The sequence below is a fragment of the Flammeovirga sp. EKP202 genome (assembly GCF_014534745.1).
Taxonomy (GTDB): domain Bacteria; phylum Bacteroidota; class Bacteroidia; order Cytophagales; family Flammeovirgaceae; genus Flammeovirga.
In genome coordinates this window covers 1-50,395 of the sequence record NZ_JACVVP010000056.1, presented here as the reverse complement: position 1 = coordinate 50,395, position 50,395 = coordinate 1, and the positions used below count along the sequence as shown (strand labels likewise).

The following is a 50,395-nucleotide window of genomic DNA, read 5'->3' as shown; positions in this document are numbered from 1 at the left end:
GTTTGAAGCTGAATCTCTCAAAAAAAGATAATTATCTTTTCTGCTTAGACAGTCCGAACTACTGGGGTAACTATACACTTTAATAGGTTAATAAAAAATGAAGACGCAGGAAACTTAAAAGTAAAACATATCCAACACGCAACAACATAAACTGGCAGTTAATAATAATTTGACACAAACACCCTCCAAACCTCACCACTTTCCTATCTCTTATTTCTTAATAAATACTAACAAGTCAACTTTTGTTTAAACAATTAAATTAAAAGCTCGAACTTCGCAACAACTTAATTATCAACCCTAACAAACAGGATAATAATGTCCAACAACAAAAGCTTAATTCTTTTATTATCACTTCTAGTACTATCGTGTAATAAAGATGAACAGACTACAAACAAGAAACCAATCCACCCCTATAAAGTCGTTGAGGCTGAGGTAAGAGATGTATCCTATGAGAAGTCATACCCTGCGAGTGTGAAAGGTGAAGTCAGTAGTGAAGTACGTGCAAAAATTAGTGGCTATATTGATGCCGTATATGTAGATGAAGGCCAGAAAGTAAGGAAAGGCCAAAAACTGTTTCATATTGAAACGGCTTCTTTGAGTGAAGAAGTACAAACTGCCAAGGCTCAGGTAGAAGTAGCTGAGGTGGAAGTGGATCGTTTACGTCCGTTAGTAGAAAAGAAAGTGATCTCTGAAATTCAATTGAAAACCGCTGAAGCTAGATTGGCGGAGATGAAAAGTAACTTGAACACAATCTATGCTAACATCAGTTACGCCACGATCACAAGCCCTGTAAATGGAGTAGTAGGATCTATTAATTTCCGTCAAGGTACATTGGTGGGACCTAATACCGAATCACTGACAGAGGTATCTGACATTCAGAATGTGTATGCTTATTTCTCTATGAACGAGAGAGATTTCCTTTCTTTCACGAAAGATGTGAAAGGAAAAGACATGGAAGAAAAAATCAAGAACTTACCTCCGGTACAATTAAAATTGGCGGATGGTTCTATGTATGCTAATGAAGGGTACATAGTGACGATTTCTGGTAGTATCAACCAAGAAACGGGTTCGGTGTCTTTTAGAGCGAAGTTCCCCAATCAGGAAGGTATTTTGAGAGATGGTAGTAGTGCTCGTGTGATCGTGAAAAATAGGGTGACTGATGCGTTGGTGATTCCTTATCAATCTACGTTTGAGCAACAAGGTCAGACGATAGTGTACAGAGTGTCTGAGAGCGATTCTTTATACACAAAGAAGGTGGTTTCAACCATTAAAACGGACAAGTTATTGGTAGTAGATGAAGGGATCCAAAAAGGGGATAAGATTCTTGCTGAAGGTGTAAACATTGTGCGTTCAGGTCAGAAAATCGTTTCTAAACCCACTACTGTTGACGAAGTGTTAGAAACTTACAAAGCAACTTTCAAATAAAGACTTAACTCCAATTTCATGTTACAAAAATTTATTGACAGACCTGTATTGTCAACAGTAATCTCTGTAGTGATTACTTTGTTGGGGATATTGGGTTATATGGACTTACCGGTATCTCAATATCCGAATATTGCTCCACCAACTGTAGCGGTAACGGCCAGTTATCCGGGGGCAAGCTCACAAACTATTCTAGAAAGTGTAATTGTGCCGATCGAAGAGCAAATCAATGGGGTAGAAGGCATGACCTACATGACTTCAAGTGCATCCAATGATGGTGCTGCGTCGATTACGGTATTCTTCGAACAAGGGGTAGACCCTGACGTTGCAGCCGTAAACGTACAAAACAGGGTAGCCAGAGCCAATTCGAAATTGCCTGCGGAGGTGATTAGAAGTGGTGTGATTACTGAAAAGAAAGAAAACTCTGCCTTGATTTATGCAGCAGTTTACTCAGAAAATAAAGATTACGACGAAACTTTTGTATCCAACTATTTCAATATCCAATTGAAACCGGAGATCCAAAGGGTAAAAGGTGTGGCTTCTGTAAGCGTTTTTGGTATGAGAGACTATTCGATGAGAATATGGCTTGATCCTGCAAAAATGTCTACCTATTCAGTCACAACAGCGGATGTTCAAAATGCCATCAACGAGCAAAGTTTAGAAGCAGCCGCAGGTGCATTAGGACAAAACTCAGGTTCACCTTTTGAGTTTGTGATCAAATATAAAGGGCGTTATAAAACAGCTGAAGAATACAAGGACATCATTATCCGTTCGGAAGGAAATGGTCGTTTCCTGCGTTTGAAAGACGTGGCGGAAGTGGAATTGGATGCCTTTTCTTATGATACAAAATCAATTACGTTGGGTCATCCAAGTGTGAGTTTTGGTATTTTCCAAACTCCAGGTTCCAATGCACAAGAGGTAATCGAAAACTTACACGTAGAGCTACAACGATTAGAGAAGTCTTTTCCTGATGGAATTAAATACGTGATCAATTACGATACAAACAAGTTCCTAACGGCTTCTATGGAGAAGGTACAAATGACCTTGATTGAAGCGTTTATTTTGGTATTCCTTGTGGTTTTAATCTTCTTACAAGATTTTAAATCTACACTAATTCCAGCGATTGCCGTACCAGTTGCCATTATCGGTACTTTCTTTTTCTTGGGTGTTTTAGGGTATTCCTTAAACTTGCTGACCCTTTTTGCCTTAGTACTCGCCATTGGTATTGTAGTGGATGATGCAATTGTGGTCGTTGAAGCCGTCCATGCTAAAATGGATGGAGGAATGAAGGATTCGCACAAGGCCACAAGTAAGGCCATGAGTGAAATTTCGGGAGCAATTATCTCAGTGACATTAGTAATGGCTGCGGTATTCGTTCCGATTACCTTTATCAAAGGACCTTCAGGGGTATTCTATGAGCAGTTTGGTGTGACATTGATTATCTCGATTTTAATCTCCGCGGTCAATGCCCTAACGTTGAGTCCTGCCCTTTGTGTACTTTTCTTGAAGTCTCATGAAGGAGAGGAGAAGAGGTCGTTTTTGGATAAATTCTATGAGGCTTTCAACTTAGCTTTTAATATAGGTGTAAAGAAATACACAAGAACGTTAGAAGTTTTCTTAAAGCATAAATGGCTGACATTAGTAGCCTTGGTTTTCAGTTTTGGTGGCATCTATTATTTCGATGCGAACACTCCATCAGGTTTCGTTCCTTCAGAAGATAGAGGTGTAATTTTCATCAATATGGAATTACCAATTGGTTCTTCGATGGACAGAACTTTTGCCATGACCGAAGAAATGTTGGCAGCTATGAAAGGAACAGAAGGGGTGCACTCTATATCGATGCGTTCGGGTTCCAACTTCTTCTCAGGAGCAGGTAGTTCTTATGCGACAGGATTCGTTCTTCTCAAAGATTATGATCAAAGAACAACGCCTGAGACAAGTATCAAAGGAATTATCGCCGAATTGAAAAAACGTACGGCACATATCAAAACTTCTAAAACCATTTTCTTTGTACCTCCAAGTATTCCAGGTTTTGGTAGTTCGGATGGTTTTGAATTCCAGATTTTGGATAAAGCTTCTGGTCAATTATCAGGATTGGATGAAGTGGCAAAGAACTTTACTACTGAGATTCAAAAGTCAGATGTGATTGCCTTTGCTTCCAATTCATTCAATGTCAATTTCCCTCAATTAGAAATGGAAATTGATGTAGCCAAAGCTAAAGAATCGAAAGTATTGGTAGGAGATATCTTCAAATCCATGCAAGGTTTTATTGGTGGTTACTATGTAGCGGACTTCACAAGATTCGGTAAGCAGCTTCGTGTAAATATGCAGACAAAGCCTGATGACCGTAAAAACCAAGGGAGTTTGGACAACATGTTCGTAAGAAACAGCGAAGGAACAATGGTGCAGATTTCGGAATTCGTGAAGTTGTCAAGAACATACGGTCCACAATCCATCAAAAGGTTCAACCTGTACAATGCCGTAACGGTAAATGGTGGTGTAGTACAAGGACATAGTTCAGGAGAAGCGATTGCTGAAATCAATAGAATAGCAGAACAAACATTGCCTCTTAATTATGAAGTAGCCTACTCTGGTTTGACAAGAGAAGAGATCAGTTCTTCAGGGCAATCAGTATACATCTTTATGTTGAGTATATTGTTTACTTACCTTTTCTTGGCGGCCCAATATGAAAGTTATGTGCTTCCATTTGCGGTACTCTTCTCACTTCCTTTTGGGGTGTTGGGTGCATATGGATTTACGAATTGGTTAGGATTGGAAAACAATATTTACTTCCAAGTAGCCATGATTATGTTGGTCGGTTTATTAGCGAAAAACGCCATTCTGATTATTGAGTTTGCCCTCCAAAGAAGGAATGAAGGCTACTCACTTTATGACGCCGCAATTGAAGGTGCAAGAGAGCGTATTCGTCCTATCCTAATGACATCCTTTGCATTTATCTTAGGTTTAATGCCGCTAGTAATGGCAACAGGAGTGGGTGCAGCAGGTAACCGATCGATTGGTACGGGTGCCGTAGCGGGTATGTTGGTTGGTACCTTATTGGGGCTGATTTTCATTCCAGTACTCTTCGTCGTCTTCCAAGGTATTCATGAAAAACTATTTTCGAAGCGTACTCCTCAAAAACCTGAAAAAGAAGAACTAGAACATGCAGTATACTAAACTAATCCTATCAAGTGTGCTCTTAAGTATGCTTGTGTCTTCTTGTTTAGTCCGTAAAGATTACACAAGAACAGTAGAAATAGATAACGACGAACTTTATAGAATCAGCAATGAAAATGTAGCTCATGATCAGAATTTTGGGCAGATCATTTGGTCAGATTTCTTTAAGGACAGTTTGTTGACGGATTATATTGATAGAGCAATTACCAAAAATTACGATGTGAGAATTGCATTGGAAAATGTGGAAATTGCCAAGTCATTTTATAAACAAGGAAAGAGCATCAACTTACCGACCATTAACGGTAATGTTTCCGCAGGTTATACTCAAAACTCAGCGAACACACCGATTGGTAATGCTTTCGGAAATCAACAGCAATACAATGTGGGTGTGGATATGTCGTGGGAAGCGGATATTTGGGGTAAATTAAAAGCCACAACGGAAGCTTCAAGAATGAATTTGCTGACACAAGAGGAAGTAAAGAAAGCCATTGTTTCCGATTTAGTAAGCCAAGTCGCTTTTAATTATTACCGCTTGATTGGTTTTGATAAGCAAAGAGAAATTTTGTTGAAAACCATCAAATCGAGAGAGGAAAGTCTTGAAGTAACCGAAGCACTTTACAAAGCAGGTGAATTAACATTGGTCGCTGTAAAGCAATCAGAAGCCTTACTTTACAATTCAAAAGTATTGTTGGTAGAAGCAGAAAAGAATATTGAAATCTCAGAAAATGCCATTTCTTTCTTAATGGGAGAAAACAACCACACCATTGAAAGAGACTCAGTATTCAATGACCGTTTTGATTTTAAGTTAGATGTAGGATTACCTATGCAGCTGTTGGAAAACCGACCGGACGTAAAAGCGGCAGAGTACAACTTGATCAGGACTTTTGAAAACGTAAATATTGCAAAGGCGAATTTCTATCCCTCTTTAAGAATTTCTGCCTCGGCGGGACTTCAAAGTATTCAAGTACAAGATTGGTTTAACCCCTCTTCCTTTTTATTCAATGTGTTAGGTTCAGCAACCCAACCGATCTGGAATCAACGTCAGATCAAAACACAATATGAGGTGACACAAAGCGAAGAGAAAATAGCATTGCTCAACTTCCAAAAGCAAATTCTTTTGGCAGGGCAGGAAGTTTCAAACTCAGTCTTAATCATCGACAAGCAAGAGGAAGTAATCTTCAACCAAGAAGCAGAATGTGAAGCCTACCGTTTAGCCGTAGAATATTCACAAGACCTTCTCGTTTCAGGTTCCGCCAATTACTTGGAAGTCATTACGGCTCGTCAGAATCTTCTGAATGCAGAACTTATATTAGTCAACAATAAGCTTGAAAAAATTAATGAACTGATCCGCTTGTATAACGCCTTAGGTGGCGGATGGAGCTAAAAGTGTTTTATTCGAGTGCCTATGATGTTTAGAAATCAGGAGATTTCTGATGATCTTTAAAGCACGAATGACGCTATCGCTTAACATTCGCGCTAGTGGATTTTGTGGCAGAATCTTTAAGTTGCAGTTATTGTAGGGACATTTTATTAAAACGTCCTCGCGAACCACAATAAATGTCTATTATTAATAACGAAAATCTAGTTTACAATATTAAAATTCTGTGCCCACTGGCATAAAAAAGCACTGGTTGAATGGCCAGTGCTTTTCTATTTTTTATCGATTCAACCAAGTTTTAGCCCTTTCTTTATCGGCCACTTCAAAGTGTTCCATATTGATACCAGGCGTAAAAATATCACCGATTTTCACCAAAAAGTCCATCCATTCCCCACTGTTTACGATCGCTACTTTTTTGATATCAGAGTAATATTTGATGCCTGTTTTAAAGTCGTCCCACATCGCTAAGATATTGCTGTACCCCTCAAAACCTGCAAATTCCATATAAAGGTTTAGAGGTTTGCCAGCGTTGATCTGAGATGAAAACTCACTGTCAAGCCCCACATACTCCTGAGGATTAATTTTTCCTGTAAAACGGTAGGCTAGGAAGTTGTCATTGTCTTCCACTTCTATTTTATGAATTCCTGGAACGAAAGCTTCCTCTTTTTGTAATAACCATACGAGAGCCTCATCACGCTCTTCCGTTTTAAACATTTTGATTGGAATATTTGGAATCATAAAGTCTACAATACCAGATATTTTTTGCATCCATTCCGTATCACTTACAAAAGCATATTTTTCCAGTGCTTTAATGGTTTTCGCTTTTGTTTTTAATAAATCAATGAACGCTTTGAAATCTTCAACTCCTCCGATGGCTTCAATTTCACCGAGTAGTTTTATTTTCCCATTTTCATTTGTTTTTTCTTCTATTGCCTTGAAAAACTCTTGAAGTCCTTCCTCATCAATTTTACCATTAATTGTGAAGCCGATGACATTGGAGCCTAATGTTGAATTAATTTTTATCATAATTTTTTCTTTTTTGGGTTTTTAATACGCCCTCATTTCTGAATTGTTACGTTTAAATTAGTAATAATCACCGAATAATTTCTAGCAGAGGCATAAAAAGCCAGAAATTGATATTTCGTGATTTCTTTTTGATAACACTACGATGAAAATCACTTTTTATATAGTAGTGATTTGAGTATTTTCGATGTAGAAGAAAACCAAATAAATCTTATGAAAGTAGCAGTAATTGGAGCAGGAATATCAGGCTTGTATGCCGGTCACATTTTAACGGAGTTAGGTTATGATGTTTCACTTTTTGAAGCTTCGAATAGAGTAGGAGGCAGGATAGCCACTCAAACAATACACGAACATTTATTTTTAGAAATGGGTGCTGCTGAAATACACGGAAATAGAAGTGTCATTTTTGAAATGTTGAAACATCTAGATCAAAAGTTAGAGCCAATAGTTGGAAATGAATATATATGGTATGATCAAAAATTAGCCGACCTTGATGCAACCGAGCATTTGCCTGATACAGTACAGCAATTATTAAATTACTTTTATTCGATTGAAGAGGAAGATTATGACGGGTCAGTGTTAGATTCGTTGAAAGAAAAAGGACTTTATCACCCCAACCTAAAGTTTGTCATCAGAGGGATATTGAGCGAATACAGTGCTCACGTAGAAAAAGTACATGCTTCTACTTTAGGAGAAGAAGAGTGGCGTTGGTCATCGGGTGATAAAAACTATTTTAGCTGGGGCAGATACAGCTCGGCAGTAACTTATTTTGAAGATAAATTAAAGGATAAAATTCAATTGAACACCCCGATTGTAGATGTCAATTATGAAGGGGAACAAATATCGATTCTTACGCATAAAGGAGAGACACTCCCATTCGATAATGTAGTTGTCAGCGTACCTTTAGGTGTCTTAAAAGAGAAAAAAATAAACTTCACTCCCTCTCTTCCAATGGAAAAACAAAAAGCGATAGAAGATATTGGTTTTGGAAAAGGGCGTAAATTATTTATTGAATTTTCAGAGACTTTCTGGGATGAAGATTTAGTGGAAATTATAGGCGGTAAAAAATGCCCAAGTTATCTGGTACGTCCTTCTCACCCCAAGCATATTGTGGCCTATTTAATGGGCGAAGCATCAAAAGAATTGGATCAGTTGGAAGATGATGAGTTGGCGGAAGTTTTATTAAATGACTTACAAGAAATCTATCCTGATATAGAGGTGATGTCATTGTATATGAGTCATCATGGAAAAGACTGGACCAAAGATCCATTTATAAAAGGAACTTATTCTTATTCAACAAAAGGCACTTTGGAAGGAAGAGAAAATCTTAAGCAGCCAATAGAAAATAGATTATTCTTTATTGGAGAGGCTTGTAGAACAAATGGACACAGTGCAACAGTACATGGAGCCATGGAAACAGCGGAAGAATTGGCCGATAATTATTTCCCTGACTTAAAGAGTGTATGATTTTTGTTTAATGACATCTGATATTTGTGTGTAAAAACATTATAAGTACATTGTAAAATAAGTTTTCGGCTATTTGTGCTTTTTAGAAATCAGGAGATTTCAGCTGATCTATAGGACACGAATGACGCTAACGCTTAACATTCGCGCCAGTGGACTTTCTACCCAATTCGTTTGGTAGCCTTGAATTTTTTGCTTCAAGACAAAAATGAAGAAGAAGGGAGCTTGAAAGTACATTCTATAAATGCTTGCAGAAAGGTTGATTAAAAGTTGACGATAATTTAGTTTACAATGTAATAAGTATCAATACAATCAAAGAAGACGGATAATAAGTGAGTAGTGTGTTATGAACCAACTCATTACCATTTTGTACTTCGTTTGGTACTTAATTTTTTCAGCACTTAAACCATCTATGTTAAACACTAAAAAAAATACGATGAGAAAGATTTTTGTTATTGTTTTAGGGGTTCTTTTAGGAATAGGTATTTTAGGTTATTTCGGTCAAAAAATGATGATTTCAGAGACAAAAAAACACAGTCCTGAAATAGAACAAAACTTTGTTGATGGCGATACTAAAATAAATATACATTATTCATCACCTTTCAAAAAGGGAAGAGTGATTTTTGGTAATCTTGTTCCCTACGGCCAAGTTTGGAGAACAGGTGCCAACGAACCAACTACATTCAAAACGAATGTCCCATTAATTATCAATGGTAAAAATTTACCCGCAGGACAATATACTTTGTGGACGGTTCCGGAATCCAAAACATGGAAAATTATTTTCAACAATAAAGTATACGGTTGGGGCGTAAGTTTTGGAGGAAAAGCAAGTAGAGATGAAAGCTTTGATACTGTAGTGGTAGAAACCAATGTGATCAATAGTGATACTATTATGGAAAGCTTAAGAATATGGATTGAAAAATCTGGAAATGTGGATAAATACCACTTAAAGTTAGGTTGGGATCAGACCTTAATCGAGCTGGATGTAGATAAAGCTTAAGATCAAATAAAGCTGTTTTAGGTTTTATTTCGAAATACAAAATAATGCACAGTGAGGCAATCTTAGTACAGAATTGAATAATTCTTATAGGATTGCCTTTTCTTTTTATCATTTCTCAAAAGTATTGTTTAACTTAACTAGGAAGACAAAAGAATTTTAAGTAATAGTTCATAACTTTGCTATTGGATTCTATAAACGAAAATTTATCTAATAGGAAAGAAATGACAGCATCAAAAATCACTTTAGAAGAATATTTAGATGGTAAAGAGGTAACATTTAAACGATTACCTAAGTTTTTTAAAGAAGGCTCTAGAGTGATGGGGGCGATGTGGGAAGCCATTGAGGGGATTGAAGAATTTCAAGAAAAAGGTGATCCTTCACAAGTTTTCATTACACTGTTCTTTGAGGAGGAAACGAATAGTATTCTTATTCAAGAAACAAGGTATGCTATGTCATCGCTTTTTGAAGTTGAGGTAAAAGGAAATCATGTCACTATTGATATTCTAGATTTGATTTCTGCTTTGAGAAGGTTTGCTGGTAAATTGCCTGTAGAAAAAGAGCCAGTGCCAGAAATTTTAGAATTTATCCTTTACTCTGCCTACTATGGATATGATCAAAAAGATGCGGATGATATTGCCACTCGTATTGTCAACGCTGCTTACCTCAATGGTAGAGGAGAAGTAGACGAAAATGACTTTTATGATATAATAGATGCCTTGTATGAACCTCCAAAAGAGTTTTTCGTTGATGAATATATGGACGAGGATGTTTTGGAAAACATTGAGGTGCAAGAAACAGTATACGATAACTTACCTGCAGTACTGTGGATTTTAAGAAAACATTTAGTCCAAGATAGACATTAATAGGTCATCGGGACTTTGAATAAAGAGTGAAGAAGGTTGGTGTATCAATATTACGCTACCCAAAACATTCTTCACTCTTTATTTAAATTAAATTATAATTGTTCTATTTATAACTCAATAACAAAAGACTATGGTAGAATTATCAAAGAAAGACAAGTATTTAAGTTTAACAATTGCGGACCTACTGATTAATGACCAAGGAATTCAGTCAGAAGACGAAGTTGAAAAATTACCCAAAGAACATATTGTGAGCATGTTGGATAAACTACAAGAAGGAAATGCTTCTAAGGTGGTCATTACAGATACTTATCTGCATACTTTTAGAGCTATTCTGAAGTTTGATGTTGCTTACCTGCTCCGTTCTAATCGCTGTTGTTCATAAAGTAAGATGAAAAACAGCGACTTATTCACAATTTCCCGATAAATGCTCATTTGTCTCTCCTGTTTTCAAAGAGAAACTTGAATAAGTGTGAATAGTTATTGAATAAGTAGCTTTTTTGTGAATAACTTCTCGTTTCCATCACTAAACTGAACAAAATAAACACCCTTCACCCAATTATTTGTTGATAACTTAATTTTTGACTGAGGAGTAATCTTACCTCTTTCAAGTGTTACAGCCTTTGTTGAAATGATTTTGTAATCCAAGAATAACACACTGTTATTTTGTAATGTAACTTCCGTAGTACTTGGATTTGGGAAGATAGTTAGGTCCAATTCATTAGAAGGTAAGGGCAAGATACTTGTGGGAGATTCGTGTATTCCAATTGACGATAGCTGTAATCCACCTCCTTCAGATCCCATAATGATATAATTTCCGATTTTAGTTCCAGTCCCTTTTTTTCCTAAGCTGATCATTTGAAATGCATTTTTTGCAGGATCAAATAATACCTCTTTTTGATAATTACCACTAGTGTTAACAGCATAATTTCTCCAGATTCTAGGCAAGCCACTTTCATCCAATACAAGCAAATCTATGCTTCCGTTATCGTCCAAATCTTCTATAAGTATACTTGGATATTTTCTCAATAAATCTCCTTCAATTTGAGGAAATAGGTTTTCACTACTTTCTTCAAATTCTTGATTCTCTTGCTGTAAATATGTTTTCAATTCACCAGAAAAAGTACCTACTACAATATCAATGCGTCCATTCTGATCAACATCCACCATTGAAACACTTTCTTCAGGACGGTGAGATACTAGTTGGGATACATTATTGAAATCAATATTCCCACCTACAATGGGCAGTAAATAGACTCCAGCTTCATTGGAATTGGGTGTTCTAGCGCTCACCAATAGTTCCTTAGTACCGTTGTTGTTGTAATCAACCCAAAAAGGAATAATATCAATTTTACCCCAATCGGATAACCCAAGATAATCTCTTTCTACCATTTCGAAACTAGGGTTTTCATTCGTACCTGTATTCCTTAAGAAAGCCATACTTCCTCCATAAGTTTCAAGTTGTTCATTGAATGAATTCCTATAACCCATTAAAAGATCTAGTACTCCGTCTTCGTCCACATCTACCGCAAAAGGTCTGCTTCTTTCCCCAAAGTCTAATGTTTGAAACAGCTGCGTTTTTTCAAATTCCCATTCTTTCGTTGCATTATTAAACGTGTACATCCATGTACTTTTACTGAAATCGGTTTGATCACCTTCATTAGAAGTGAGGTTAGGTGAGATTAGCATTTCTTTTTCATTGTCTTGAGTATAATCAATGAAAAAAGCCGCAGGGAAAATAGGAATACTTACAGGGTCTTGTGCAGGGAAGTTGGTAATACTTTCATTGAAAAGAGGGGCCGCATTACTGCCTTTATTGGGAATTGCAACCAGGTTAGAACAACTCATTTCACCGATTAAAACATCTCCTAATCCATTTTTATTGATATCATAGATGGTCACGGCAGACCCTAAGTGCATAATTCTACCATTGGACGAGCAGTTTTGCCCATCGAAAATGTAAGTAGCACAATCACCGCATTCATGAAAATTACCCCAGTTGTTGGTCACTTTTTTATACATCGGGGCTCCTTGGTCATTGAGTCCAACATGTTGATGGTATTCGATGGAACCACCGACAGAAGGAACAAAGGTGAAGAAATCCAATGCTCCATCATTATTGATATCATAAAATGCAGGCGTATCTAAAAGGGAGGACAAGAGAGGAGCAGCTGCACCAGAAAACGAGGTGGTCTCTATCAATAAGCCATTTTTAGAAAAAGCAAATTGCTGAGTATTTGAAGTGTTTTTATAAAAATAGATGCCGTCTTCTTCCCCAATAATCAAATCTTTTTGACCATCTCCATCAAGGTCTTGGAGGTGTAACCAAAAACGAATGGAAGAGGGGAAATAGGAGATAAATTGCGGTGCATAAACCCATTGATTGTCTTGGTGAATGTAAGGAATAATTCTCCGACTAGCTCGATCAAAAAGAACTAGCTCATTTTGACCACTTAGGTTTAAATCAATTTCGAAAAACTGAACGGCATTAATACCGCCGTTCCAAGGGTCTGTAATCTCATTTCCGTTTTCACGAATAGAAATATTTTGTTGAAGTGTGAGCCCAATATGTTGACTCCATGAAAAGTTAGGAATAAATAAGCTCAGAAGTAATGGTATTAATTTTTTGATCATAAGGGCCGTTCATTAGATTTAAATATAAATAAGTAAGAGGAAAAAGTAGTAAGGTAATGGTTTGTAGTATAAGGCATAAGCCGTAAGGAATTGTAGCTCGTGAAATGCATTTTGTTTACTTTTCACGAACTACTTTATATAATATTTCCTCTTCTCTATAAATCTACTTGAAAATCAAGATAGAAACTAATTGCTTCTTGAATTATTTCTTCTTCCGTTCTGCCTTCTTTTTGTGCTAAAGCAGTGATTTTATTTTGTTGTTCTTCTGTTAGTCCAAATGTTGGATTTTTTGGAGTGGCAGGAATCACTTTTTCTTCCTTTTTGACAGGCTCCACTTTAGGAGCTTCATTGCTTTTTGATAAGGATGATCCACCTAAAAGAGAATCCAATCCACCAGAGAAATTTTTCTTTGCCATAATGAGTAAGTAGTAAAGGTTTATGCGTTAATGACTGTTCTTTCGAGTACTTCTTGTGCCAAGTCCCAATAATCTTTAGCACCATTGCTTTTGGCATTGTACCTAAAAATATTGGTTTGTTTAGAAGGAGCTTCGGCCAAAGCTACATTTTCTCGGATCACTGTTTTGAAGAGCTTGTCTCCAAAATGTTTGGTGATGGCTTCTCTTACGTTTCTATTTAATATTTTTCTCTGATCGTATTGCGTAATAAAAACACCTCCTATTTCCAGATCAGCATTCAAACGTTGTTGTACTTTTTCAATCACCTCTAAAAGCTTTGTAAGCCCTTGCGTCGCTAAAAACTGTGCTTGAAGCGGAAAAAATACCTGATTGGAAGTGGTAAATGCATTGATGGTTAAAAGCCCTAAACTTGGAGGACAGTCAATTAATATATAATCGTAGTCTTCTTTTACTTTATTGATGTGTCCTTTCAAAATAAATTCTCTTCCGGCTTCCATGCTGAGTTCAAGCTCTGCACCAGAAAGGTCTAATTCTGAAGGAATCATATGAAGATCCAATTCTAGTTCCATGATCGCATCTTCAATATTTGCTGCTCCTCTAAGAAGTTTGTAAACACTGTTTTCTGGCTCAAATACGCCCAGTGATTGACTTAAATTGGCTTGAGGATCCATATCAATCATCAAGACCTTCTTTCCAAGTTGATGAAGCCCTGCGCCCAAATTGACGACCGAAGTTGTTTTTCCAACACCTCCTTTGTGGTTACTGATAGATATGACTTGTGCTGACATTGTTAGTAATTTTATGAAATAAAAAAATTGTTACTACTGAAATCCGACTTAGTTAACAAGCAATTAACGTGCTCTAGTGCTTCTATACTCAATCCATTTTGTTCTTAATCCATAAATAACCGGAACAAGTATATAAGGAACTTGAGCATAATCGATATAAAAATAAGCAACAATTAGCGAAATAAAAGCCAACAGTGGTTCCATCCATTTGTCTTGACTTATTTCATCTGCAATTTCTTTTTCAAGTGGCTCTTTCAATAATCGATCATAATGAGTGGCATAACGCCATGACGAAAAAGAGAAAACCCCAATGATCATCACATTAACACTATACAGGAAAATTGCAGCATAAAAATCTGGAAACGCAGTAGCCAAACTATTTGAAAAAGGAAGTAAAGCCACAAATGCCAATGTGATAATATCTAACCACATGTACTTGCTATCCGCACCTTTCATTAATCGAGTAGTAGTGGTATGTTTCAACCAATACACCGCTAAAAGTATAAATGTAGTAAGATAGATACCCAATATGGGTAGTTGCTTAGATAACGCTTTTAGAAGCTGTTTATTACTTTTCACATCATCGATCGATGAAAAATCAAAGGCCAGAAGTAACATTGTCATGGAAGTGGCAAAGATGATATCGGAGAGCCTGTTGATTCTAAACAGCCAGCTTTCAGAAATAATAGCTGGTTTTTTAATTTTTTGCTGAGACATAAAAAGAAAAGTAGCTTTTTGGTGAATGAATGGATCAGAGTTGAGAATAGAAGATGTTTGCGTCATAGTTCGTGAGAGACACTACTTTGTACTCACGAACTATTCAAAAATTCACTTTATCTTAATGCTTATGGAAGTAGCATTTTTTCAAGGTAGAGGTAACTGAACTCAAGAATTCTCTTTTGCTGATGATCATTGTAGTTCGATACTCCTTTGATAGGTTCAGTAATAATAATTCTTTCAGATCTGATAATGTAATCGTTCAAGGCATTGACCAAAAAGCCAACGATTAACTCACCATCTGCTTCTTGATTGTAAATACCTTTGTCTTTTCCTTCTTCTATTTTTTCCATGAAAAGAAGGTTGATGATATTGGCTAACTCATCATTTTTTGTAATAACATCTTCTCGGATAGCCATCATTTCTTCCACGTTCATGATACGTGCAAGGTCTCTGTTCTCAAAAGCAATCTTGAAAAACTTCAATAAAGCTAACTTTAAAAATTCAATGCCTTCTTTTTCGGAGTTATTTAATTCACTGACAACAGCGTTAATTTGCTTGGAATAATTGGCTATGATTTCTTTTAGTAAATTCTCTTTTGATCCAAAATAATAATTGATCATTCCTTGGCTTACTTTAGCTGTTTGTGCAATGTCTCTAGTACTTGCACCGTCAAATCCTTTTTGGGAAATTAATTTGGTGGCTACCTTCAGAACGTGTTCTCTGTTGTTCTTCATAATTGTAAATTAATCGTATGAATAATGCTATGTAAAGTTACATATCTTACATAAAAAATAAAGTGAAAAAACTATTTCGTTGATGGAATAGTTTATATTTGTGGGAATTAATTTAACTATGTTATGAAAAAGTATAACGTATCGATTAACGGGTTATTTTTCGTGACAATTATGAATAACATTATACCTGATTTTTAATAATTGAGATCAGGTTTTGGAATTAAATCAATACCTAATATTAACTCCATTCCTTTATTTAAATAACTGAATAATTACTATGAAAAAGATCTTATTCAATGTTTTTGCATTACTAGTTGTAATGTGTATTTCTTTTACTAACACTTTTGCTCAGGAAACTTCTGAGAAACCTTTAACCGAAAAAGAGCAACGAAAGTTGGACCGTAAAAAAGCAAAAGAAGAACGAAAGAAAGCAAAAGAACTAGCCAAGAAACAAGCAAAAGCAGAGGAAGAAGCACGTTATAAAATGGCTTTTGAAGCAATGAAAACGCAAAATTTTGTACTTCAAGCCAATCAGGTGTATGATCGATATGGTAATATTGCACAAGTAACCAACACAATTAACTTCATAAAAATGGAGGGGAATTCTTGTGTAGTGCAGTTGGGTTTTGAAGGAATTGTAGGATATAATGGTGTGGGTGGCATCACTTTGGATGGTAAGATATCGGACCTTAAAGTCACAGAAAATGAGCATGGCGGGTTGCAGATGTCGTTTAATGTACAGGGTTCTATAATGCAGGCGGCTGTTCGAATCAATTTGAATGGAGCCGATAACTGGGCAGATGCTACGGTAAGAGCTCAGACCAATAATACGGAGGTGAAGTTTAGAGGCAACGTAATGCCTACTAATTTATCGAGTATATTCCAAGGAAATACACCGTACTAATTGAAAGCGGATAGGCCAATACGTCTATCCACAAAGTCATGATAAACCAATGCGTTTATCGTAAATTTTTTTAATGTATGTGGCAAATTTTTCAAAGAGAATTAAGTAGTTTTTTTAGTGCCGTATTAGGGTATTTGGTAATGGCCGTCTTTTTAGTAATGATGGGAATGTTTGTTTGGGTTTTTCCTCAGACAAGTATCTTAGAAGGCCGTTTTTCTTCTTTAGATCCATTGTTTAATGTAGCCCCTTATGTATTTATGTTTTTACTTCCTGCCATCACCATGAGAGGATTGGCAGAGGAGAAAAAGACAGGTACTTTGGAATTATTATTTACAAGACCGCTCACCGACTTTCAGATCATAGGAGGTAAGTTTTTTGCCGCTTGGATGACAGCTGTATTAGCACTGATTCCCACGGTGATTTATTACTTTTCGGTCTATGAGTTGGGTGCTCCAAAAGGAAATATTGATACGGCAGCAGTGATGGGATCTTATGTTGGACTAATTTTCTTATCAGGTGGATTTGCCGCCATTGGTGTATTTGCATCGTCAATTACATCAAGTCAAATCGTCTCTTTTATTGTAGCGGTTGTTTTTTGTTTTATCTGCTATGATGGCATCTCGTCAGTAGCTTCTATTCCTGCTTTGGGTGATTATGCTTACGGTATTGGATTATGGGGAATTGACTTCCATTATAGATCATTAAGTAGAGGATTGATTGATTCTCGTGATATACTTTATTTTTTTAGTTTAATTGGAATCGCCTTAAGTCTGGCAAAATTATCTATTGGTAGCAGACGCTGGGAATAATTATAAAAGATGACATCATTTGATATAAAAGACGCAGGTGTACTACTTGCAAAAGAACTGGAAAAGAAGAGGTTTGGTGAAGCACCAGAAAACCTTTACGAACCTTTACGTTATATTTTATCGCTAGGCGGAAAACGCCTTCGTCCTGCATTGACATTGTTGGGGTGCTATGTTTTTGATGAAGATTATCAAAAAGCAATGGAACCGGCCATTGGAGTAGAAGTGTTTCACAATTTTACTTTAATGCACGATGATATTATGGATGAAGCTCCGTTGAGAAGAGGACATACCACAGTTCATAAAAAGTGGAACCCCAATATTGGTATCCTTTCTGGTGATGTGATGTTTGTCAAAGCTTACGAACATATCATTAAGGTAGAAGATTCAATGCTGAGATCAGCCATCGAACTTTTCAATAAGTGTGCACAAGAGGTGTGCGAAGGGCAACAATTTGATATGGACTTTGAGGAGAGAGATGAAGTGGGAGAGGAAGAATATATCAATATGATTCGTTTGAAAACAGCCGTTTTGGTTGGTTTTGCATTACGACTTGGGGCTTTGATTGGAGGTGCTTCTGATGAGCAGTCTGCAGTGATCGAGGAGTTTGGTGTGAATGTAGGTTTAGGTTTCCAATTGAATGATGATATTTTAGATGTGTATGCCGATCAGGAAAAGTTTGGTAAGCAAGTAGGTGGAGACATCATTTCCAATAAGAAGACTTTAATGTTGATTCAAGCATTAAAGCAAGCGGAAGGAAAAGATGCTGAAGAATTGAATTACTGGCTGCACAAAACTGATTTCGATAAGGCTGAGAAAGTAAAGGCTGTAACTGCTATTTATGATCGTTTGGGTATCAAACAAATGGCTACAAACAGAGCAAATGAGTATTTTAATAAGGGTTTCAAAGCATTAGAACGCTTGGAAATTACAGAAGATAAAAAACAATTATTGAAAGAGTTTGGTATCTATTTACAGAATAGAGATCACTAATTTCGGATGATTGGTAAGGAATAATAAGAATCCTGATGAGTGTTGGCTGATCAGGATTTTTTTATTGATTTTTTGTTTTTCTTCTTCCTTAAAAGGTTTAGCTTTGGGGCGTAATTTGTGATTTATAGCGATCCCAAAAACTACCAATCACAAATGAATTAAAACTATTATTTAGCCAAACTTTAACTATTATGAGAAAGCTGTTATTGCTTGTTGTTTTATTCCTTAATTTATTTTTACTGCAATCTTGTTTTGATAGTGATGATGAAGTCAAACCTTCTGAAGAGGAAGAGTTGGCAGCCCTATTAATAGGCCCAACTTGGATCGTTGAAGAGTCTATTGCAGAATGTAATGAGCAAGAATATTTTGCATCAATGCAATTTAAAGAAGATGGTACATTACTTACACAATCCATTCTTGTGATTACTACTTTTGTAGATGGAGCCTCTGAAGACGAAATGGGTATTTCTTGTGAAGTTGAGGTCACTGATATTGTGGCCAGTTGGGAGTGGGTAGAATTAGGAAAGAAGATGAAAGTAGTATCAGAAGGGGATATCTTTAATGTGGATGTTGTTTCGATGTCCGAGGACAAAATTGTAATCTATGATCCTATTGAAAGAGAAGTAGCCACTTTGATCAAAGAAAATATGTAGATGCAAAAATGCCGTTTTATCAAAATCACAGATAAAACGGCATTTTTATATTCTGATGTGTGTAAAGTAAACTAAATTATGTTCAACCTTCAACTCGTCTTTCTACAAGCATTTATAGGGTCTACTTTCAATCTTCTTTCTTCTTCATTTTTCCATTGATGAAAAACGAAGCAAAAAATCTAGGCTTAGAAGTCAAAAGCTAAATTCCATTCCTTTCGCCTAAATGATTTTAAACTCGCTGCGCTCAGACAGCAAAATCATTTTTAACGGCTCAATTCATGAAATTCTTCACGCTTTTCCCTTCAAGGCCGGAGTAATACTACCAAACTAAAAGGGTAGAAAGCTCACTGGCGCGAATGTTAAGCGTTAGCGTCATTCGTGTCCTTCAGATCATCAGAAATCTCCAGATTTCTAAACACTATAAATAATAAAAACTTAGTTTACAGTGTATTACTGAATTACTTTTCCACCACCTTTAATTTTCAATACTAATTCCTTTTTAGCATAACCTAACTCCTCACTTCTTGTACCAGGAGAAGCATCCGCAGCAATCACTTTCACAGTCCCAGAAGATTGTACTAACTGTCCTTCATTATTGAAAACAGAGCGATCTTCAGGAGTTAATGTGAAGCGAAGTGTTTTAGTTTCACCAGCTTTCAATACTACTCTTTCAAACTTTTTCAATGATTGAATAGGTGTATCAAAATCAGCCTGATACTCTGTCAAGTAAATTTGAATCACGTCCTCAGCATCAAAGTCACCTGTATTTTTGACTTTTACTTCTAATTCAACGTCTTCATTGGCTTTCACTTTTTCAGTAGAAGCTGTCAAACTTTCAATTTCGAAAGTACTATAAGTCTGACCATATCCGAAAGGAAATAACGGTTTTTCAGTCATATAACGATACGTTCTACCTTTCATCGTGTAATCTTCATAATCCGGAAGCTGATCTAAAGAAGCAGGGAAAGTAATCGGTAACTTTCCTGAAGGAGAAACTTTTCCAAATAATACATCACCTACAGCTTGTCCACCCATTTGACCAGGGTACCAAACAAATAAAATCGCATCAGCAATTTCTTCCATTTCAGGCAGTACCACTGGAGATCCACCCGTAAGTACTAAAATCAAAGGCTTGTCACTATCCTTTTTGATCTTCTTTAAGAAGTCAATTTGATTTTGTGGTAAACCAAGTGCGATTCTATCACCTTTTGTTGTAGAGGCAATGGCTTCCCCTTCTTCCCCTTCCAATAGAGGAGAAATCCCCATAACAGCAATACAAGCATCAGCACTTCGAGCTGCACCAGTAGCCCAGTCAATAGGGTTTTTATTAGGTTCGTCCAATAAAATACCTTGCTTGTACTCAATTGTTGTTCCTTTACTCACATTCCCCACAATACCATCTAAGATGGAAACAGTATTGGCCGCTAGACCATAGTAGTTTCCTAAAAGAACTTCAGTAGAACTTGCATTCGGACCTACAACGTAGAGGTTTCTGATTTCTTTGTTCAGTGGTAAAACATTATTCTTATTTTTCAATAAAACTAATGATTTAACTGCCGTGTTGTACGACAATTGTTGGTGTGCTTCGCTCTCAATCACTGACTCGTCTACAGCATTGAAAGGATTCATGTTTACCGGATCAAAGAAACCTAATTTGAAGCGTGTCATCATCAACTCCTTCAAGCGTTGGTCTACCATGCTTTCGTCTACTAAACCGTCTTCAATAGCTCCTTTCAAATGTGCTTGATAAACCCAACCGCAGTTTAGGTTCGTGCCCATTTTTAAAGCCAAAGCGGCTGCTTCTTTTGGTCCTTTTGAGGTTTTGTGATATTTGAAGAAATCTTCAATGGCACCACAGTCTGACACCACGTGCCCGTCAAATCCCCAATCCTTTCTAAGAATCTCATTGAGTAATAAGTCACTTCCACAAGCAGGGTCTCCGTATACTCTGTTGTAGGCACCCATTACAGATTCAACATCTGCTTCTGTTACCAATGCTTTAAAAGCCGGAAGATACGTTTCATAAAGATCTTGCTTAGATACAGAAACATCAAACTCATGTCTGAGTGCTTCAGGACCTGAGTGTACTGCATAGTGTTTGGCACATGCAGAAGCTTGTAGGTACTTTGGATCATTACCCTGTAAACCTTTTACAAATTGAATACCGATTTGAGAAGTCAAATAAGGATCTTCACCATACGTTTCCTGTCCACGTCCCCATCTTGGGTCTCTGAAGATATTGACATTTGGTGTCCAAAATGTAAGTCCAGAGTACATGGTACGGTTGCCGATGGACTGAGAGATTTGATACTTTGCTCTAGCTTCTTTACCAATAGCAGAAGCCACTTCGTGAATTAAGTCTTTGTCGAAAGTAGCGGCCATTCCAATTGCTTGAGGGAAGATTGTTGCTCTTCCATTTCTTGCAACTCCATGTAATGCTTCATTCCACCAATTGTATTCCGGAAGGCCAAGTCTCTCAATGGCCGGAGCAGCATTGCCCAGCTGTCCAATTTTTTCCTCCAATGTCATTGCTTGTACCAACAAGTCGACTCTTTCCTCCATAGGAAGGGAAGTGTTAGACCACGGTTGTTGAGCAAATGTTAGTGAAGTTACGGTAAATACATTTAAAATTAAGATAATAAAAAATTGTCTGTTCATGTTCATTCATTCATTCTAGGGTTGTAGTTAATTGTCCTCATCAATTTCGCTGACACATATCTATCTTTCAAAATTCTGGGTTACTTTTCTTACTGTTATTAACATGAAACCGTTTGCAAAAAGGAGTTTTTAATAAAAAAACACCTTAATTAGAATTAAGATGTTTTAAATATTGAAGTCCTATCAAAGCATTTTGATTAGAAATTGATGAGTTGTAAAACCCATATTTCGGTGATATCTTCTTCGGAAATCTGAGTGGTTCCATCGCCTTTGAAGTAAGTCGCCTGTCTGTTTTCACTATAAGTGATAACATATATTTTCTCTCCTTTGGCATTGTAAATAGATTCTTGTTTTTTAAAACCGATAATGCCATCGTATCGAGAATCAATTTTGCTATTACCTACTAACGTAAGATTAAAATTATTATTAGTGAAGTATTGTACCTCATCTACTCTTAAAGGAGAACTCATTAAACTTTTGACTGCAAAGTCATTGAAATAAATGATAGAATATTTCAGGTTGGAAATATTACCTTCAAATACTTGATCTCTTCTGATGTACGTCATCCCATTCGATTCAGGAGGATAAACCTTAATTGTAAGTTGATTACTTTGGTATTCATATTCCTCAAGAGCTTCAGTATCGAATCCACCAAAACTTTCTATGATTCGTCCTTGGCCATCGTACTTGTATTCCATCTTATATCCTTTATTAGATTCTTCTTTGATCAAGTTTCCTTGTGCGCCATAACTATAAGTGTACGTTGTAGGATTGGCACCAAGATCTTCTTCAGAAAGGCTTACAATTCTACCTTCTGAATTATAGGTGAAAGTATAGCTTATATCATTAGTGATATTTTGTTTTTTGATGAGTTGATCCTTTTCATTGTACTCAAAAGAATAACGGTTTACAGTAAAACCTAGGGAACTTTCTATCATTGCACTGATAAGGCCTTGCTCATCATATTCATACTCAAATGTAAATGGAATACCATCCATATCAATCGTTGAACTGATGATTACATCATTGGTATCTCTTGAATGCTGCATGATCATCACTTTTTCACCGAACGATTCAATAAATGAGAAATTCCAATACGATTCATGAAGTATATTTTCTTCATCAAAAGAGTGTGTCATATACATTCTTTTTCTTTCCACCGGATCAAAGATGATTTGCTCGATAGAAGTTTTAAAGTATTTCAAATTAAAGACTTTTCCTTCTTCAATCTCAACATCATTGTCGAGTTCTTCGTCAGAAGGTTGTTCAATAGCGTCTTGGTCATTTGAAGGTTCAGCATCTTTATTATTACAGCTGAAAATAAAGAGTACGAAAGAGAAAATTAGTAAATAATTCATCCATTTTTTGTTTGTAAATTGCATGATGTTAAGAATTAAAGTTTGCACTAAATTTAAAGTATGCTTCATTTATGAGTTTGCTAAGCGTTTGCTAATGAAGCATGTGAGAGTGTTTGAAAATAAGTTTACGTATATAAGTTTTTGTTAAAAAAGTATGTAATACTTAATTGTATGCATTCAATTTGGTGGACTTACTTTTATCTAAGAAGTTTTAGGTACTATTTCTTTTGATTGTTAACATGAAACCGTTTGCAAAAAGAATTTTAAAATAAAAAAACACCTTAATTTGAGTATTAAGGTGTTTCAAAAGCATCACTATAGAAGTGATTGAAATATTCTAAATCTGAGGAGTATTAAATCAGTCTGTGTATCCACTCTTCGGTGATATCTTTCGATGATATCTCAGTAACTCCATCGGCTTTGTAATAAGTGGTTTCTCTGTCAAATCGATCAGCATCTGAATGCTTCAAAACATATAATTTAGTCCCATCAGCTTTGTAAAAAGATTCTTGCTTTTTACGTCCACGTCCACTTTCATAGCGAACATCAATTATATTTTTTCCTTCTAATGTTAAATTATAATTGTTATTTAGGAAGTATTCTTTAGTGACAACTTTATGTGTTTCACTATCAAAAGTACCTTTTATGGCATATTCATCCCAGTAGCTTAGCCAATATTGCTGATTTGTGATTTTATTTATAAATAACTTTTCTTGACTTAGTGAAAGTTCTCCATTTTCTTCACGATATGATTTCAACAATAGCTGATCACCATTATAAATATATTCATCACGAGAGCCTGAATCGTATATAGTTTCAATAACTCTATTTTGATTGTCATACGTGTAGGTTACCCCATTACCACCTTCTTCTCTTATAGGCATACCATTTTCATTATAATAGTATTTTGTCAGATAAGAACTACTACTACTTTCGTAGTGTTCTTCTAAAGTTTGTACCCTATTTTCTGAATCATAAGTAAAAGTATAATATCGATATCGGTCAACGGGTACTCTTTTAATTAACTGATTTAATTCATTATACTCGAAAGTATCAACATTAACAGTACCATCATTATAAGTGACTGTCATTTGGTTGATAAGCCCTTTTTCGTTGTATTCGTATTCATAATATGCTTTAGTTCCACTTGCTTCAGCTGTAGAACTATAAATTACTCCGTTTTCTTCAATTTTGTGCTTACTAGTTATTATATTTTCACCAAATGTACCAATGTTAATCTGATGCCAATAAGATTCAGTTACTTGACCATTTTGATTAATATTATGTGTCATCTTCGCAGTAGACCTATGGAAATGCTCAAAAGTGACCTGCTCAATAGAAATCATAAAGTATTTCATATTAAATACTTTTCCATCTCCAAGGCTGATTTCCTTATCAACAACTTCATTAGAAGGAGTGACTTCTTCGGTGGTACAGCTGTAAACTAAGAATGATAAAGAGGATATTAATAGATATATGATCCATTGTTTGTTTTTGAATAGCATGATGCTAGAGGTTTAAGTTTAAGAAAAGAGTGCTTCAGTAAAAAGTAATTGAAAAGGTATTCACGAAACACATGTATATAAATAAATTGTTTGCCTTTATTCGATAAAAAGTAGAGTAATCTTTATTGAGCCTCAAAATTAGGATTTTATTGTCAATTCACCATGAAATGAAATGTGTATTATTCTTTTAAAATGAATTGTGCACCAAAGTTTGAACTAAAATGCACAATTCTGTTTTAACAGTGTTGCTTAAATTCACTAGGACTCTCCCCAAACTGTTTTTTAAATACTGTAGAGAAATATTTTGGATCAGAATAACCACTTTCATAAGCAATTGTACTGATACTTTCATCGGATTCCATCAACATCTTCTTGGCATGATTGAGACGTTTGGTCTGAATATACTCTTTTGGAGAGAGGTCGGTAAGTGCTTTTATTTTTCGATATAAAACGGGTCTACTCATCCCAATGTCTTTACAAATTTCAGAGACATTGTAGTTAGAGTCTGTTAAGTTGGTTTCAATTAATTGTTTGAACTCAGTGAGGAATTTACTGTCAATTGTTTCTTCCACCGGTGGCTGTACCTTTGCAGGTTCATCTTCATGAATTTGCTTTCTGTACAACTGACTTAGGGCCTTTCTATTTTCAATTAAACTAATGATTCTATATTTCAGCATTCTGATGTCAAAAGGCTTGATCACATAGTGGTCTGCTCCGTGCATATAGCCTTCCGCTTTGTACATAGAGGCGTTGAGTGCTGTCAGCATGATGATCGGAAGGTGGGAAGTGGCCACATTACTTTTAATTTGATTGCAAAGCTCATAACCATTCATGACAGGCATCATGACATCAGAGAGTACAAGGTGGAAATCCTTTTCCAATAAAGCATCAAAACATTCTTTGCCATTTTCAAAAACCTCGACTTCGAAGCTGTCTGAAAGGGAGGTTTTAATGAATGCTCTCAACTCTTCATTATCTTCCGCTACTGCAATTCGATAATCATACTTTTCCTTATCTTTCTCCACAAACTCATCACCATAATGTGATATTTCTTGAGGAACGGCATCATTTCTAATGCCTTTTACTTTCAGAGGAAGTTCTAAGAAGAAAGTGGTTTGTTTGTTCTCTTCACTTTCAAAGAAAAGTTTACCATTCATCATGGAAGTGTATTTGTAAGAAAGGACCAAACCGATTCCGCTACCAATTTTCTTATTCTTAATGACATTTTCAGCTCTGTAGAATCGTTTGAAAATGTGTTTTTGATTGCCTTTCGGAATTCCTAAACCATGATCAGTAATGGTGAACTTGATTTGATCCTCCACTTTTTTAATATCAATAAAGATTTTATCATTCTCCTTAGAGTATTTGATAGCATTGGAAACCAAGTTATAGATGATTTTCTCCATCTTATCAAAATCTAATTCCACCATGATTTTTTCTTTGGAGGAATCGATCTGTACTTCAATGCTTTTCTTCTGTAAAAGTGGATCAAAATCACGGATCAGTACTTTGATGAGGTGTACAAAATCAAACTCTTTGACCACCAATTCTTCATTGACTTGATTGATACGTTCATAATCCAATAACTGCGTGATACGTTTATTTAGCCTTGTCAAATTGCTTCGGATCATACCGATTAATCTTGTTGCTGAGGCATCCAAATCGGTATCTTCTTCTAGTTTTTGAAGTGGGCCTTGTATCAATGTTAGTGGCGTTCTTAGCTCATGAGCAATCTCTGCAAAAACAGTATTTCGTGCCTGCAAGTGCTTTTGCTGAATATAATCGGCATAAGATTTATAAATCAACCAAAGTAAAATCAGAACACCAATAGTATATAAAACCTTCGCCCAGACGGTAGCCCAGATTGGGGGAGCAACGGAAATTTTTAAACTTCGTTCCACTTCTTCTCTTGTATTCCTACCAGAATACATTTTGATTTTCAGGACATAACTACCATAAGGGAGGTTTTGGTAATTGATGTCTTGAAGCGTACTTTTCTTACTATAGTTATCTTCATATCCTTCTAGTTTCCAACTGAAAAAGTTGGGGTCATCTCTGTATTCAGGGGAGATGACATTCAATGAAAAGCCACGATCTGGGTGGTCTAGAATAACCTCTTCTACTAAGTTGATGTCTTTGTCCAGTATTTTAGAATTGAGTGCTGTAATCTCCTTTCCATCTACTGTAAAATGGTTGAAAGTGATTTTTGGAGCAGTGGTAATGTTGTCCTCAAAATGAAGAGGGAATTGATAAAAACCATCGTATGACCCCAGAATGATATTATTATTATTTAAAATAGAGGCCCCTTGATGGGATTCAAATTTCTGGAGTGGTTCGTGAATATCTGCGATTTTCCCTTTGTTGTAATGGAAAGTGAACAGCCCATTGTCACCAATAATCACATATTTATTCAGGTCCGTTTTTAAGATCTGTTTGATGCGTCTTGGTAATAAATTCTTTTGGTTGTCTTGGATGGGAGAAATGCTTTTTTTGATCACATCAAAAATCAGTACTCCTTTAGATTCTGTCCCCAACATAAAATTTTTCTCGTCAATCGGCATAATCGCACTGACAGATAGGTCTGAGGATTTTATAATCAGTTTTGGTTGCTCTTGATCTATTTCATGAATACCATCATGGTTGGCAGCATACATTTTCCCTTGCTGAGGACTGTAATAAATATAGGAGGTACTGCTTAGTGGATATTTACTAAACAATTGATCATTGATATTCATTTCAAAAACAGTCCCTTTTACCAATCTAAACCACAATTTGTCTCCGTAGAGCTCTAGTTGAAGAATAAATTTACAATTGTAGTATTGGTCTTCCACTTGGAAGTTCTTGATGGATTTTAGCACTTTAAAGTTTTTTCCATCCAAGTAAAATAAACCAAAACCATAGCTTGAAACCCAGAAATTGTGATGCCTGTCTTCTACAATATTATTGATGACAAAACTCTCATTGCGATCAAATTTTTGAATAAAATGATTGGGTCTTAAGTACCTTTTTTTGCCATTTTTATCTTTGATGACCATCCCTTTATTCGTTCCCAATAGAATTCTTTTCTTAGAATCTTTAAAAGAACTGTAGCCATGATCTGCAATCATGTTGGGATCAGGGTCGGTATTGATTTTTCTTAAATAAGGTTTGTGAGGGTTGTGCAGGAAAAGTCCTTTTCCGTAAGTAGCAATCCATAAACGTTGGTGCTGATCCACCGTCAAGCTGTTAATCGGTAATCCATTAATGCCTTTCAAATTGGTGCCGCTGACTTCATGGCCGTCATGATCAAAAACCATAATGCCATGTCCATCTGTCCCTGCAATAATTTTATTTTTGTAAGTACTGAATTTACTGATTTTATAATCTACATTTTTCTTGATATGCTGAATTTTATTGTCTTTGATCAAGTAAATACCTCTATTGTAAGTACCTACCCAAACGGCATTGTCAGAACTTTTATAAAGGCTTGTGATACCAGCTCCTTTTAAATTAATGCCATAGAGTTGGAATTCTTTGATTTCTCCTTTTTTGATGATTTGAAGACCATTAGGGCTAGCAATCAAAAGTCCTTGTGCACCATAAGGTGTGGTGGCTGTAATTCTTTTTTTGATAAATATCTTTTTGAAGTCATCTTTTTTAGGGTCCCATCGAACGAGCATTTTCCAAGAAAGAAAATAATAAAACCCATTATGTTCAGTGATGGAGGTAAAAGCTCTTTTGTTATTAATGCCTTGAATTTCAAAAGGTTCAAAAGCGTCAACTGTAGGGTTGTAGGTGTAGAGTCCAAATTGACAATAGACCCATAATTTTTTAAGTTGATCGATGTAAAGTCCTGAGTTGTTTTTGTAGAAAATGATATCTTCACCTGCAGGATTTTTTATTGTATAATTTTTAAAGTTCCTCCCATCAAAGCGTTGAATACCATTGGGTGATATGATCCATGTGAAGTCATCCTCATCATTGGCAATATCATAGACAATATGACTACTTAATCCATCTTGAACATTATAGTTGTCAAAAAGTAAGTTTTCATCCCATTGTGCCAATGCAATAAAAGAATTGATAAAAAGGATAAAAGAAATAAGTAATGTTCTCTTCAAATTCATACTCGAAATGATGTAAAAATTAATGGAGTAGGTGATTGATAGTCGTTAAATCAATAAGTATTCAATCTTTGTTAGTAAAGTTAGTATTTAAGTAAAAGGAATCAACGAATCGGTTGATTTAATTGCGACTAACACTATTTTCTATAGTGTTAAGCGATAGTGATACTTTATATCGATTAAGTACATTGTAAACTAAATTTTCATCAACACTTACTCGACCTTTCTGCAAGCATTGATAGGATCTACTTTCAATCTTCTTTCCTCTTCTTTTTTGTCTTGAAACAAAAAGAAGCAAAAAATTCAAGGCTTAGAAGTCAAAAGCTAAATTCCATTCCTCTCGCCTAAATGATTTTAAACTCGCTGCGCTCAAACAAGAAAATCATTTTTAACGGCTCACTTCATGAAATTCTTAACGCTTTTCCCTTCAAGGCCGAAGGAAGTACTACCTTACGAATTGAGTAGAAAGATCACTGGCGCGAATGTTAAGCGATAGCGTCATTCGTGTCCTTCAGATCATTAGAAATCTCCTGATTTCTAAATACCATAAATTTTCGAAAACTTAGTTTACTAAGTACTAGAAAAGATAAGGGAAGGAGGAAGAGGTAGGATGGTCCAATGATCATTAAACTATTTTTCTTCCCTCTTCCCTCTTAACTCTTTATTCTACCACTGCATCATACTTTGTATAAGCCATAACCACAATATTGTTGAAACCGAAGGTATGACCTGTTTTAAAGCTGTCAGGGATTTCAGTCATATCCTTGTAGGCTAACCAAGCAATATTTACTCTGTTATTAACAAGGTATTTTGCATCTATCTCTAAGACACCTGATGACACATACGGCCCATTATCGATGTCAGTTCCTACTCTCGAGATGTTGGCATTCGCGTCTTTTTCCCAAGTGAAATCATGAATAGCATCACTGCCATTGTAATCTGCATTATAGTTGACCGTGAAATAGTCTTCAGTGTATTCATCTGTATCTTTTAAGTCTTTATTGACACCGTTGTCAAAAGAAACAGTGGCCCTGCGGATATTGTCTACAGCATAACTTACAGCGATATAAGACCATCTTGTATAGTCACCTGACCAAATATTGGCTTGTGCTCTACAATACGACCTTGAAGCTGTTGTGTTCCAGCTTGCACCGCTTCTCTCATCATCATTGAGCACTACTTGTTGACGGATATAATCTGTTTTCAATACATCACTTGTCATATCATCTTCCAAAAGAATTTGTGCTTTTGTTTCGATAACAATTTGTGTGAGTGCTGTTAGAGGAGTATCTCCGTGACTTGGTGTATTGACATTAATATCAATACTGTAAGTTGCATCCGTAAAGTTTTGCTCTTCAGCGATTGTAATTGAACCCGTTTCCGGATCGAAAGTCATGCCTTCAGGTAATGCCGTTGTAAGGGTAACGACAGCATTTCTTGGAAGTGAATACAATTCAGGAGTGAAGGTATAGCCAGTCCAAGGTGAAAGCGTTACTTTATTTTCAACATAAGAGATTTCAGGGCTAATCTGTGTGACAATCTCAATAGTAACCGCTTCCTCGAAAGTGAAAGTCTGACCGTCTAACGTAGCGATGACATCTACATTATAAACTCCCACCGCATTATTGTGATTTTCAGGTAAAGTAATGACTGCATTTTCATCAATTGCAAGATTACTTAGTGTAAGACCATCTTGTACTTGTACTTCATAAGTAGCACCGTCTAAGAATTCTCTCACTGCTGGCGTAGCTTGAATGCTGTAATCGCCTTGAATTTTAAAGAAGTTAGGTTGATATACTAATTCAGGAGCACCGTAGATTTTTACTTTAGCAACTTCACTCAACGTAGTTTCACCACCTTCTGTCAATACTTTTACAGCAACATCATATTCGCCAGCTTCCATAAAGTCAACTTTAGAGATATGTCCTGTAGCTTCATCAATTGAAAGACCTTTAGCAGAATTGACCAATTCATAAGAGATCGCAGCATTTCCTTCCCCAAAGAAAACACTGTCTAAATGAAGTACTTCACCTTCAAAATATCTTTCATAAGAAGGTGCAGGCGATGAATAAAACACTTCGCCCGTCACTGGAGTGATACCCATTGACCAAGCTTTTTCGTGTACTGTTTTTCCACTTACTGTAAAAGTGGCAATGTTGGCGTGGTACGTTGCTTCTTGATCTAAAAGTGAAGCATCTCTTACACTGATTACCCCTGTTTTTTTGTCAATAAATACATTACTGATTTGTGAGCTGTCACCTTTGTCATTAAAAAACTCTTCAATGGCAAAAGAAACACCATACTTATTTTCAAAGATGGGCTCAGGAGAAATCATGTCTTCTAAGGGATAGAAAACACTGGCTTCATAGTGAACAGAATCTAGGTATTCGGTCTCTATGGTTCTAAGAGGATCTTGTTTTTCACAACCTATGATTACGAAAAACAGGCTTATGAATGTAAAATATATAAGTTGTTTCATTTCAATAATATTTTAAAGCTGTTGTCCATTTTAAATGGGTAAACTAGCTTAGTTCGTGAGATCAGTGAGCTTTACTTTGATATTGTTTTGGCTTTCTTCTGCTTGGAATAAGTTAGAATAGGTTTTGCCATTTTGAGTGATCGTCACCTTGTAAGTGCCTTTAAAGCCCCTGAAAGCTACTTTTCCATTTTTATCAGCATTGGCTTCTAAAGAAGTTGACCATTCTTCAAGTTTTTTAGCCCATACTTTAGCTTCCACTCTTGGGTGGGCATTCAGGTCAAAAAATGCTTTTCGGTCTTCACCAAAAGGAGTCCAGACATAAAAACCTTCCACTTGAGGGTGAGAGAAGTAAACGGTCATTGCTTCCTCGGTGATTTGAGCTCTGTCTGCTTCTGTAAATTTCTGATAAGGAGAATCTACAATTTCAAACTCAGTACCCAACATCGGCAAACCGAAAGAAGCGAACTTTTCTAGTCTAGCATATAAATCTTCCGGTTTGATGTGTTGCTTCATTCTTGATTGAAAACCCAAAGCTTCTAAAGGAGCGTTGGCAGCCAATATATCTTCAATCACTTTGTAATGGAATTGAATGTTTTTATCCGCTACTTTATAAGGTGCTGAAATAACTTTATTTTCATTCAAATAGAATTTCACCTGCTTGTTTTTTCTCACTTTGTCGGCATATTCAAACCAGTAAGCCCATGAGTTTTGCTTTGTCAAATCTTGTACGACATGACATTCTCTTGGTTCATTCAAAACATCCCATTCCACCACATCGTATTCTGATAAACCATATTTCACATAGTTTTCTAATTGATGAATTAATTCTGCAGTATCCGTTGCATTGACGTATTGTTGAATTTCTTTCGGCATGTTTTTCGTTTTTTCCCACACCAATGCATGACCTCTTAGTGGAATATTATTTTCTTTTAAGAAAGGCGTGATTTGTTGATGACGCTTATCGTAAAGTCTTTTATGCTTGATTTTGAAAGCGTTTTCATACCCTGCATTTTCGAATAAAGTAAGGAAGGCTTTTTGGTATATTTCTTTTTTCTCTGAAGTGAATAAATTTGTATTGATCACTCCCCCAAAGCGGAATTGATGCCTTACTTGTTCAATCTTCACTTTCCCATTAAAAGGTTTTCCTTTCTTATCTAAAACGGTCAGTTTCACATCTCCTTTTCGGTGCTTTTCAATTCTTGCTTCCGCAGCTGTTTTCCAATCAGACTTTGTACCATTTATAGCACCAAAGCTATGCGATTGATAGGTTCTGTCATTTTGGAAGAATTCCATAAACAAAGCTCTCATTTCATTAAGCTGCTTTTGATAAGCTTTGTCTTTTGCAAGATTTCTCGTCTCTAAAGGATCCGCTTTGTAATCATACAATTCCTCTGCTTTGAGTGTACATCCTTCTAGTGTTTTCTTTAATCTTGGAGTGCCATCATACCAAGCTGTATATCTGATGTTTCCTGATTTTAAAGAGTACCCGTTGATCTTTCCTCTTGCAATTTGAGTCATCGCATATTTTTTGATTGTCTTCTTACTTCCGTCTAGAAGAGGTCTTAAACTTTTACCGGACAAACCTTCAGTTGGGACAGGAAGTCCAGCCATATCTGCCAAAGTAGGGTAGATGTCTACAAACTCAGTGACACTGCTTACTCGCTTCACTGTTTTTTGAGAAGGGTCTACAATGATCATCGGTGAACGAGTGGCTTGCTCAAAGTTAGAGTGCTTGTTCCATAACAAGTGGTCCCCCAAGTGCCAACCGTGATCACCCCAAAGGATGATGATCGTATTTTTGTCCAGTTTATTTTCTTCTAATTGAGTGATCAATCGACCTACCAAAGCATCTACATAAGAGGTAGCGGCATAGTAACCGTGAATCAATTGACGCTGTCCTTTTTCTGAAATTTTGACTACCCCATCTGCCTCACTGATATCTAAACCTTCCGTTTTATACCCTTGCAGTTCGCTTGAATTATGATACGCTTTCTCATAACCACCTTCCACTTTTTGTTGGAATTTGGCTAAAGGGACTTCATTTTCATTATACAAATCCCAGTATTTTGTAGGAGCTGCAAAAGGTAAGTGAGGGCGTTTGTATCCTATCGCTAAAAAGAAAGGTTGATCTTGCTTGGCCAATGCTTTGATGTACGCTTCCCCTTGTTTTGTGATGGCTCCATCGATATAAGCATCATCAGAAACATCTGCTTTTTCGAAAGCAGGTTTGAAACGCTGTTGTACCCATTTATTGATTTTTTTCTTTTCAATACCTTTTGCCTCCGCTTCTTTTCTTAGTGCTCTTACCTTTTTTACATTTTCAGGATTTTGATAATAAGAAAGGGCAGGGGCTTGCTTTCCTTCAGGGTATCTTAATTGATTTGGAAGCGTGTATTCTGTCCAAGACTGTTGATCTTGTTGCTTATCTACACTTCTTGGATCATAGATTTTACCCACACCATAGGTCAAATAACCGTTGTTTTTGAAGTATTGCGGTAATGTCACCACATCGGGACGCTGCTTTCTAATTTTTGTTTTCAGGTCCCAAACCTTTACGATATCTGGTCTTAAACCGGTCAATAAACTAGCTCTTGAAGGACCACAAACGGCTTGCTGACAGTGGTTGTTTAAAAATACCGTTCCTTTATCCGCCAATCGATCCATATTGGGTGTTTTGGCGTAGTTATCCCCAAAGGCACCAATAGTGGGTTTCAAATCATCGATAGCGATAAAAAGAACATTTTTTTTGTCCTGACTGTACCCCGTGGAGAGTACAGTCAGAAGAAGTATGTTTAAAAGAATCTTTTTCATGTTAATTGTGGCTTAATAGCCAGGGTTTTGGTCGTCAGCATTAATTTTTAAATTGGTGTTGATTTCTGCCATTGGAATGGGAAGCAACATCGCCTTTTCAGGGTTTTCATACAGAAGGTCAAATTCCTGAAAACCGTCTTCCGCAATTCTGTTGTTGTGTACATCAATCACCTCCGTTTTGAAGTAGTCCAAACCTCTTCGTCTGTTTCTATACCAAGCACCACCTTCACCTAATAGTTCATATTGATACTCTCTCATGATTCTGCTTCTGAATTCATCTTGTGATAATCCGCTCCAATTTTCAGGAGCAACGCCATCACCGCCCGCAGAGTTTCTTGCTCTAGTGATCACTTCATTGACATAAATTTCAGCAGCAGCAGGACCATCAACTTCATTGGTGATTTCAGCCAGCATCAATAACAATTCAGCATAACGCATCACTACAAAGTTAGCATCTGAATAAGGCGTAGGTGTTTGAGGATCTGTAATCCAATGTTTGGCTACGAATGGGAATGCCTTACTTTTAGAAGTACGGTCTACCATAGGGTAAATTTTCTGTTCACCTGCTTCGCTACCATCTGCATTGTATTTGGTGTAATTGTACATGATAGTGGCTTCAAAACGAGGATCATTCGGGTATTGATTTTGATGATAGTCAATCAATTCTGGATTTAACAGAATTCTACCCCACGATTGCCCAATGAATGCATTACTCGGCGTATGTAAGCGGATGACATTTCCACTATTGGCTTGATTGTATTGAATCTCAAAAATAGCTTCCGAATTGTTATTTCTACTGCCAGATTCCCACAAAGAATTAAAATCACTCACCAACGTATATTTCCCATATACTTTCAATGCTTCATCCTTTGCCATTGTCCAATAGGGTGAACCACTGGTTTCATTACCTGCCAGCGTCATGTACACTTGAGCTAACAGCATGTTTGCCGCTTCTTTGGCAGGTCTGCCGATGGTTTGCACACCGTTTTCATACAGGTGCTCTTCCGCAATTTTCAAGTCTTCAATAATTACATTGTAAATACTGTCAGTTGCCACTCTTGGTGCATGCAATGTCTCACTGTCTACACCTTGAAGTCTCAATGGTACATCACCGTAAAGTCTTACCAAATTGAAATACACTAATGCTCTTAAAAAGTGGGTTTGCCCCAATTCATTCAATACTGCCTCAGAAGGTTCCGGCTGAAACTCTTTGATGCCTTGAATGGTTGAATTGGCTCTATTGATAGAGGTGTACGAAGCCTTCCAAACGTTTTCTACAAAAGTAAGATTTGGAAGCGGGTTGAGTGAGGCAATACCGTTCTGATCTTGATTTCTGCTGGACTGAAACATACCGGAGTGGAAGTTGGTCAACTGTATTAAATCAGAACTGTAATAAGTAAAACCGGCAAGAGAAGAGTAGATACCATTCACTGCTGTTTTTACGCCTTCATCTGTGATAAAAAGGTTTTCATCACTCAAAAAAGGAGGGTCTTCTTTATAGCAACTTGAGGTTGTAATAAGTAAGGAGGCCAAGAATAGGATTAATCTATTTTTCATAAGAATTGATTTAGAAAGTGACATTAAGACCTAATGAAAATGATCTGGCGTTAGGGAATGAATTCCAGTCAACGCCCATGATGCTACCATCGCTTAAGAATGTTGTCAATTCAGGGTCATAACCAGAGTAGTTGGTCAGCGTAAATAAGTTTCTTCCCGCAAAGAAGACATTCATACGCTCAATAGTTCTTGAGTTGAGTGGAATATCATACCCGATAGTAAGGTTCGCTAATCTAACGTAGCTTCCATCTTCCACAATTCGGTCTGTAAATACCGTAGGGTCATTGTGCCCTAACCTTGGCGATGTGGCGTTGGTGTCGCCTGGTCTCCATGCATTATAAAACGCTTCAGGTCTTACATTTTTGTTGGTTTGATAGGCGTCTGTTTCAATCAGAAGGTTACCATTGACAATGTCATTTCCGTAGGCACCTGTAAACAGAGCACTCACCGTGAAGTTTTTGTAAGTGATTTTTGTATTGAAACCAAAAGTAAAGGTAGGGTTAGGATCACCAATAACAGTCATGTCGTTAGTGTCAATATTTCCGTCTCCATTTTGATCAATAAAGGCGATATCACCAGCTTCGGGTGTATTACCATTGACGGTAGGTCCATTGGCTGCAGCTTCTTCCGTTTGGTAAATACCATTGGTTTTATAGCCCCAGAATACACCAACCGGTTGCCCTTGCATAAAGATGTTTGCAGGTTGCTTGAAGTAGGTTCCTGATGAAATGTTATTGCCCAAGTAATACGAAGCCATTTGTTCTTGACCATTGATATAAACAGGTGCTTCAGGGATGCCTAGCTCTAAAACTTTTGTTCTCACGAAGGAAATATTACCACCTACAGTGATTGTCCAGTCTTTCTTGGCATAAGCCACAGTTTCCAACATCAAATCAATCCCTTTATTTTCAATCGAACCTCTGTTGGTCAAATAAGCTGTAAAACCTGTTGAAGGTGGAATCTGCACTTGTTGTAATAAATCATCTGTTGTTTTGTAATACGCATCAATTGATCCATAGATTTTTCCACCTAAGAAACCAAAGTCTAAACCGACGTTGGATTGTTGTGTTGTTTCCCATCTCAATTCAGGGTTGGCAATGTTGTTTGGTCCAGCACCAATAAGGATATTATTGTTGTAATCGGTATAATAAACAATACCGTAATTGTTGAAAGTTTGATAAGGAGTGATTCCCTGATTACCTGTTAAGCCCCAAGAACCTCTTAATTTAAGATTAGAAACAATGTCACTTGATTTCAAGAAGCTCTCTTCTGAAATATGCCATGCAGCGGCAGCAGAAGGGAAGTAACCAAATTGATTTTTTTCCTTGAATTTTGAAGAACCATCGGCTCTCATCGTAGCAGTCAGCGTATATTTATTATCATACGTATACGTGAATCTTCCCAAACCTGAAAGCAATTGTTCAGTGCTCGTCAACTCAGTATAAGGTCTTACGATGGTCTGTCCTAAGTGAGGAGCTCTTGCCTTTAGGGAATGAACAGGGAAATTTTCTGATTCTGAATTACTTTGCGTACTTGATATTCCATCTACAACGAAGCCAATTACGGCATCAATTCTATGTTTCTTATTGAATTTTTGATTGAACATCAATAGATTATCAATCGTATAAGAGTAACGGTTTAAGCCAGAAATACCTAATGCTCCGTTGGTTTGACTACCTTTCTGCGTATTTTTTCCATACCAGATCGAACGGTCTTTACTTCTATAATTCGTACCAGCTCTGACTTGGTATTTGAAGTGCTTGCTAAATGAATAGGTAGCGTTTAAAGACGCAAATAATTTTAATTCATTTGTAAGGTCTTCATAGTCTTGAATAAATGAAAGTGGACTTGATAAACCGATGTCAGAGATTGAAGCATCATTTTCATAAATCGGTTGAAAGTTGACCGCTGACTTTGAGAAAGAACGACTACTACCACCTTTTGAGCCACTTTGAGCAAACTGTCCTTGTGAATAGAAAGCAGACATTCTAGCATCCACTTTTAATTTATCTGTAAGGTTACTTTGAAGGTTCATTCTTAGGTCACCACTTTTCATATTGGAGTTTTCCACAATTCCGTTCAAGTCATTAAACCCGCCAGAGATGTAGTATTTCGTTTTGTCAGTACCACCCGAAGCCGAAATTTGCCCCATTGTACTTACACCAGGCTGATAGATTTCATCTTGCCAATTGACTTGTGTGAGGGGAGTAGGAATTATATTTCCATTTTCGAGAGCATAAATGTTACCTCCTTCCAAATGATATTTTGGTTGGAGCCCTTTTAGAATCGCAACTTCATTGGTCATTTGTGCATAAGCGGGCGCATCGAGTAATTGAATCTTTTTGGAGATGGTAGAAACTTCAGAACTGACAAATGCATTGATTTTGGCAGCTCCTTTACTTCCCTTTTTGGTTGTAATTAATACGACGCCGTTAGCACCTCTTGAACCATAAATAGCCGTTGCCGATGCATCTTTCAACACTTCAATCGATTCAATATCTCTAGGATTGATGCCCGCCAAACCGTTTTGCACGCCTTGATCCTCATTACCATCCTGAAAAGCATTATTAGTATCTTCACCAGCAGAACTGATCACAATACCATCTACAATGTAAAGGGGTTCGTTGTTACCACGAAGTGAATTCACCCCTCTAATTTTCACACTGATTCCACCACCAGGTTGACCAATGTTGTTTGTTACCTGCACGCCTGCCATTCTACCTTGAAGCAAACCGTCCACACTTTGATACTGTCTTACCACATCATCAGATTCCTTCAATTGGGATACAGCACCTGTAAGGTCACTGGCATTTTGACTACCATAACCTACTACCACGATTTCATCGAGTAATTCTAAATCTTCTTTAAGTGTCACATCGAGATTGTGGAGAGAGGTATCAAATGGGTTGACTTCAATTCTTTGCGTTTTCATTCCAATAAAAGAGAAAACCAATGTCGTTTCCTTTTCTAGTTGGAGTTTAAACTTGCCGTTAAAATCAGTTTTTGCTCCTTTTCTTGTTTCTCTATCATATACATTCACTCCGGGTAAAGAAATACCATTTTCATCTTTTACTATACCTTCTACTGTATAGTTTTCTTGATTTTGTGCAAAAGATAAGTTGATAGTATAAAGAAACAAAATCAGAGTTGAGAGTATAAATTTATACTGCTTCATATTCGTATTTGTTTTACAGTAGACCTTTAAGAAAAGTACTACTGAGAGTATCTTTAGTTATTAAAAAAATAGTTATCAGATCGTGCTGATAAAATGTAGTATAGTATGAGTTTAGCGTTTGAACTCATCCATCATAAGCGATCATTTCATTCCATTTCGTAGTATCTTTTCATTCCAAAATTACTGTTTTTTAATTAAACTTTATTAATCCATTGTGTTAATGTTCTACTGCAATGATATAAAGTGTACTTCAAACGCTAGTATGATGAATAGTTCCCGGAGGTTTGAAAATAGTTCAATGTTGTAAAATCGACTTAAAACCATCTAAATCAGTGTTTATTGTTATTTGTGTGCATTTCTTAAACCTATCTCATAGAACTTTTTTCGGAGTATTAAGAATTATTTCTGAACCTCCTTATAAAGAATAATCAAGAGCTTTGTGAACATGAATTATTATTTTTTTGGTGAGACTATGAGAAGATTAATGAGTGGTATCATCATTCTAGCAATGGCATATGGCATGATGTCGTGTGAGACAAGAGCTAGCAATGATCAACCAATTTACAAAAACAGTGAAGCAACTGTTGAAGATAGGATAGCAGACTTGATGTCTAAAATGACATTAGAAGAAAAAGTGGCTCAGATGGCACAATATGTTGGTTTAGAACATATGAAAAAGGCAGAGGAAGACCTGTCGCCAGAAGAGTTACATAATAATGATGCATTAGGCTTTTATCCTGGTTTACATTCTTCAGATATTGCAAAAATGACGGAGGAAGGTAAAATAGGTTCTTTTTTACATGTTATCTCTGCAAAGGAGGCCAATCACCTTCAATCTTTAGCGATGAAATCTCGTTTGAAAATTCCTTTATTAATAGGAATTGATGCGATTCATGGTAATGGCTTAAATTATGGAGCAACGATTTATCCCACGCCAATCGGTTTGGCTAGTACATTTGATGAGGAATTATCGTACAGAGTAGGGAAAGAAACGGCAAAAGAAATGAGAGCAACGGGTTCTCATTGGGCATTTACACCGAATATTGACATTGCAAGAGACGCTCGTTGGGGACGTGTAGGTGAAACATTTGGCGAAGACCCTTATTTAGTAGGAAATATGGGTGTGGAGATGATCAAAGGTTTCCAGCAAGGTGACTTTACAGGAAATGAAAAAGTAATTGCTTGTGCAAAACACCTTATTGGTGGTGGTGAGCCATTGAATGGTACCAACGCTTCTCCATTGGACCTTTCAATGCGATCTATCCGTGAAGTGCATTTACCTCCTTACAGAAGAGCAGTACAAGAAGCAAATGTGTTTTCTATTATGACAGCACATAACGAAGTGAATGGCATTCCTTGTCACTCTAGTAAAGAGTTTATGACAGACATTGTAAGAAAGGAATATGGGTTTGAAGGTTTTTATGTATCGGATTGGATGGACATTGAACGTATTCATACTTTACATGGTCAAGCAGAAAGTTTAGATGACGCTTTCCGTATGTCAGTGAATAATGGTATGGACATGCACATGCACGGTCCTAAGTTTACAGAATCAATTGTTGAAGCTGTAAAAAAAGGAATTGTACCTGAAGAAAGAGTAAATGAGGCTTGTGCAATGATTTTAGAAGTAAAATTCCGTTTAGGACTTTTTGAAAATCCTTATGTATTAGAAGAGAAGGCAGAAGAGGTAGTTTTCAATCAAGAACACCAAGCAACAGCTTTAGAGATTGCAAGAAAGTCGATTGTATTGTTAAAGAACGATGGTATTTTACCTTTAGCTAAAGAAAAATACAAAAAAGTATTTATCACTGGACCAAACGCCAATAATGAAACGATTTTGGGTGACTGGCACTGGTATCAACCAGAAGAAAGAATCATTACGGTAAAAGAAGGCTTGGAAGCAGTAGCAAAAGACAAAGGTTTTGAGTTGGATTATTATAACAGTGGTGAAATCATTGGTAAAACAACAGATAAAGCCATCGCGACAGCGGCCTCAAAAGCTTCTAAGGCAGATATTGCAATCGTAGTGGTAGGTGAGAACTCGTTACGTTATGATTGGAAAAACAAGACTTGTGGTGAAAATACAGATAGAGCACATATCAACCTTCCAGGTCGTCAATTGGAATTGATCAAAGCGATCCAAAAAACGGGAACGCCAGTAGTAGCAGTATTAGTGAACGGTAGACCGATTGGTGAAGAGTGGTTAGAAGATAACATGAGTGCAGTGTTAGAAGCATGGGAGCCAGGTAGTTTTGGTGGTCAGGCCATTACTGAAATCTTATTCGGTGATGTGAATCCAACGGCAAAATTACCCATCACGGTACCTCGTACAGTGGGGCAAGTGAAATTATATTATAATCACAAGCCTTCGCATTACTTCCATAAGTATAAGTTTACGAACAAAGATCCATTATATGCGTTTGGTTTTGGTTTGTCTTATACTCAATATGAAATTGGAAATGTAGCTGTAGATAAACCAATTATCAAAGGAAAAGATACTTTTACAGTGAGTTGTAGTGTGAGAAATATTGGAAAAGAGGAAGGAGAAGAGACGGTACAAGTCTATATCAGAGATGATTATTCATCAGTGACTCGTCCAGTGAAAGAATTAAAAGCCTACAAAAAAGTAGCTTTAAAAGCAGGAGAATCAAAATTGATTACATTTGAATTATCAACGCAAGATTTGGCTTTCTTTGATCAAAATATGGATTGGGGTGTAGAAAAAGGAGCGTTCACAATTATGGTAGGTAACTCTTCAAGAGATAAAGACCTTAAGAAAGTGAAGCTAGAAGTAAGTGAAACGAAGAAGTTGAACTTAAACGATTACAAACCCAACTATCCTTCAATGTAGGGAATGAAAAATTTAGAATGAAGGTGATCCTTGTCGAGGTTCACATGCCTTACTAAGGATTGCCTTTGCACTAAATTCATGACTTAATCTCTCCTTATTTTTTTATCTTTACTACATATCACAACATTTTACTTTGTATGACAATGAAACGAATATTATTACTACTAATCAGCTTCTTTATTTCTTTTTCAATTCAAGCTCAAAAAGCAAGTCCTGATGAAAAAGTGACTTATAGAGATTTGGACTCTTTGCAATTGGAGCTTCATATTTTTAAACCTGAAAAAATGGCATCATCGAAAGGTGCAGTGGTTTTGATTCATGGTGGAGGTTGGAATAGTGGTAGTCCTTCCGCTTTCTATTCGCAAGCAAGACACTTGGCAGATAGAGGGTTAGTTGTATTTTGTCCAGAATACAGAGTAAGAAAAAGAAATAACACAACTATTTTTGAAGCCGTAGAAGACGTACAAATTGCAATGCGTTATGTGAGAAAACATGCTAAAAAATATGGAGCAAATCCGAACAAAATAGTAGTAGGTGGTGGTTCTGCAGGTGGGCAACTCGCTTTAAGTTTAGCTTTTATTGAACCATTAACTGATGGAATCAAAGCAAAAGATTACAAGCCTAATTTGTTGATTTTATTTAATCCGGTAATGGGAATGAGTAAAGAAGGATATGCACATCGGTTAGTGGCAAAAGAATTAGAGGAGAAAGGAAGAACTTGGCAATCGTTTAGCCCTCGTCAGAATATTCATAAAAGTTTTCCAGATATGTTGGTGATGTTGGGAGATAGAGATAAAGTCATTCCATTGCCATTAGCCAAAGACGTGCAATCAAAATGCGAAGCACTCGGCGTAAAATGTGAGATGAAAGTCTATGAAGGTGCTGAACACTCGTTTTTTAATGAAGGCTATTGGAGAAAAAAAGGATATGAAAAAGGTACAATCAATAGATGGTACTATGAAACAATGCAGGAAATGGATGATTTCTTGGTGACTGAAGGTTATTTAGAAGGAAGTTTTGAATTTAGCATTCCAGAAAAAGCCATTTATCCAGTACGATTGAAATAGGTTTAGTACAAGTGTTTTGAACACCATAGTTAAAACTATAGGTAGGTATTAATTTGAAACACGGGTAGACACGTAGGTCTACCCCTACATAAAAACAAACGAAATGAAAAATATATACAACATCATTTTTCTTTTACTGTTCAGTAATGTGCTTTGGGCACAAGAGAAGAAAAATGTCTTGATTTTTTTAGTAGATGATCTGGGGTATTTCGATATTTCGCATCATGATGCAGATTTTTATGAAACCCCTAACATTGATCAGTTAGCTCAAGAAGGAGTTGATTTTACCAATGCATACGTGGCACACCCAAGGTGTTTGCCTTCAAGATATGCTTTGCAAACAGGACGTTATCCAGCAAGAGCGGGCATTCCTGCCAAAAATGAAAATACGATCAAGGGCAAGAAGTTTTATGACAATGAAAAAACAATCGGTCAGGCTTTTAAAGACCAAGGATATCATACGTATTTTGCTGGAAAATGGCATTTGGGTCATGAAGAAGATGAATGGCCTCACAATAAAGGATATGATATTAATGTAGCAGGATGCGCTGCGGGAGCACCTCAATCGTATTTTTACCCTTACAACGTTCCGAAAAATCCAAAGAAAATTGGTAAAGGGCATGGTAAAATTATTGGATTGGATGAAGGTGAAGAAGGGGAATATTTGACAGACCGTTTGACGGATGAGACGATCAAATTCTTAAATGCAGATCATGATGGAAAACCTTTCTTTGCGGTATTGAGCCACTATGGGGTACACACTCCTTTTCAGGCAAAAAAGAAAGACATCAAAAAGTACAAAACGAAGTTAGAAGGAATGACCTTTGAAGGGCCTGAATACACCAAGCAGGATGGTATGATGAAAATGCATCAAAACAACCCTGTTTATGGTGCAATGGTAGCTTCAGTAGATGAAAGTTTGGGTAGAATTGTAAAGGCTTTGAAAGAAAAAGGCTTATATAAAAATACAATTATTGTCTTTACTTCAGATCACGGAGGATTGTCCAACAGAGGTTTGAATAGCAACAGAGATCTAGCCACTTCCAACCTTCCATTAAGAGCAGGAAAAGGGCATACTTATGAAGGTGGAACCAAAGTACCGTTGATTTTTGGTGGAGCGAAGATTTCTAAGCATGGTGTTGTCGATCAAGTGACAACCAACACTGATTTATACCCTACATTGCTGGACCTTTGTGGGTTAAACCTTTATCCTACAGAGCATTTAGATGGAATTAGTATTAAGGAAAACATCAAAAAAGGTAAGACAAAAGACAGAACAATATTCTGGCATTCGCCGAAGGCAAGACCCAACTCAACCGGAGATATACATGTGACGGTAGCAAGAGATGGCGACTTCAAAATGATGTACTTTTACAAAGAAGAACGCTATGAGTTGTATAACTTGAAGACGGACCCTTACGAAACCAAAAATATCTACAATGCCAACGATCCAAAGTCAAAACAAATGGCTCAAATGATCACTTCTTGGATTGCAGAAACAAAAGCTTCTATCTAAAATGAAACGAATACTCTTATATATTTTAGCGGGGATGCTTTGTGTCCCTGCTATGACACTCGCTCAAGATCAACCGAATATCTTATTGATTACAATTGATGATTTAAGACCCGAATTAGGTTGTTATGGAAATGAGGTAATCAAAACGCCTAATATCGATCAGCTCAGTGAGCATTCCACTACGTTTAACAATGCATTTTGTCAAGTTCCCGTTTGTGGAGCCTCAAGAGCTTCTATGCATACTGGCGTACGTCCCACTTTGAAAAGATTTGTAGATGCGGGAGCAAAAATCGATAAGGAAATGCCTGGAGCAGTGACAATTGGTCAGCATTTCAAAGAAAATGGCTATTATACCTATTCGATTGGTAAAGTAATTCATGGTAAAAAAGACACCTCAGAGAGAACTTGGTCGGAGTTAGTGGTTGCAGAAGATATGTTTGAATACCACGCCGATGAGTTGGTGAAGGAAAGTGAAAACCCTATTCCTCCTTATAAACGTCCTCAACCTTACGAAAAAGTAAAGGATAGCAAGGATACAGACTTTTTGGATGGCAGAACGGTCGCAAAAGCGAAAAAGAAAATGAAAGAGATGAACCAAAAAGATCAACCTTTCTTTATGGCAGTAGGCTTGGCAAGACCGCACCTTCCATTTGTAGCACCGGAGCGTTTTTGGAATTTGTACAATGAAAATGACATTCCTGCACCCGATAATAACTTCCTTCCTGAAGGAATTCCTAACGTAGCAAAGACCTCTTGGGGAGAGTTGAGAGCATATAATGGTGTGCCTAAGAAAGGTGATGTGGATGAGCAATTAGCCAAAACGTTGAAACACGGTTATTATGCTTCAGTAAGTTTTGCGGATTATTTGGTCGGTGATTTAATTGATGAATTAAAAGCTCAAAAGCTGTATGATAATACGATTATTGTCATTTGGGGCGATCACGGTTGGCAATTAGGAGAACACACTTTTTGGTGTAAACATTCTAACTTTGATATTGCTTTGAGAGTTCCTTTGATGATCAAACCACCCAAAGGAAAGAAATTTAAGAAAGGATCTGCGGAAGGTTTTGCTGAAATTGTAGATATTTTCCCTACACTATGCGACCTTTCTGGTTTATCGCAACCTGCACAACTTCAAGGGAATTCGTTGGTTCCAGTACTTCAAGATCATCAAAAAGAGATCAAAGAATATGCATTAAGCCGTTGGAAATTGGGAGATACCATCCGTACCAAAGGTTTTAGGTATACATTATTCAAAAATAAAAAAGGTGTCGTCATTGCTGAAATGATGTATGACCTTACAAAAGATCCTGATGAAAATAAAAACATCGTCAATGATCCGAATTATAAAGAAGAAGTTGAAAAGCATAGAACATTGCTTGAGACAGCTTTGAAGAAAACAATATTATAGCGTGATGAATAAAGAGTGACGAGCTACTCTCGACGGCTTGTCACTCTTTACTTCAACAAAAATGGAGGTGTTCTTCATTAATAATAGAACTACATTTCTTATCAAGTTTCACCTAACGCAGATCAACTTCCATTAAAAAAACGTTCAATTCCTACAAAAATGACGTTTTGACTACTTAAATAACACAATTAGCGTAGGATAGAAACATTTTTGGAGGTGTAAGAACGGAAAATACCCCTTCAATAACGCTTCCCCGAACTACTTTTGACTATACCTTTTGGAGATGTAGCAAACACATTCTCCATGTACCGAGTGATAAATCCTCTTTAAGAAATAGGTACGAATTAATAACACAAATATCTAAATGGAATCTTGTAATTCTGTTTAATAACAAAGTATGAATTAATATGAAATTAACTTTTACAACTTTAGTTTTGTCGTGGCTACTGTGTCTCTCTGCTTTTGCCAATGACAACTTAATCACGAACCCAGGATTTGACGATGAGATCAAATCGAGTGATTGGACCCTTACCATGAAAAATGGTCTAACAGATCCTCCTTCCTTTGAGAGAGTAGAAATTGACGGCAACTTTTTCTTGAAAGTTGCTATTCCATCTACTGAAGAAAATTCGAAATTGAATAGAAGTAATATTCAGGTGAAAACTGGAGGGTACACTAACTTCAGTTCTCCTTTAATACAAGATACAGAATATATCTGTAGAGTAGATGCCTACGGTACAACAGGGCAGAATTTTCGTTTTGCGTTGAATTATAATGGACCGTCTCAGATTACAACGGAGGTATTTAACAATACTGAATCAGTTCAGACTTTTGAAACGACCATTACGGTTCCTGCTGGGGCAGAGAAGTGGTATTTGTTGATTCAAGTAGGAAAAAACGTTGGTGACTTCTATTTTGATAATGTCTATTTTGCTCCCAAAAACACAAAAACGGATGCGGAATCAGTACAAGAAGCCAAAGATGTTTTAGAATTGACTTTCAATAGTTTAGATCCACAAGACGGGAATGGTATCTTATATGATGTGACTTTGCCAACAGAAGGAGTAAACGGCACTACAGTTGCTTGGACTTCATCTGATGAAAATGTGATCAGTACTACTGGAGAAGTCAAAAGAGCCAATTCTTCTACTTCTGTAACATTGCAAGCAACGATTTCTTTAAATGATGAAACGTTGACAAAAGATTTTACAGTAAATGTATTGCCAATGGTGGATGATCAAGGTAACTTAATTATGATCAATGCTGATTTCGATTTAGGAGAGAATGCAGGTTGGGAAACGAACTATAATGCATCTCAAGCCATTGACTTCACATATCAGTCTGTAACACATAAAGAAAATGGAACATCAGCTGTAGCTTTTGATATTGTTAGTGGTGGTGTCTCTCTTCCTAACTTGGTGTTAAGAACATTCTTGTATCCTTTTAATGATTTTACAACGGAAGAAAAATATTATGAAGTGTCTTCCAATATCTATGGAGACGTGGAGAAAGTACGTTACCAGTTACAAGGTAAAAACGCTTCCAATAGTTTTGTGAATAAGAACAGTACAGAATACTTCATCACTGAAACTCCTACAGATTATTCAGCCATTTTGAAAATGGATGCCGGTATTGGTTCTTTCCGCTTCTTTGTTCAAGTGGGGAAAAACACTGGTAATGTTGTGGTAGATAATGCCATGGTAAAAGAAATTTCTAAAGAGGAAGCAGAAGCAAAATGGACAAAAGAGGCATTAGACATTACACTTGCAGAAGGTGATGATGTGAATAATGTAACCACAAACTTTACTTTGCCATTGACTGATGATACGTATGGCACAACAATCTCTTGGGCTTCAAGTAATACCAATGCGATTATCATTAATGGAGCGACTGCAGAAATTCAGGAAGTAACAGATGCAGAAGAAGTAACATTGACGGCTACAATCACACAAGGTGGCGCTTCTGTTACAAAAACATTTGACTTAAGGGTGATACCTTCGTTATCTGATTTAAAAAAAGCGGTAAATGCACTTGAAATCGTCTACACGGATTCGGAGACAGCTTCAACTATAAAAAACAATATTGAACTTCCTACAACATCATTATTTAAGTCTACTGTTACCTGGGCAACGACCGATGAAACAGTGATTGATACTGAAGGAAATGTATATAGAAAAGATACAGAGCAAAATATTACTTTAACGGCGACTGTTACAATAGATGGAAATGAAACACAAGACAAGACTTTTGAACTTACTGTTTTAGCCATCACTCCAGAAGAGAAAGTGCAAGCAGCCAAATCAGCTTTATTTGTGAAATACTTCTATTTGGACCCGTCTGATGGTAACGGAATCATGTTTGATATTGTGGAAATGCTAACGGAAGGAAAGCATGGTACAGTAATCTCTTGGGCTTCATCGAATGAAGACGTCATCAGCATTACAGGTGATGTCAACAGAGGAGCAACGGCACAAGACGTAACATTAACGGCAACGATCACTTCAGGAGATGTTTCAGATACGAAAACATTTGATGTAACGGTTGTACCATTCGCAGATGAAAATGGTAATATCATTTTGGTCAATGCCGATTTTGAAGAGGAAGAATTGAATGGCTGGAATGTAGGTTTATTGGCTTCTTCAGATCCTCCAATTGATTATGAATTAACCAAAGTAACGCACAAGGACAACGGTACAGGTGCTGCACAAATGATGGTCAATTATGGTGGTATCTCTTTCTCTAACCTTGTTTTCAGAAACTCCTTCAATTATCCATTCAATGGTCTATCTACAACAAAACGTTATTTTGAAGTAAAAGTATCGGCTTATTCGGAAGCAGAAAAAACAATTCGCTACCAATTGCAAGGCAAAGATGCAGACGACAAAAATGTGAATGTCAACTCGGAAAGCTTTACAATCAATGAGACTACAGGTGATTATGTAGCATTGATGGAAATGCCGGCAGGAATCTCTTCTATTCGTTTATTCATTCAGATTGGAGGAAACACTACAGGAACTTTTGTTTTTGATAACGTGGTGGTCAAAGAAATCAATGCAGATGTTGCACAGGTGAAAATGACGAAGAAGGATTTGGAGTTAACTTTTGCTGAAGGTGAAGATGCATCAAGTGTCATGAAAGATTTTACACTACCAATGACAGATCTTCAAGAATACGGAACAGAGATTTCATGGTCTTCTAATGACGCTGCAATTACTATTAATGAGCATACTGCGGTAATAGGAAAAGTAGTGGGATCACAAGAAGTACAGTTAACCGCTACCATTTCTAAAGGAGACTATCAAGAGCAAAAAGTATTTACCGTAACCGTATTAGAAGATACTTCTTTGAAGGAAGCAGTAGAGGCTTTGGAGGTTACTTTCAACTTCTTAGATCCTCAAGATGGAAATGGTATTTTACACCCGGTAGTTTTACCATCGGAAGGTATAAATGGTACTTCGGTGACTTGGACATCTTCTCATCCAGAAGTGATTTCTACAGAGGGTAAAGTAGTAAGAGGTACCAATCCTACAGATGTGGTTTTGACGGCTACCGTAACTTTGGGAGAAGAATCAATGAACAAAATTTTTAATGTAAGAGTATTAGAATATACAGATGCTGAAGGGAATTTGATTATTGTAAATTCGGATTTTGAAGCGGAAAGTTTAGTAGGTTGGGAATCGAATTTTAATGCAACTATTGATCCTCCAATTGATTTTGAAGTCGAACAAATTGCACATCAATCCAACGGTACTCAAGCAGTAAAATTAGCCATTGCAAATGGCGGAGTATCATTACCGAACTTGGTATATAGAACGCAAACTTATCCATTGAATGCAATTACGGCTGAAGAAAGTTTCGTTGAAGTAAGTACTGAAGCTTATGGTTTTGAGGGAGCGAAAATTAGATATCAGTTACAAGGTCATGATCTTGAAGGAGGGAATGTAACGACCAATGGTGAAATTTTTGAAATTGGAACAGAAAGTAAAGAATATACATCACTATTAGCTATTCCTACTGGTATAAAGTCGTATAGATTGTTGCTTCAAGTGGGAGGTAATATGGGCGAAATCGTTTTTGATAATGTGAGTATGAAAGCTGTAGCAACTGGGAAAGCTCATGTGATGTTAGCTTCACAAAATCTAAGTTTAGTTTTTGAAGGTGAAGACACAAAAGAGCACGTAACCACTAGCTTTTCACTTCCGTCTACTGATGCTTTAGGGTATGAAACCAATATTGCTTGGGCATCTAATCATGAAGCGATTTCAATTGAAGAGGGGCAAGCAGTTGTGACACAACAAATCGCAGATCAAGCCGTGACATTAACCGCTACGATTGCTAAAGGTGATTATTCTGAAATGGTTGAGTTCCCTCTTACAGTTGCATTAAGATCATTCTTGGAAGATGCATTGGAAACAATTGAAGTAACGTACGCTGAAGATGAAACAAGCAGTGATGTGATCAGTAACGTTACTTTACCGACTACAACTGAGTATGGAGGAACAATTACATGGGAGTCATCCAATGAAACAGTGATTTCAACTAGCGGAGTTGTAGTGAGAGCGAAGCAAAACGAAACAATCACATTAACAGCAACCCTCGATTTATTGGGTGAAACAGATACAAAAATGTTTGACTTGACTGTAATAGCAGCAGAAAAAACGATCGCAGAATTATTACAAGAAGCATCAGAAGCCTTGATGATCACGTATGCGGCAGGCGATAATGCTGAAAGTGTAACCTCAAACCTTACGTTGCCATTGACTTCATCACATGCTAGTGCAGTCGTTTGGAGTTCATCCAATGAAGCAGTGATTTCATCAGACGGTACAGTAACAAGACCATCAGCAACTACAATGGTAACGCTTACAGCAACGTTAAGTTTGGAAGAGGAAACGACGACCAAAACGTTCGACGTGACTGTAATAGCGGCAG

30 protein-coding genes are annotated in these 50,395 nt (G+C 36.7%); 16 read left to right on the top strand and 14 right to left on the bottom strand.

What is annotated here, in order from left to right:
- Positions 1-315 precede the first annotated feature (315 nt).
- The 3 genes from IC221_RS24370 to IC221_RS24360 are packed head-to-tail and all read left to right on the top strand — an operon-like array spanning position 316 to position 5,983.
- Positions 316-1,425 (top strand): efflux RND transporter periplasmic adaptor subunit, encoded by a 1,110-nt coding sequence (locus IC221_RS24370; protein WP_188171449.1) that lies wholly within the window; start codon positions 316-318, stop codon positions 1,423-1,425.
- Positions 1,426-1,443: 18 nt separating this feature from the next.
- Positions 1,444-4,599, top strand: coding sequence for an efflux RND transporter permease subunit (locus IC221_RS24365; protein WP_188171448.1), 3,156 nt, complete (start codon positions 1,444-1,446; stop codon positions 4,597-4,599).
- Complete coding sequence (locus tag IC221_RS24360) at positions 4,586-5,983, top strand: TolC family protein (protein ID WP_188171447.1); 1,398 nt, start codon at positions 4,586-4,588, stop codon at positions 5,981-5,983. Before IC221_RS24365 ends, IC221_RS24360 begins: the two co-directional genes overlap by 14 nt.
- Positions 5,984-6,256: 273 nt before the next feature.
- Here IC221_RS24360 and IC221_RS24355 read toward each other — a convergent pair whose 3' ends face one another.
- A complete protein-coding gene (locus tag IC221_RS24355) occupies positions 6,257-7,003 on the bottom strand; it encodes an STAS/SEC14 domain-containing protein (RefSeq protein ID WP_188171446.1) in 747 nt (248 codons plus the stop codon).
- 210 nt (positions 7,004-7,213) lie between these two features.
- On the opposite strand from IC221_RS24355, the gene IC221_RS24350 reads away from it, so the two are divergent.
- The 4 genes from IC221_RS24350 (at position 7,214) to IC221_RS24335 (ending at position 10,709) form a co-directional block, all read left to right on the top strand.
- On the top strand, positions 7,214-8,467 hold the full coding sequence (locus IC221_RS24350; protein WP_188171445.1) for an NAD(P)/FAD-dependent oxidoreductase: 1,254 nt from the start codon (positions 7,214-7,216) through the stop codon (positions 8,465-8,467).
- Positions 8,468-8,900: 433 nt separating this feature from the next.
- Positions 8,901-9,464 carry a DUF2911 domain-containing protein gene (locus tag IC221_RS24345; RefSeq protein ID WP_188171444.1) on the top strand — a complete coding sequence of 188 codons (564 nt, stop codon included), beginning with the start codon at positions 8,901-8,903 and terminating at the stop codon, positions 9,462-9,464.
- 221 nt (positions 9,465-9,685) lie between these two features.
- Complete coding sequence (locus IC221_RS24340) at positions 9,686-10,327, top strand: hypothetical protein (RefSeq protein ID WP_188171443.1); 642 nt, start codon at positions 9,686-9,688, stop codon at positions 10,325-10,327.
- A 130-nt stretch (positions 10,328-10,457) separates the two neighbouring features.
- The gene (locus IC221_RS24335) at positions 10,458-10,709 is read left to right on the top strand and encodes a hypothetical protein (RefSeq protein WP_188171442.1); all 252 of its coding nucleotides are present in this window, start codon (positions 10,458-10,460) and stop codon (positions 10,707-10,709) included.
- A 95-nt stretch (positions 10,710-10,804) separates the two neighbouring features.
- Here the strand turns inward: IC221_RS24335 and IC221_RS24330 are convergent, their stop codons facing one another.
- The 5 genes from IC221_RS24330 to IC221_RS24310 form a co-directional block, all read right to left on the bottom strand.
- Complete coding sequence (locus IC221_RS24330; protein WP_188171441.1) at positions 10,805-12,958, bottom strand: FG-GAP-like repeat-containing protein; 2,154 nt, start codon at positions 12,956-12,958, stop codon at positions 10,805-10,807.
- A 155-nt stretch (positions 12,959-13,113) separates the two neighbouring features.
- Entirely contained in the window at positions 13,114-13,374 is a 261-nt protein-coding gene (locus IC221_RS24325) for a ribbon-helix-helix domain-containing protein (protein WP_044206350.1), read from the bottom strand.
- A 20-nt stretch (positions 13,375-13,394) separates the two neighbouring features.
- The gene (locus tag IC221_RS24320; protein ID WP_188171440.1) at positions 13,395-14,162 is read right to left on the bottom strand and encodes a ParA family protein; all 768 of its coding nucleotides are present in this window, start codon (positions 14,160-14,162) and stop codon (positions 13,395-13,397) included.
- Positions 14,163-14,225: 63 nt separating this feature from the next.
- On the bottom strand, positions 14,226-14,945 hold the full coding sequence (locus IC221_RS24315) for a TMEM175 family protein (protein WP_188171439.1): 720 nt from the start codon (positions 14,943-14,945) through the stop codon (positions 14,226-14,228).
- A 62-nt stretch (positions 14,946-15,007) separates the two neighbouring features.
- The gene (locus IC221_RS24310; protein ID WP_052444408.1) at positions 15,008-15,616 is read right to left on the bottom strand and encodes a TetR/AcrR family transcriptional regulator; all 609 of its coding nucleotides are present in this window, start codon (positions 15,614-15,616) and stop codon (positions 15,008-15,010) included.
- A gap of 277 nt (positions 15,617-15,893) precedes the next feature.
- Between IC221_RS24310 and IC221_RS24305 the strand changes: the two genes are divergently transcribed.
- From IC221_RS24305 to IC221_RS24290, 4 genes are all read left to right on the top strand, one after another.
- Complete coding sequence (locus tag IC221_RS24305) at positions 15,894-16,520, top strand: DUF4251 domain-containing protein (protein WP_188171438.1); 627 nt, start codon at positions 15,894-15,896, stop codon at positions 16,518-16,520.
- 77 nt (positions 16,521-16,597) lie between these two features.
- Positions 16,598-17,329 (top strand): gliding motility-associated ABC transporter permease subunit GldF, encoded by a 732-nt coding sequence (gene gldF / locus IC221_RS24300; RefSeq protein ID WP_044206362.1) that lies wholly within the window; start codon positions 16,598-16,600, stop codon positions 17,327-17,329.
- A 9-nt stretch (positions 17,330-17,338) separates the two neighbouring features.
- On the top strand, positions 17,339-18,319 hold the full coding sequence (locus IC221_RS24295; RefSeq protein WP_188171437.1) for a polyprenyl synthetase family protein: 981 nt from the start codon (positions 17,339-17,341) through the stop codon (positions 18,317-18,319).
- A gap of 191 nt (positions 18,320-18,510) precedes the next feature.
- On the top strand, positions 18,511-18,972 hold the full coding sequence (locus IC221_RS24290; protein WP_188171436.1) for a hypothetical protein: 462 nt from the start codon (positions 18,511-18,513) through the stop codon (positions 18,970-18,972).
- A 450-nt stretch (positions 18,973-19,422) separates the two neighbouring features.
- Here the strand turns inward: IC221_RS24290 and IC221_RS24285 are convergent, their stop codons facing one another.
- From IC221_RS24285 to IC221_RS24250, 8 genes are all read right to left on the bottom strand, one after another.
- Positions 19,423-21,630 carry a glycoside hydrolase family 3 C-terminal domain-containing protein gene (locus IC221_RS24285; RefSeq protein ID WP_223241476.1) on the bottom strand — a complete coding sequence of 736 codons (2,208 nt, stop codon included), beginning with the start codon at positions 21,628-21,630 and terminating at the stop codon, positions 19,423-19,425.
- A gap of 197 nt (positions 21,631-21,827) precedes the next feature.
- Positions 21,828-23,012, bottom strand: a complete 1,185-nt coding sequence (locus IC221_RS24280) for an RHS repeat domain-containing protein (RefSeq protein WP_188171434.1) — start codon at positions 23,010-23,012, stop codon at positions 21,828-21,830.
- A 329-nt stretch (positions 23,013-23,341) separates the two neighbouring features.
- Positions 23,342-24,493: a hypothetical protein gene (locus IC221_RS24275; RefSeq protein WP_188171433.1), complete on the bottom strand. Its 1,152-nt coding sequence runs from the start codon at positions 24,491-24,493 to the stop codon at positions 23,342-23,344.
- A 236-nt stretch (positions 24,494-24,729) separates the two neighbouring features.
- The gene (locus IC221_RS24270) at positions 24,730-28,599 is read right to left on the bottom strand and encodes a helix-turn-helix domain-containing protein (RefSeq protein WP_188171432.1); all 3,870 of its coding nucleotides are present in this window, start codon (positions 28,597-28,599) and stop codon (positions 24,730-24,732) included.
- Between the two features lie 658 nt (positions 28,600-29,257).
- Positions 29,258-31,075 carry a hypothetical protein gene (locus IC221_RS24265; RefSeq protein ID WP_188171431.1) on the bottom strand — a complete coding sequence of 606 codons (1,818 nt, stop codon included), beginning with the start codon at positions 31,073-31,075 and terminating at the stop codon, positions 29,258-29,260.
- A 48-nt stretch (positions 31,076-31,123) separates the two neighbouring features.
- On the bottom strand, positions 31,124-33,886 hold the full coding sequence (locus tag IC221_RS24260) for a sulfatase-like hydrolase/transferase (RefSeq protein WP_188171430.1): 2,763 nt from the start codon (positions 33,884-33,886) through the stop codon (positions 31,124-31,126).
- 12 nt (positions 33,887-33,898) lie between these two features.
- The gene (locus IC221_RS24255; protein ID WP_188171429.1) at positions 33,899-35,443 is read right to left on the bottom strand and encodes a RagB/SusD family nutrient uptake outer membrane protein; all 1,545 of its coding nucleotides are present in this window, start codon (positions 35,441-35,443) and stop codon (positions 33,899-33,901) included.
- Between the two features lie 10 nt (positions 35,444-35,453).
- Complete coding sequence (locus IC221_RS24250; protein ID WP_188171428.1) at positions 35,454-38,618, bottom strand: TonB-dependent receptor; 3,165 nt, start codon at positions 38,616-38,618, stop codon at positions 35,454-35,456.
- Between the two features lie 445 nt (positions 38,619-39,063).
- Here IC221_RS24250 and IC221_RS24245 point away from each other — a divergent pair, with 445 nt between their 5' ends.
- The 5 genes from IC221_RS24245 to IC221_RS24225 all read left to right on the top strand — a co-directional run.
- Positions 39,064-41,469: a glycoside hydrolase family 3 N-terminal domain-containing protein gene (locus tag IC221_RS24245; RefSeq protein WP_223241475.1), complete on the top strand. Its 2,406-nt coding sequence runs from the start codon at positions 39,064-39,066 to the stop codon at positions 41,467-41,469.
- 143 nt (positions 41,470-41,612) lie between these two features.
- Positions 41,613-42,536, top strand: a complete 924-nt coding sequence (locus IC221_RS24240; protein ID WP_188171427.1) for an alpha/beta hydrolase — start codon at positions 41,613-41,615, stop codon at positions 42,534-42,536.
- A gap of 103 nt (positions 42,537-42,639) precedes the next feature.
- A complete protein-coding gene (locus tag IC221_RS24235) occupies positions 42,640-44,052 on the top strand; it encodes a sulfatase (RefSeq protein ID WP_188171426.1) in 1,413 nt (470 codons plus the stop codon).
- A 1-nt stretch (position 44,053) separates the two neighbouring features.
- Positions 44,054-45,463 carry a sulfatase gene (locus IC221_RS24230; protein ID WP_188171425.1) on the top strand — a complete coding sequence of 470 codons (1,410 nt, stop codon included), beginning with the start codon at positions 44,054-44,056 and terminating at the stop codon, positions 45,461-45,463.
- 407 nt (positions 45,464-45,870) lie between these two features.
- Positions 45,871-50,395, top strand: a 4,525-nt coding sequence (locus IC221_RS24225; protein WP_223241474.1) for an immunoglobulin-like domain-containing protein, incomplete at its 3' end; no start/stop codon positions are given.

Excerpts from the sequence above, each read along its gene's own strand:
- IC221_RS24235 (WP_188171426.1), top strand. The coding sequence starts at position 42,640 with ATGAAAAATATATACAACATCATTTTTCTTTTACTGTTCAGTAATGTG.
- IC221_RS24240 (WP_188171427.1), top strand. The coding sequence starts at position 41,613 with ATGAAACGAATATTATTACTACTAATCAGCTTCTTTATTTCTTTTTCA.
- IC221_RS24230 (WP_188171425.1), top strand. The coding sequence starts at position 44,054 with ATGAAACGAATACTCTTATATATTTTAGCGGGGATGCTTTGTGTCCCT.
- IC221_RS24335 (WP_188171442.1), top strand. The coding sequence starts at position 10,458 with ATGGTAGAATTATCAAAGAAAGACAAGTATTTAAGTTTAACAATTGCG.
- IC221_RS24320 (WP_188171440.1), bottom strand. The coding sequence starts at position 14,162 with ATGTCAGCACAAGTCATATCTATCAGTAACCACAAAGGAGGTGTTGGA.
- IC221_RS24245 (WP_223241475.1), top strand. The coding sequence starts at position 39,064 with ATGAATTATTATTTTTTTGGTGAGACTATGAGAAGATTAATGAGTGGT.
- IC221_RS24350 (WP_188171445.1), top strand. The coding sequence starts at position 7,214 with ATGAAAGTAGCAGTAATTGGAGCAGGAATATCAGGCTTGTATGCCGGT.
- IC221_RS24355 (WP_188171446.1), bottom strand. The coding sequence starts at position 7,003 with ATGATAAAAATTAATTCAACATTAGGCTCCAATGTCATCGGCTTCACA.
- IC221_RS24360 (WP_188171447.1), top strand. The coding sequence starts at position 4,586 with ATGCAGTATACTAAACTAATCCTATCAAGTGTGCTCTTAAGTATGCTT.
- IC221_RS24260 (WP_188171430.1), bottom strand. The coding sequence starts at position 33,886 with ATGAAAAAGATTCTTTTAAACATACTTCTTCTGACTGTACTCTCCACG.
- IC221_RS24305 (WP_188171438.1), top strand. The coding sequence starts at position 15,894 with ATGAAAAAGATCTTATTCAATGTTTTTGCATTACTAGTTGTAATGTGT.
- IC221_RS24340 (WP_188171443.1), top strand. The coding sequence starts at position 9,686 with ATGACAGCATCAAAAATCACTTTAGAAGAATATTTAGATGGTAAAGAG.
- gldF (WP_044206362.1), top strand. The coding sequence starts at position 16,598 with ATGTGGCAAATTTTTCAAAGAGAATTAAGTAGTTTTTTTAGTGCCGTA.
- IC221_RS24255 (WP_188171429.1), bottom strand. The coding sequence starts at position 35,443 with ATGAAAAATAGATTAATCCTATTCTTGGCCTCCTTACTTATTACAACC.
- IC221_RS24370 (WP_188171449.1), top strand. The coding sequence starts at position 316 with ATGTCCAACAACAAAAGCTTAATTCTTTTATTATCACTTCTAGTACTA.
- IC221_RS24315 (WP_188171439.1), bottom strand. The coding sequence starts at position 14,945 with ATGACGCAAACATCTTCTATTCTCAACTCTGATCCATTCATTCACCAA.
- IC221_RS24310 (WP_052444408.1), bottom strand. The coding sequence starts at position 15,616 with ATGAAGAACAACAGAGAACACGTTCTGAAGGTAGCCACCAAATTAATT.
- IC221_RS24365 (WP_188171448.1), top strand. The coding sequence starts at position 1,444 with ATGTTACAAAAATTTATTGACAGACCTGTATTGTCAACAGTAATCTCT.
- IC221_RS24290 (WP_188171436.1), top strand. The coding sequence starts at position 18,511 with ATGAGAAAGCTGTTATTGCTTGTTGTTTTATTCCTTAATTTATTTTTA.
- IC221_RS24280 (WP_188171434.1), bottom strand. The coding sequence starts at position 23,012 with ATGCAATTTACAAACAAAAAATGGATGAATTATTTACTAATTTTCTCT.
- IC221_RS24330 (WP_188171441.1), bottom strand. The coding sequence starts at position 12,958 with ATGATCAAAAAATTAATACCATTACTTCTGAGCTTATTTATTCCTAAC.
- IC221_RS24265 (WP_188171431.1), bottom strand. The coding sequence starts at position 31,075 with ATGAAACAACTTATATATTTTACATTCATAAGCCTGTTTTTCGTAATC.
- IC221_RS24345 (WP_188171444.1), top strand. The coding sequence starts at position 8,901 with ATGAGAAAGATTTTTGTTATTGTTTTAGGGGTTCTTTTAGGAATAGGT.
- IC221_RS24250 (WP_188171428.1), bottom strand. The coding sequence starts at position 38,618 with ATGAAGCAGTATAAATTTATACTCTCAACTCTGATTTTGTTTCTTTAT.
- IC221_RS24270 (WP_188171432.1), bottom strand. The coding sequence starts at position 28,599 with ATGAATTTGAAGAGAACATTACTTATTTCTTTTATCCTTTTTATCAAT.
- IC221_RS24285 (WP_223241476.1), bottom strand. The coding sequence starts at position 21,630 with ATGAACAGACAATTTTTTATTATCTTAATTTTAAATGTATTTACCGTA.
- IC221_RS24275 (WP_188171433.1), bottom strand. The coding sequence starts at position 24,493 with ATGCTATTCAAAAACAAACAATGGATCATATATCTATTAATATCCTCT.
- IC221_RS24295 (WP_188171437.1), top strand. The coding sequence starts at position 17,339 with ATGACATCATTTGATATAAAAGACGCAGGTGTACTACTTGCAAAAGAA.
- IC221_RS24325 (WP_044206350.1), bottom strand. The coding sequence starts at position 13,374 with ATGGCAAAGAAAAATTTCTCTGGTGGATTGGATTCTCTTTTAGGTGGA.